The 56877-nt window shown below is 66.3% G+C and carries 49 protein-coding genes, 2 tRNA genes and 7 pseudogenes; 32 read left to right on the forward strand and 26 right to left on the reverse strand.

From position 1 onward, the window contains the following. The 8 genes and pseudogenes from ASG60_RS06710 to ASG60_RS06740 form a co-directional block, all read left to right on the forward strand. Window positions 1-576: pseudogene (locus ASG60_RS06710) on the forward strand (PhnA-like protein); the annotation flags it as partial. Window positions 577-654: 78 nt separating this feature from the next. Next, a complete protein-coding gene (locus tag ASG60_RS06715; protein ID WP_056171488.1) occupies window positions 655-858 on the forward strand; it encodes a CsbD family protein in 204 nt (67 codons plus the stop codon). Window positions 859-926: 68 nt separating this feature from the next. Then, the gene (locus tag ASG60_RS06720) at window positions 927-1364 is read left to right on the forward strand and encodes a CsbD family protein (RefSeq protein ID WP_056384637.1); all 438 of its coding nucleotides are present in this window, start codon (window positions 927-929) and stop codon (window positions 1362-1364) included. Between the two features lie 176 nt (window positions 1365-1540). After that, window positions 1541-1993, forward strand: a complete 453-nt coding sequence (locus tag ASG60_RS06725) for a BA14K family protein (RefSeq protein ID WP_056384638.1) — start codon at window positions 1541-1543, stop codon at window positions 1991-1993. Window positions 1994-2027: 34 nt separating this feature from the next. Further along, window positions 2028-4655: a TAXI family TRAP transporter solute-binding subunit gene (locus ASG60_RS23845; RefSeq protein WP_347379655.1), complete on the forward strand. Its 2628-nt coding sequence runs from the start codon at window positions 2028-2030 to the stop codon at window positions 4653-4655. A 288-nt stretch (window positions 4656-4943) separates the two neighbouring features. Next, window positions 4944-5171, forward strand: a complete 228-nt coding sequence (locus ASG60_RS22565) for a hypothetical protein (protein WP_156398827.1) — start codon at window positions 4944-4946, stop codon at window positions 5169-5171. A 91-nt stretch (window positions 5172-5262) separates the two neighbouring features. Next, window positions 5263-5664 carry a hypothetical protein gene (locus ASG60_RS06735; RefSeq protein ID WP_056384641.1) on the forward strand — a complete coding sequence of 134 codons (402 nt, stop codon included), beginning with the start codon at window positions 5263-5265 and terminating at the stop codon, window positions 5662-5664. Window positions 5665-5911: 247 nt separating this feature from the next. Then, complete coding sequence (locus tag ASG60_RS06740; RefSeq protein ID WP_244476593.1) at window positions 5912-6478, forward strand: hypothetical protein; 567 nt, start codon at window positions 5912-5914, stop codon at window positions 6476-6478. Window positions 6479-7086: 608 nt separating this feature from the next. Here the strand turns inward: ASG60_RS06740 and ASG60_RS06745 are convergent. The 3 genes from ASG60_RS06745 to ASG60_RS06755 all read right to left on the reverse strand — a co-directional run bounded on the left by ASG60_RS06745 (window position 7087) and on the right by ASG60_RS06755 (window position 8274). Further along, window positions 7087-7359 (reverse strand): hypothetical protein, encoded by a 273-nt coding sequence (locus tag ASG60_RS06745; RefSeq protein WP_056384643.1) that lies wholly within the window; start codon window positions 7357-7359, stop codon window positions 7087-7089. 84 nt (window positions 7360-7443) lie between these two features. Next, entirely contained in the window at window positions 7444-7848 is a 405-nt protein-coding gene (locus ASG60_RS06750; protein WP_056171280.1) for an EF-hand domain-containing protein, read from the reverse strand. Between the two features lie 81 nt (window positions 7849-7929). Then, window positions 7930-8274 (reverse strand): hypothetical protein, encoded by a 345-nt coding sequence (locus tag ASG60_RS06755; RefSeq protein ID WP_156398828.1) that lies wholly within the window; start codon window positions 8272-8274, stop codon window positions 7930-7932. 188 nt (window positions 8275-8462) lie between these two features. Here ASG60_RS06755 and ASG60_RS06760 point away from each other — a divergent pair, with 188 nt between their 5' ends. The 6 genes from ASG60_RS06760 (at window position 8463) to ASG60_RS06785 (ending at window position 13187) form a co-directional block, all read left to right on the forward strand. Then, on the forward strand, window positions 8463-9182 hold the full coding sequence (locus ASG60_RS06760; RefSeq protein ID WP_056384645.1) for a response regulator: 720 nt from the start codon (window positions 8463-8465) through the stop codon (window positions 9180-9182). Beyond that, a complete protein-coding gene (locus ASG60_RS06765; protein ID WP_056384648.1) occupies window positions 9179-10555 on the forward strand; it encodes an ATP-binding protein in 1377 nt (458 codons plus the stop codon). Before ASG60_RS06760 ends, ASG60_RS06765 begins: the two co-directional genes overlap by 4 nt. Before the next feature lie 214 nt (window positions 10556-10769). Continuing rightward, window positions 10770-11252, forward strand: a complete 483-nt coding sequence (locus tag ASG60_RS06770; RefSeq protein WP_056384650.1) for an Hsp20 family protein — start codon at window positions 10770-10772, stop codon at window positions 11250-11252. 85 nt (window positions 11253-11337) lie between these two features. Beyond that, window positions 11338-11844 (forward strand): hypothetical protein, encoded by a 507-nt coding sequence (locus ASG60_RS21840; RefSeq protein ID WP_082531651.1) that lies wholly within the window; start codon window positions 11338-11340, stop codon window positions 11842-11844. 171 nt (window positions 11845-12015) lie between these two features. Then, window positions 12016-12621: a heme-binding protein gene (locus ASG60_RS06780; protein WP_056384654.1), complete on the forward strand. Its 606-nt coding sequence runs from the start codon at window positions 12016-12018 to the stop codon at window positions 12619-12621. A 191-nt stretch (window positions 12622-12812) separates the two neighbouring features. Beyond that, entirely contained in the window at window positions 12813-13187 is a 375-nt protein-coding gene (locus ASG60_RS06785; protein WP_056384656.1) for a response regulator, read from the forward strand. A 49-nt stretch (window positions 13188-13236) separates the two neighbouring features. Here ASG60_RS06785 and ASG60_RS06790 read toward each other — a convergent pair whose 3' ends face one another. From ASG60_RS06790 to ASG60_RS06820, 7 genes are all read right to left on the reverse strand, one after another. Then, window positions 13237-13440 carry a CsbD family protein gene (locus tag ASG60_RS06790; protein ID WP_056384658.1) on the reverse strand — a complete coding sequence of 68 codons (204 nt, stop codon included), beginning with the start codon at window positions 13438-13440 and terminating at the stop codon, window positions 13237-13239. 205 nt (window positions 13441-13645) lie between these two features. Then, window positions 13646-13737: transfer RNA gene (locus ASG60_RS06795), tRNA-Ser, on the reverse strand. Window positions 13738-13750: 13 nt separating this feature from the next. Beyond that, window positions 13751-14566, reverse strand: a complete 816-nt coding sequence (locus tag ASG60_RS06800) for a glycosyltransferase family 2 protein (protein ID WP_056384660.1) — start codon at window positions 14564-14566, stop codon at window positions 13751-13753. Window positions 14567-14670: 104 nt separating this feature from the next. Further along, complete coding sequence (locus tag ASG60_RS06805) at window positions 14671-16176, reverse strand: AMP-binding protein (RefSeq protein WP_244476594.1); 1506 nt, start codon at window positions 16174-16176, stop codon at window positions 14671-14673. A 71-nt stretch (window positions 16177-16247) separates the two neighbouring features. Beyond that, on the reverse strand, window positions 16248-17135 hold the full coding sequence (gene gluQRS / locus ASG60_RS06810) for a tRNA glutamyl-Q(34) synthetase GluQRS (RefSeq protein WP_056384663.1): 888 nt from the start codon (window positions 17133-17135) through the stop codon (window positions 16248-16250). A gap of 95 nt (window positions 17136-17230) precedes the next feature. Next, entirely contained in the window at window positions 17231-17524 is a 294-nt protein-coding gene (locus tag ASG60_RS06815; protein ID WP_056264058.1) for a hypothetical protein, read from the reverse strand. Between the two features lie 56 nt (window positions 17525-17580). After that, on the reverse strand, window positions 17581-19608 hold the full coding sequence (locus ASG60_RS06820; protein ID WP_056384665.1) for an ATP-binding protein: 2028 nt from the start codon (window positions 19606-19608) through the stop codon (window positions 17581-17583). Between the two features lie 295 nt (window positions 19609-19903). On the opposite strand from ASG60_RS06820, the gene trpA reads away from it, so the two are divergent. From trpA to ASG60_RS06840, 4 genes are all read left to right on the forward strand, one after another. Beyond that, entirely contained in the window at window positions 19904-20764 is an 861-nt protein-coding gene (gene trpA / locus ASG60_RS06825; RefSeq protein WP_056384667.1) for a tryptophan synthase subunit alpha, read from the forward strand. 55 nt (window positions 20765-20819) lie between these two features. Further along, on the forward strand, window positions 20820-21722 hold the full coding sequence (gene accD / locus ASG60_RS06830; protein WP_056171294.1) for an acetyl-CoA carboxylase, carboxyltransferase subunit beta: 903 nt from the start codon (window positions 20820-20822) through the stop codon (window positions 21720-21722). Window positions 21723-21746: 24 nt separating this feature from the next. Continuing rightward, a complete protein-coding gene (locus tag ASG60_RS06835; protein ID WP_056264067.1) occupies window positions 21747-23072 on the forward strand; it encodes a folylpolyglutamate synthase/dihydrofolate synthase family protein in 1326 nt (441 codons plus the stop codon). Window positions 23073-23272: 200 nt separating this feature from the next. Continuing rightward, complete coding sequence (locus ASG60_RS06840) at window positions 23273-24154, forward strand: porin family protein (RefSeq protein WP_056171252.1); 882 nt, start codon at window positions 23273-23275, stop codon at window positions 24152-24154. A 138-nt stretch (window positions 24155-24292) separates the two neighbouring features. Here ASG60_RS06840 and trxA read toward each other — a convergent pair whose 3' ends face one another. Beyond that, the gene (gene trxA / locus ASG60_RS06845; protein WP_056088302.1) at window positions 24293-24613 is read right to left on the reverse strand and encodes a thioredoxin; all 321 of its coding nucleotides are present in this window, start codon (window positions 24611-24613) and stop codon (window positions 24293-24295) included. 545 nt (window positions 24614-25158) lie between these two features. Here trxA and ASG60_RS06850 point away from each other — a divergent pair. After that, complete coding sequence (locus tag ASG60_RS06850; protein ID WP_056171250.1) at window positions 25159-26442, forward strand: PQQ-dependent sugar dehydrogenase; 1284 nt, start codon at window positions 25159-25161, stop codon at window positions 26440-26442. A gap of 21 nt (window positions 26443-26463) precedes the next feature. Here ASG60_RS06850 and ASG60_RS06855 read toward each other — a convergent pair whose 3' ends face one another. The 3 genes from ASG60_RS06855 to ASG60_RS06865 form a co-directional block, all read right to left on the reverse strand. After that, the gene (locus tag ASG60_RS06855; protein ID WP_056384669.1) at window positions 26464-27402 is read right to left on the reverse strand and encodes an ABC transporter ATP-binding protein; all 939 of its coding nucleotides are present in this window, start codon (window positions 27400-27402) and stop codon (window positions 26464-26466) included. An 18-nt stretch (window positions 27403-27420) separates the two neighbouring features. Beyond that, the gene (locus ASG60_RS06860) at window positions 27421-27681 is read right to left on the reverse strand and encodes a hypothetical protein (RefSeq protein WP_056171246.1); all 261 of its coding nucleotides are present in this window, start codon (window positions 27679-27681) and stop codon (window positions 27421-27423) included. A gap of 195 nt (window positions 27682-27876) precedes the next feature. Beyond that, a complete protein-coding gene (locus ASG60_RS06865) occupies window positions 27877-28197 on the reverse strand; it encodes a hypothetical protein (protein ID WP_056171245.1) in 321 nt (106 codons plus the stop codon). A 231-nt stretch (window positions 28198-28428) separates the two neighbouring features. Between ASG60_RS06865 and ASG60_RS06870 the strand changes: the two genes are divergently transcribed. Beyond that, window positions 28429-29076: an HAD-IA family hydrolase gene (locus tag ASG60_RS06870; protein WP_056384701.1), complete on the forward strand. Its 648-nt coding sequence runs from the start codon at window positions 28429-28431 to the stop codon at window positions 29074-29076. 476 nt (window positions 29077-29552) lie between these two features. Then, on the forward strand, window positions 29553-29813 hold the full coding sequence (locus ASG60_RS06875; RefSeq protein WP_082478993.1) for a hypothetical protein: 261 nt from the start codon (window positions 29553-29555) through the stop codon (window positions 29811-29813). Window positions 29814-29916: 103 nt separating this feature from the next. Here ASG60_RS06875 and ASG60_RS06880 read toward each other — a convergent pair whose 3' ends face one another. From ASG60_RS06880 to argH, 3 genes are all read right to left on the reverse strand, one after another. Continuing rightward, a complete protein-coding gene (locus ASG60_RS06880) occupies window positions 29917-30609 on the reverse strand; it encodes a hypothetical protein (RefSeq protein WP_056264072.1) in 693 nt (230 codons plus the stop codon). Window positions 30610-30715: 106 nt separating this feature from the next. Further along, window positions 30716-31048 carry a hypothetical protein gene (locus ASG60_RS06885; protein ID WP_056384671.1) on the reverse strand — a complete coding sequence of 111 codons (333 nt, stop codon included), beginning with the start codon at window positions 31046-31048 and terminating at the stop codon, window positions 30716-30718. A gap of 104 nt (window positions 31049-31152) precedes the next feature. Then, a complete protein-coding gene (gene argH, locus ASG60_RS06890) occupies window positions 31153-32541 on the reverse strand; it encodes an argininosuccinate lyase (RefSeq protein ID WP_056384673.1) in 1389 nt (462 codons plus the stop codon). Between the two features lie 51 nt (window positions 32542-32592). On the opposite strand from argH, the gene ASG60_RS06895 reads away from it, so the two are divergent. The 3 genes from ASG60_RS06895 (at window position 32593) to ASG60_RS06905 (ending at window position 36040) form a co-directional block, all read left to right on the forward strand. Continuing rightward, window positions 32593-33225 carry a TlpA disulfide reductase family protein gene (locus tag ASG60_RS06895; RefSeq protein WP_082531652.1) on the forward strand — a complete coding sequence of 211 codons (633 nt, stop codon included), beginning with the start codon at window positions 32593-32595 and terminating at the stop codon, window positions 33223-33225. A gap of 415 nt (window positions 33226-33640) precedes the next feature. Next, window positions 33641-35329, forward strand: a complete 1689-nt coding sequence (locus tag ASG60_RS06900; protein WP_056384705.1) for a methyl-accepting chemotaxis protein — start codon at window positions 33641-33643, stop codon at window positions 35327-35329. 336 nt (window positions 35330-35665) lie between these two features. Further along, a complete protein-coding gene (locus ASG60_RS06905) occupies window positions 35666-36040 on the forward strand; it encodes a hypothetical protein (RefSeq protein WP_056384707.1) in 375 nt (124 codons plus the stop codon). 36 nt (window positions 36041-36076) lie between these two features. Here the strand turns inward: ASG60_RS06905 and ASG60_RS06910 are convergent, their stop codons facing one another. After that, window positions 36077-36370 carry a hypothetical protein gene (locus ASG60_RS06910; RefSeq protein ID WP_056384675.1) on the reverse strand — a complete coding sequence of 98 codons (294 nt, stop codon included), beginning with the start codon at window positions 36368-36370 and terminating at the stop codon, window positions 36077-36079. A 223-nt stretch (window positions 36371-36593) separates the two neighbouring features. Between ASG60_RS06910 and htpG the strand changes: the two genes are divergently transcribed. The 6 genes from htpG (at window position 36594) to ASG60_RS21845 (ending at window position 44963) form a co-directional block, all read left to right on the forward strand. Next, window positions 36594-38450: a molecular chaperone HtpG gene (gene htpG / locus ASG60_RS06915; protein ID WP_056384677.1), complete on the forward strand. Its 1857-nt coding sequence runs from the start codon at window positions 36594-36596 to the stop codon at window positions 38448-38450. A gap of 55 nt (window positions 38451-38505) precedes the next feature. Next, window positions 38506-39549: a glycosyltransferase family 4 protein gene (locus ASG60_RS06920; RefSeq protein WP_056384679.1), complete on the forward strand. Its 1044-nt coding sequence runs from the start codon at window positions 38506-38508 to the stop codon at window positions 39547-39549. Window positions 39550-39632: 83 nt separating this feature from the next. Next, window positions 39633-39722 (forward strand) — tRNA-Ser (locus tag ASG60_RS06925). A gap of 100 nt (window positions 39723-39822) precedes the next feature. Then, window positions 39823-41292, forward strand: a complete 1470-nt coding sequence (locus ASG60_RS06930; protein ID WP_056384681.1) for a DUF6538 domain-containing protein — start codon at window positions 39823-39825, stop codon at window positions 41290-41292. Between the two features lie 589 nt (window positions 41293-41881). Then, the gene (locus tag ASG60_RS22570) at window positions 41882-43198 is read left to right on the forward strand and encodes a hypothetical protein (protein ID WP_156398829.1); all 1317 of its coding nucleotides are present in this window, start codon (window positions 41882-41884) and stop codon (window positions 43196-43198) included. Between the two features lie 61 nt (window positions 43199-43259). Continuing rightward, window positions 43260-44963, forward strand: coding sequence for a transglycosylase SLT domain-containing protein (locus tag ASG60_RS21845; RefSeq protein ID WP_162244780.1), 1704 nt, complete (start codon window positions 43260-43262; stop codon window positions 44961-44963). Between the two features lie 313 nt (window positions 44964-45276). On the opposite strand, the pseudogene ASG60_RS06935 reads toward ASG60_RS21845, so the two are convergent. From ASG60_RS06935 to ASG60_RS22575, 5 genes and pseudogenes are all read right to left on the reverse strand, one after another. Beyond that, window positions 45277-45796: pseudogene (locus tag ASG60_RS06935) on the reverse strand (transposase); the annotation flags it as partial. A 132-nt stretch (window positions 45797-45928) separates the two neighbouring features. Further along, window positions 45929-47142, reverse strand: a protein-coding gene (locus ASG60_RS06940; protein ID WP_156398830.1) for an IS3 family transposase whose coding sequence is annotated in 2 segments (ribosomal slippage) — window positions 45929-46863 and window positions 46863-47142 — 1215 coding nt in all. Because the reading frame shifts where the segments join, the coding sequence is not laid out codon by codon here. A gap of 58 nt (window positions 47143-47200) precedes the next feature. Beyond that, window positions 47201-47410, reverse strand: a pseudogene (locus ASG60_RS21850) (IS66 family transposase); the annotation flags it as partial. A 156-nt stretch (window positions 47411-47566) separates the two neighbouring features. Beyond that, window positions 47567-47881: pseudogene (locus ASG60_RS06950) on the reverse strand (transposase); the annotation flags it as partial. 259 nt (window positions 47882-48140) lie between these two features. Then, window positions 48141-49244 carry a hypothetical protein gene (locus ASG60_RS22575; protein WP_156398831.1) on the reverse strand — a complete coding sequence of 368 codons (1104 nt, stop codon included), beginning with the start codon at window positions 49242-49244 and terminating at the stop codon, window positions 48141-48143. A gap of 149 nt (window positions 49245-49393) precedes the next feature. Here ASG60_RS22575 and ASG60_RS06955 point away from each other — a divergent pair. Continuing rightward, window positions 49394-50239: pseudogene (locus ASG60_RS06955) on the forward strand (IS3 family transposase); the annotation flags it as partial. A gap of 92 nt (window positions 50240-50331) precedes the next feature. Here the strand turns inward: ASG60_RS06955 and ASG60_RS06960 are convergent. The 3 genes and pseudogenes from ASG60_RS06960 to ASG60_RS06965 form a co-directional block, all read right to left on the reverse strand. Further along, entirely contained in the window at window positions 50332-51981 is a 1650-nt protein-coding gene (locus ASG60_RS06960; RefSeq protein ID WP_056384690.1) for an ISL3 family transposase, read from the reverse strand. Window positions 51982-52172: 191 nt separating this feature from the next. Beyond that, window positions 52173-52453, reverse strand: a pseudogene (locus tag ASG60_RS23370) (transposase); the annotation flags it as partial. Window positions 52454-52541: 88 nt separating this feature from the next. Continuing rightward, entirely contained in the window at window positions 52542-54584 is a 2043-nt protein-coding gene (locus ASG60_RS06965) for a M23 family metallopeptidase (protein WP_244476597.1), read from the reverse strand. Between the two features lie 1156 nt (window positions 54585-55740). Here ASG60_RS06965 and ASG60_RS06970 point away from each other — a divergent pair. Then, window positions 55741-56812: pseudogene (locus ASG60_RS06970) on the forward strand (IS630 family transposase). Window positions 56813-56877: the final 65 nt, after the last annotated feature.

The raw sequence follows: 56877 nt of genomic DNA on the forward strand, positions 1-56877 counted from the left end.
ACCACCCTCGTGGTTCTGTACCTGCTGACCTCTGCGGCCGGCGGCCTCATCGGCGGCGCCTTCTCGGGCGTGACCAGCACGCTCGGCGGCGCCGGCTCGCTGGTGGGTGGCACCGTGCAGACTGCGGCCCAGGCCGCGGCTCCCTCGCTGTCCAAGATCTCGAACCCCTTCGACGGGATCGAGCAGTCGGTCCGCAACCAGGCCGCCGGCCAGGACCCGCAGGCCGCCAAGGACGCCGCCGTCGCCGCCATCCGCGCCCTGTTCACGGGTGACCCGGCCCAGAAGGCCCAGGCCGAGAACCGCGCCGCCGACGCTCTCGCCAAGGCGCAGAACATCCCGGTCGATCAGGCCAAGGCCCAGATCCAGGACTACAAGAAGCAGTACGAAGAGACCGTCGCCACCGCCAAGGTGAAGGCCGAGCAGGCGGCCGTCGTAGCCAAGTCCGCCGCCACCCAGGGTGCCTTCTACGGCGCGCTCGCCCTGATCCTCGGCGCGCTCGCCGGCTTCTTCGGCGGCCGCCTCGGCGCCCCGAAGCTCCACACCCTCGCCGACGCCTACGACGCCCGTCGCGTCTGAGCTGTTTCCCGGTCGGTCACCGAGACCGGCCGGCCTCCTCATAGAAGCCCACCTCAACCGAACCCAAGGAGACATCCCATGAGCAGCACCACCGACAAGCTGAAGGGCCTCGCCAACGAGGCGGCCGGCAACGTCAAGCAGGCCGCCGGCAAGGTCACGGGCAACGACAAGCTCGTCGTCGAGGGCAAGGCCCAGGAACTCAAGGGCGAGGCCCAGCGCACCGTCGGCGAGGCCAAGGACGGCGTCGCCTCGGTCGTCGACAAGGTCACCGGCAAGCACTGAACCGAGACGGCGGCGGCGGCCCACTCGGGTCCCGCCGCCTCCATTGAATTCGTACGCAGGAGAATCCCATGAACGGAGACCAGTTCCGCGGCGCGTCCCGCCACCTCAAGGGTCGCGCGCAGACCGCCGTCGGCGGCCTCACCGGTGATCCGGCCCGTCAGGTCCGCGGCGCCGTCAACCAGGTGGCCGGTGGTGCGCAGTACGCCTACGGCCGCGCCCGCGACCGTGCCGAGGATCTCATCGACGACGGGCGCGACATCGCCCACGAAGTCCGGGATCGCGCCGGCAACCTCATCGAGGACGGCCGTCATCTCGTCGACGAGGCGCGCGACCGCGCGGGGAACCTGATCTCGGAAGGCCGGGACTTCGCCCGCCACGCCCGTAAGCGCGGCACCACCTATGGCCGCCAGGCCGTCCGCTACGCCGACGACAATCGTACCTCCGCCCTGCTCGGCCTCGCCGCCGTCGCCTTCGCGGTGGGCTGGCTGTCCCGCTCCAAGCGCTGACCCACTGACCTCGGAGATCACTCCATGATCCGCAAGCTTCTCACCGCCTTCCTCCTCCCGAAGGTCATCGCCTACGTCAGCCGCCGTTTCGGCGGCCGTTCGGTCACCCCGCCAAAGCGTCGGGGCTACTGACCTTCCCCTTCTGCGTGAAAACCGATTCAGGAAACCCATCCACGATGAAGCTGACCCTCGCCCTCGCCGCTACCGTCGCCGCCGCCCTGGTCGGGCTTCCGGCCCATGCCGCACCAACCTCCTCAGCACCCATCGAAGCGCTCGTGCGCGGTGACCTGCCGACCGACTACGTGCAGTACCGTCGCTTCGGTCATCGGCATGGATGGCGTGGCGGACGCGGATACGGGCGGGGCTATGGCTATGGCTACGGTCGCGGCTACGGCTACCGTCGCGGACCCGGCGTCGGTGCCGCGGTGGGTGCGGGCGTAGCCGGCCTTGCGGCGGGCGCCATCATCGGCGGTGCCATCGCGAACTCGCAGGCGCAAGCCGCCCCGGTGGTCGTACAGGGTGGTCCGGGCCCCGAGGCCGTGGCCGCATGCGCCCGTCGCTTCCGGTCCTACGACGCGTCGAGCGGGACGTACCTCGGCAACGACGGCGACCGCCACCCTTGCCCGTAGCCGGATGGCCCCGCCGAGCCGAGGCCCGTACCCCGTGACCTTTCCGGGCCTCGTCCTGCGCCGCGAGTTCGCGTTCCGCGCCCTCGCGGTGCTGCTCGGGCTCGGGGCGGCGGCGGCCTACTGGATGTCGCGCGCCACGGTGCTCACCATCGCCGTGGCGCCCAGCGACGGCACCGAGCCGGCCGTGATCCAGGCCTATGCCGACGCCCTGGCTAAGCGTCATAAGGAGATCCGCCTCAAGATCCTGCCCTTCGACGACGTGCGCGACAGCGCCACCGCGCTCCAGGACGGCCGCGCCGACCTCGCGGTGGTGCGTCCGGACGTCGACCTGCCCGATAATGGTCTGACGCTCGCGATCCTGCGCGACCAGGCGATGATCATCGCGTCCCCCGAGGCGTCCGGGCTCACCAGCTTCCCGGACCTCGACCGCAAGCGCCTGGCCATACTTGCCCACCGCGATGCCGACCAAGCCCTGATCAAGGCGATGGTCGAGCATTACGGCCTGACGCTCCTCGACAAGGATCCCGAGGGGCCTTTGCCGCCCCGTCACGTCGCCCTGGTCGAAATGCCCGAGGCCGACCTCGCTGCGGCCTTCGCGAAGAAGCGCATCGACGCCGTCATCTCCGTGATCTCGCCGACGGCGCAGGCGGCCCAGCGCATCATCGGCATCGTGCAAGGGGCGAGCAAGAATCGAAAGGTCGCCTTCGTGACGGTCGCGAACGCCGACGCCATCGTCGCCCGGTTGCCGCGGCTCCAGGCCGTGACCATGCCAGCCGAGACCTTCGGAGGCAGCCCGAAGATCCCCGCCGAGGACGTGGCCACCGTCGGCGCCTCCTACCGGCTGATGGCGCGGGCGAACCTGTCCCGCCCGGTGGCGGCCGACGTGACCCAGCACCTGTTCGAGTTGCGCAGCGGCATGGCGAACGTGACCTCGGCCGCGGACTACCTGCAGGCGCCGAGCTACGACAGCACCGCGGCCGCGACCAGCGCGCGGCTCCCGATCCATCCGGGGGCCGTCGACTACTTCGAGCGCGAGCAGCAGGGCTTCGTCGAGCGCTACGAGACCTGGATCTACCTCGTCGCGTTCCTCGGCGGCGGCATCGGCTCGGCGGTCGCGTGGGTGGGGCAGCGCCTGTCCCGCATACGGCGCGAACGTATCGAGGAAGCCACCGACCGGCTGCTGGAGATCCGTCGCGAGGCGCAGGACGGTGCGGATGCCCTGCGCCTCGAAGCGCTGGCCCGCGAGATCGACGACCTTGCCGGCGACATCGCCAAGCATGCGTTGGAGCGGCCGACCGAGGCCAGGACCATGTCGGCGGCGGCCATCGCAATCGACGCGGCCCGGTCCACGGTCAACGGGGAACTCGTCGTCGCCGGGCGGGCGACGCCGAACGCCACAGTGGAACTCCTGGTCGACGGCAAACCCACCGTCAGGGCGGTCGCCGATGCGAACGGCCAGTTCGCCATCGTCCCGCCGGCCCTCCCTGTCGGGAACAGCGAGGTCGGCCTTCGGGCGACCGATGCGAAGGGCCTCGTCCGCCAATCGCGGGACAGCGTCGCGGTGGCCGTTGCACCATCCCGCGATGCCATGCCGTTGGTCGCCCTGACCTCGCCCGACAAGCCGACCGTGGTGTTGTCGCAACCAGGCTCGTCCCAGACGGCGACCCGTTCGGTTGCCGATGGCACGTCCCCTCGACGGACGACGGCGGGCTCGGCTCCCCCGGCCCGGAAAGACCCCGGGGATGCCCATTCGGACGATGTCGCTTCGAAGGCCATCGACGCCAGCGGCACGGCCCGCACCAGCCGTAAGGGGAGTGGCGATGGCGTCGGCACGCGGGGCTCGGATCAAGTCATGTCCGATGGTGCCCGGTCGGGGTCGTCGGGGGCTCCGCCGTCCCAACCCTCGGAGGGGGCGGCCGCAGGAACGCCTGAAGGTACGCCCACCAAGGTCGTCAGCATCGACGCTCAGGAGGGCGGACGGCTGTTCGTCAGCGGCCGGGCTTCGGCCGGTGCGACCGTGCGGCTCTACCTCAACGATACCCTGATCGCCCCTGCCAGGGTCGGCCGCGACGGCACAGTCACCTTCACCATCGGCCGAGGCGTCAAGCCCGGGGATTACAAGGTCCGGCTCGATCAGGTCGATGGCGCGTTGGGCAAGGTCGGCAGCCGTGTGGAAGTGCCGTTCTCCGTTCCGGAGGTTGCCCGAGGCACGGGGACGGACCGTCCGGTCGCGGCATCATCGGACGCAGCGTCCGCTAGGGACGATGGCGGGACAGTGGGATCGAACGTCTCCCAGCCGATGGCATCCCCACCGGAAACCGTACCGCGGCATGCTCGTGCGAGCACCTCGGAGGGGCCGCGGGATTCTGCATCCGTGAGACCTTCGACCAAGCCATCCCTTAATACCATGCGCGATCCGCTCATGCCCGAGGCTGTCCCCGGCGCCGTCTACGTACCGGAAGTGAGGACTGCCCGGATCGAGCGCGGCGACAGCCTCTGGGCGATCAGCCGACGGACCTATGGCGACGGCGACCGCTACACGGCGATCTACGACGCCAACCAGGACCAGATCCGCGACCCGGACCTGATCTATCCGGGTCAGGTCTTCGTGCTGCCTGCCGAGGACGCCATCGATGCCGTTCAGGATGGAAAACGCGGCTGAGGAGAATCAAATCATGATCAAATTCACCAAGACCGTGACCTATGTCCTCGCCGCCGCGGCCGTCGTCATGCTCGTCGTCGTCGTCCTTCAATCGACCAGCATGCTGGCGAGTTCATGAGGATGCCGCAGGCTTTGAGGGGCCTGTCACACGTCGGTCTCGGTCGGGAGCATGCAAGGAAAGCTCCGGTTCGAACCTGATGGTCCTTGATCCTTGCACTGACGGGATGGTGTAGGAACGGTATCGTCGCAAGGATGTTTCTGGTCCCTCAGATTAAGCCGGAGGCGTCCATGCGTAACATGCCGTCTATCCTGACCATGTTTTCAGGGCAGAAGAATGCGAGTCCTTCCAGAACAGGGAAAAACGGCCGCATTCGCATCCACTCCGCTCTTCGTGAGGATCATGCCAGGATCTATCCGACCGGACAGAGCTACACCTGGGGAGGGCCGACCACGGCGTCGAACGGGTTCGCGCCGGCTATAGGCTACGACGCTTACCACGGCGGCAATGGCTACTGACCCTGTGACGTGTTGTACCACACCCAACGCCGGAACGGCCGACCAGGCGAGGTTGTTTCTGGCCCACATCTTGAAAGACAGGAGCTATCAAATGCGCAAGCTCGCACTTGCATCCACGGCGCTGCTCGGCCTCGGCCTGCTGGCATCGGCACCCGCCGAGGCTCGCGGCTGGGGCGGTGGTTACGGCCACGGCGGCTATGGCTACGGCGGTGGTTACCGCGGTGTCGGCTTCCGCGGTGGTTACGGTGGGTATCGTGGTTACGGCGGCGGCTATGGCCGCGGCTACGGTTATCGTCGCGGCATCGGCCCAGGCGCAGCCATCGGCCTCGGCATCGCCGGCCTCGCGGCGGGTGCCATCGTAGCGAACAGCTATGGCGGATACGGGTACGGTCGTCCGGTCGGGTACTACGGCGGTGGGTATGGCTACGCGCCTGCCTACGGTTACGCACCGGCTTATGGGTACGGCTATCCGGCTTACGGCTACGGGTACTGATCCAAACGTCACGCCACCCGGCATGACAGACCTAAGTAAGAGTTCGGTGCGCTTGGAGCAATCCAAGCGCACCGAACCTAGTTATTGCAATATTGATTATTTCGTTTGTTTTTGTATCTAGTGAAAATATATTGAAATATTTGAACATAGTAAGGAATTTTGCGTTGCTCATGTGATGGTTAAAAGGACGCAAATGTCACGTTTTAAGTTGCTCTGTGGGGCCGCGGTCCTCTCTACCATGGGTCTCATGAACACAGCCGTATTCGCGCAGGAAGGCGGCCCCTGCTCGGATGACATCGCCAAGGTCAAGCGCGAGCTCGGGACCCAGGTCGGAATGGGGGCGCCGGTCTCGCAACCCGACACCGGCCAGCGCAAGGGACCGAACGACGGCTCGGCTGACCAAGCCGCTGGTACGACGGCATCCACGGCCAAGCCTGTCGGGAACGCCGAAACAGACCGCGCTCAGCAGGGCGGAGCATCCAAAGCGACGGGTGGATCACCGGGCACGGTCGGCGGCGTCTCTGGGCCCGTCGGAGCCGCCACCGGGACCGGCCAGGCCGACTCGGTCGCAAGCGGGCGGATCGCCACCTCGCCGGCCGACGTCCGGGCGCAGTCCGAGAACAAGCCGACCGCCGCCGTCGAGGCATCCAAGGGCGGCGAGGCATCCGCCTCGGCGAGCCTGTCCCCCGAGGACAAGATCTCGCAGGCAAAGACGGCCTTGCAGCGGGCAACCGACCTCAACGCCAAGGGTGATCAGTCCTGCCGCGATGCCGTCCAGCAGGCTCGTTCGCTAATGCCGCAGCAGGGGCGCTAAAACGCGTCGCTTTGGAATCGAACGGATCGCAAGGCTTGTCCAGGAACAGAACCTGCCTTGCGATTGTTTGTGCGGAAAGTCCCAGACACCAATAGCAATAGTCGCGTTGTTCCGACATCAGAAAATCCGGCCACGCCACCAAGACGCCCCTGGCTCTCCAAGGCCGGGACCGTGGCGACCCTGCGACCCTTTTCAATACGGTCCATAGGCACCTGCCACAGCATCGAATCTATTTAGGCTGTGAAACTGCCGGTCGGGAGACGCCTATCTTCACCGTACTTCGATGGGCCCCAGTGGCTGGGGAGCCGGGGGCTCGACGGGTGGATCGATCTCAGGCGTGGTGGGCTCGGGAGCCGGGTCGCCGATAGGCGGAAGAGGATCGTCACCTGGGCGTGGAGTGTCCGATTGCATTCGTCTCATTCCCCTTCATGCTGGACCGTCAAGGCGGCACCTTCGTATAACGTATGACGTTCGCGATGGTCCCGCCACCGGTCGGATGGGGACGGGACCACCGGGCGTTTGATGATCCGTGTCCGGCAGCGCCGACATCGGCATAATCACGTCGAACCCAAGCAAACCTATCGAATGCGTTGGGCGCCACGACCGCTTCAGCGACGGCAGCGACCGCCCGGCCCGCGGTAGAGACCCGGAGGGCATCCGCGCGGTGCGCCGGTCAGGGCGCGCCTGATCTCGCCCCGGGGGCCACGGTTGAGACGGCATCCGCCGAACGGGCCGCGATGGGCGCCGAACCCGCATCCGCCGCGCGCCAGAACAATGGGCGCGTCGAGCCCGGCCGGGCCGGGCGCAATCGGTAGGGCCTGGGCCTGACCGATGGCGAACAGCGTTGCGGAGGCGGCGACGATGAGACTTGCGAGCTTCATGTTGATTCCTTGGTTTTGGGGCGACCGGACACGCTTCTGGGTCGCCGTGTCAGGGCGATGGGATAGGGCGGCATTGCCACCGGTTCACTTGCACCAACAGGGCCGTTCCGCCCGCGTGACGCGGCCATCGTGGTCCGCATCGAGACGTGCGAAGCGCTGGGCGAAGACCGCGTCGATCTCCTCCGCCGTGACGTACCCGTCGCCGTTCGCGTCGAGGCGCCGGAAGCGTTTTGCTGGATCGGCCGGCCCCTTCCCGGGATGGGCGGTCCACCAGGCCGTCCACTCAGCCTCGCTGATCCGCGCGTCATGATCCGCGTCGGCCTTGATCAGGCGCGTCCGATGCCGGGCCTGGAAGGTTGTCAGGTCAACGCCATCGGCCTTGGCATCGACTGGCGCCGACGCCTGTGCCGACGGTTGCGGCGTCTGGGCGAGGGCGGCGGACGCCGAGAGGCAGGCCGCGAGGGTGAGGCAGAGGGTTCTGCGTGCCATGGAACGTCATCCGTGATGGTGGGATGGGGCGGGATCGCGCCCGAGGGCGCGATCCCGGGTCCTCAAGCCGGATGGGCTCGGTCACCAGCGGTGGTGCCAGCCACCGCGCCAGCCCACGTGACGGTAGCCCCCCCAACGGTGCCAGCGCGGACCACCCCAGCCGATGCGACGCGGGCCGTAGAAGCGAGGACCGTAGACGCGGGGGCCGTAGAAGGCCGGCCGCACGACGTAAGGGGCGTAGACGACCCTCGGACCGAGGTTGGGGCGGCAGAAGCCGTAGAGCCCGCGGTGGAAGCCGAGGCCGCAGCCGTCACGGGCTTCCGCCGTTCCGGCCGTGGCCAGCGGCGCCGCCAGCCCCGCAGCCAGGAGCGCCACCGGAAGCAGGCGCTTCAGTCCGGTGGAGGCGATGTCCGTCAGACCCGTCATTGCAGGTTCTCCCTGGTCGGTGATTGCGATGGAGGGAGATTGCCGGCGCCCTGTCGCAAGGATTTGTCGGCACATCACGATTGTGTCGCGGACGGTCGCGGAGCCGGGCGGCCTGACACACATTGCGACAACTTCATCGAGAGACGGAGATCGCGCCGGGTTACGACCGGCGGATGGGACACGCAGCCATGGACCACGCCCACGTGCTGGTGGTCGACGACCACCGCGACATCCGCGACCCGCTCGCGGCCTACCTCAAACGGCATGACCTCAGGGTCAGCGTCGCCGCCGACGCGGCCGCTGCCCGTGCCGTGCTGTCAGGCTCGGCCATCGACCTCGTCATCCTCGACGTAATGATGCCCGGCGAGGACGGGCTGTCGCTCTGCCGGCACATCCGCGAGGTCCATGACACCCCGGTCATCCTGCTGACGGCCCTGGCGGAACAGACCGACCGCATCGTCGGCCTGGAGATCGGCGCGGACGACTACGTCGTGAAGCCGTTCGACCCGCGCGAGCTCCTAGCCCGGGTCAAGAACCTCCTGCGCCGCGCCCGGGCGCTTCCCCGCGCCCGCGATATCGCCGACGGCAGCCGCCTCGCCTTCGACCGCTGGGTGTTCGACACCGACCGGCGCGAGCTCGTCGACGCGGCGGGCGGGGCGGTGGCCCTCAGCACCGCCGAGTTCCGCCTGCTCTGCGCGCTCACGAACCACCCCCGCATCGTCCTGTCGCGCGACCAGCTCCTCGACCTCACCAAGGGCCGGAACGCCGACGGGTTCGACCGGAGCATCGACAACCAGGTCAGCCGGCTTCGGCGCAAGCTGGAGCGCGATCCGGCACACCCAGAACTCATCAAGACCGTCTGGGGCGGTGGCTACGTCCTCGCCTCCGATGTGAGGACGGTGTCGTGAGGCTGAGACCCGGTTCGCTCGGCGGCCGCCTGGCGCTCCTCCTCGTGCTCGCGGTCGTCGGCGCACAGGCCGTCGCCTTCGCGATGGTGACGCGGGAATCCTCCCTCGTCGGGCGGGCCGTCGCCCGGACCCAGGTCGTCGACCGCGTCGCCACGCTGGTCCGTCTGCTCGATACGGTGCCCCCGGAGGCCGTTCCGCGCGTGGTCGAGGCCTACGGGTCCCCGCGCCACCGGTTCACCATCGATACGGCCAGCCTGGTGCCGGACAACGCCATGGACGACGACGAGGCCCGGCTCGCCGGCCGGCTCGACCGGCGCATGCGGGACGGTGCGAGCCAGGCCCGTCTGCTCCTGGTCGAACGGGACCACCCAGAGGAACCTTCATCGGACCATCTCGCCGGCAAGCCACAGGTCCTGCGCGTGTCCGTGCGCCTCGACGATGGCCGCTGGCTCAACGGCGAGGCGCCGCTGGCACTTCCGACGCCACCGTGGGTCCGCATCGGCCTGATCCAGATCGCCGCCAGCGTCGTCGCCGTGCTGGTCGTGACCGGCATCGCCATGCGGGGCATCGTCGGGCCGGTGAAGGCCTTGGCCTCGACCGCCGAACGTGCCGGTCGGGGCGTCGCCGTCGAGCCCCTGCCCGAGAGGGGACCACGCGAGCTTCGCACCATGACGGCGGCCTTCAACGAGATGCAGGCGCGCTCGCGGGCCTTCGTCTCGGACCGCACCCGTATGCTCGCCGCCATCAGCCACGACCTGCGCACCCCCATCGCCTCGCTTTGGCTGCGGGCGGAGATGGTGGAGGATGCGGACCTGAGGAACGCCATGGTGCGCACGATCTCGGAGATGCGCGAGATGGTCGAGGCGACGCTCGCCTTCGCGCGCGACGATGCCCTCGCCCAGGACGACGGCCCCCTCGACCTTGCCGCCCTGGTTCGGACAATCGCCGACGACCACCGGGTCCTCGGACATGACGTTGCCGCGACCGCTCCGGCATCCCTTCCGTTCCACGGCCGCTCGATGGCCTTGCGCCGTGCGTTCGACAACCTGGTCGCCAACGCCGTCCGCTATGGCGGGTGTGCCCGGATCGGCCTCAACCGCCGTGACGGCGACCTCGTGCTCACCGTCGACGATGACGGTCCCGGCATACCGCCGGACCGGATCGAGGAGATGTTCGCGCCCTTCGCGCGCCTGGAGGATTCTCGCAGCACAGAGACCGGGGGCGTCGGCCTCGGCCTCGCCATCGCGCGTTCGGCCATACGTGCGCACGGCGGCGACATCAGGCTGTTCAATCGGGCGGAAGGAGGTTTCAGGGCCGAGGTGACCTTGCCGGCCCCGAAGGAAGGAAGCCGTGTCAGAGCATCACAGGCTTAAGGAGATCGGAAGGCTCGTGATGGGTCCTGATGTGGGTCGCCCGCCATCACGGCACCGCCCTACGGACACTGCCGTTTAGAAACTACAATTTTTGGAACCCATACGCGGTGTCTGCGTTATGGGCACGCGAGGCCATTTTTCGGCTCTCTGAGCGGGCGCCGGGTCAGGCATCCGGCGACCCTTGTCATCACGTTGCTCCAAGGAGGATGTGGTCATGAGGACCCTCGATTTCGCCCCTCTCTACCGTTCCACCGTCGGCTTCGACCGTTTGTTCTCCCTGCTGGACCAAGCCACCCAGGCCGAGATGTCCGCGACTTGGCCACCCTACGACATCGAGAGGGTGGAGGACGATGCGTACAGGATCACGATGGCTGTCGCTGGCTTCGCGCCCGACGAGATCGATCTTACCCAGCACGATACGACCCTCCAGGTCACCGGCCAGAGGAAGTCGTCCGAGGGTGAGCGCCAACTCCTGCATCGCGGCATCGCAGCCCGAACCTTCCGTCAGACCTTCAACCTGGCCGACCACGTGAAGGTCGTCGGCGCGAACCTGGAGAACGGCCTGCTGACGGTCAACCTCAAGCGTGAGGTGCCGGAGGCGCTGAAGCCGAGACGCATCCCCATCGGCGGGACGCAGGCTGCCGTCGGACAGGACAACGCACAGCCTCGGATCGAGGCCGAGCGCAAGGCGGCTTAAGTTCCGCCACCCGTCGAACGCCCTCCCTTGCGTACCGGCGAGGGAGGGTACCGCCCATCCAACCCATCTTCAGGAGGGATGATCGATGTCGATGATGGAGAGCTTCAGTTCCCGTACCAGCGCCGTGAACCCAGTCGGCGCGCATCCGGCCTCGTTCGAGGCATGGCAGGCGCTCGTCGCTCCGGGCGACGTGTTTCGCCACCCCAGGGAAGTGTTGGCCCACCCCGGGCTCTCAATGGGGGAGAGGCGCGCGATCCTCGCCTCCTGGGCGTCGGATGCGAGCGCCCTTGAGAGCGCGCCGAGCATGCGCTGCCTCACGGGCAGCAGGGCCGAGCCGGTCTCCGTCGATACCGTCCTTGCTGCGCTTGGCGAACTCGACCGCAAGTCGGCTCCCAAGTTCGGTTCGGTAACGTCCGCAGGCCAGCCGAGGCAGCTCAGGCAAAGACGGCCAAGACGTCTCGCTGACCCGCACCGGTACGTTCGGCCGGGACGCCGTGACGATAACGACGATCCGCCGCCGTGCCCGGTGATGTCGATGCCGCGTCCGAAGACGCCCCCGGATGCCTCGCTTGCCGCTGCCATTCCAGCCTAGCGGATGGCATCGTTCCCTGACGCCGTTGGCGTCCTAGATTGATCCGGACGGCCCGACGTTCCGCTTGGCGGCGGCGTCGGGCCGTCGCGCGTTTTCACGAAAGCGGATCAAGGCGGTGATTGCCCCTAATCGGTCGCTCTACGATTTCCGCCGGTCAGCGAGTGTCACCCGATGGATAAGTTCCTCTACTATCTCGTCACCCTCTTTGAGTCCGTCCTCGGGGTCTTCGGCGTGCGGACCTTCTACGATCAGCCCAGGTACACCGTCGTCGAGCGTCTCGACCATGGCGTGGAGGTCCGAGCCTACGAGCCCCGCCTCGCCGTCGAGACCGACGGGCGCGGACAGGGTGATGGCGAGGCGTTCGGACGGCTCTTCCGTTACATCACCGGCGCGAACCAGCGGGGCGACCGCATCGCCATGACCGCCCCCGTGGAAACCGGAGGTCAACGCATCGCGATGACGGTTCCGGTCGAGCAAGGCTCAGGGGGGACGATGCGGTTCTTCCTTCCACGCGACGTAGCCGAGGCCGGGGCCCCGCAGCCCACCGAGGCAGGTGTCCGTCTTGTCCGCGTCCCGGCCGAGAAGATCGCCGCCCTTCGCTTTTCAGGCTCCATCACGCCTGAGGCTCGAACCGAACAGGAGCGTATCCTGACCGAGGTGCTTTCCATCGCCGGCCGGAAGGCCAGCGCTCCCGCCGTCTTCATGGGCTATGACCCACCGTTCGCGATCCCTTTCCTGCGCAGGAACGAGGTCGCAGTGAGACTCGCGATACCTTGAGACCGTGGACTGGCATGACCCGGGAACAGGATTGGCCACCGGCTACCGTCCTGGAAGGGCCTGCATCAGGCTCAGGGGTTTCCTGCCCTGAAGCCTGATGGCCGGTCGCCCGGGTACGAACTACGCACGCGACAGTTCGACAATCGAAAAGGAAGCCGGCAACCGACACCGCCTTGCTTGGTTGGGTAGCCATGTCGGCGAAGCGTGCCCCGGAATCATCGGCCATTCTCGTAGTTAAAGACGATGACCTCGTGCGCACCGTCGCCGTCGAGTTGTTGGAGGATGCCGGCTACGCGGTGATCGAGGCGCGCCATGCCGACGAGGCCTGGTTCATCCTGCATGAGCGTTCGGACATCGGCGTGCTCTTCACCGACGTCGACATGCCCGGATCGATGTGCGGTGCGACCTTTGCCGGGAAGGTTCACCAATCCTGGCCGGACATCCGATTGATTCTGACGTCCGGTCGTCGGCGTTTCGCCGATCAAGAGATCCCTGAAGGCGGCCTGGTCCTGCAGAAGCCCTACAGCGCCGTTCAGGTCATCGACGTCATCCATTACGCCGATTGAGCCAGCCTTGGCGAAATACGGGGCGGACGGGCCGCCCCGTGCAGTTGGCTTACGTCTTGCCGGTGACCTTGTCGGCAACGTGCTTGGCGCCGTCCTTGACGTCGCCGGTCGTCCTCTGGGCCTCGCCCTTGAGTTCCTGCGCCTTGCCTTCGGCGTTCAGCTTGTCGTTGTCCGTCGCATTGCCGATGCCCTGCTTCACGTTGCCGACGGCCTCGTTGGCCAGACCCTTGATCTTGTCGATGGAGCTGCTCATGGCGGTTCTCCTCCGCGACCAGGCCGGCCACGGGTACCTTGAACGGCTATGGCCCGAACGCCGATGCGCCGTATCCACCGAACGGGAGCAACCTGCGCCCAGGCTTTTCCACACCTGAGAGTGCGGGGACATATCGGGGACAAATGCCGTTTTCAGGCAGCAGAAAACCCACTAAAAACAATGAGTTATGAAGAACTTTCGTAAGTGGCGGAGACGGAGGGATTCGAACCCTCGATACCCCTTTCGGGGTATGCTCATTTAGCAAACGAGTGCCTTCAGCCGCTCGGCCACGTCTCCGCAGGCCGTCGATCTAGAATTTCGCGTCGGGGCGGTCAAGCCGCGAATCCGTGCTGGTGTGAGAATCTGCCCGGCGGCGCTCGTAGTGCTTGGCGACGCGCAGGTGGCGGGAGATGGCGTAATTCATTGCCGTGAGGAAGCCGTAGGTGCCGCGCACGAAATGGCGGCGGCCGAAATAGGCCTTGAGGAAGTTGCCCGGCAACTCCACGAACAGGCGCCAGGTCGGGATCGCGACGCCGCGGGCCGCGAGATCGTCGGCTTGCTGGTCGGAGTACCGGTTGAGCTTGTCGAGCTGGTCGCCGAGCGAGCGCACCGAGAAATGGTGGATCACGCCGCGCAGGGTGCCGACGCTGGCGCCCGGGGCGAGGTCGACGCGGTCGTGGACCGGGGACGGTGAGTAGCGGCCGCGATCCTTGCGGTAGAGGCGCACGGGCGTGAGGCGGTAGGCCCAGGGATGCGGGCGGCCCTCGCCGGGAAAGATCTCCGCGATGGCGATGCGATAGGCCGGGTGGCGCGGCTCGCCCTTGCCGAAGGCGGCCCGGATCGCGGCCGCCAGATCCTCCGGCACCACCTCGTCGGCATCGACGTTGAGCATCCAGACGTGGCGGCACTGGTCCTCGGCGAAGCGTTTCTGCGGGCCGTAGCCGGACCAGCCGTTGTGGATCACCCGGGCACCGAGGGACGCCGCCACGGCCTGCGTGCCGTCGGTGGACCCGGAATCGACCACCACGAGATCGTCCGTCAGGCCCCGCACCGCCCGGATCGTAGCCCCGATGCGGTCGGCCTCGTTCTGGGCGATGATGAAGACCGAGAGAGGGAGGGGAGGCATCGCGGGGCGGCCATCTTTGGCGAGAAACGTTGCAAGCGCCCCCGCTCTATCGAGCCCCCCCCGACGCTACAACCTCGGCTGCGATCGTCCGAGGTGCGATCGTCTCAGTCCTGTCCGAGGCGGCGGCGCTGGATCTTTCCGTTTGGCGTGCGCGGCAGGGCTTCGAGGAAGCGGATCGCGCGCGGGCACTTGTAGGCGGCGAGATGCGCCTGGCAGAAGGCGATGAGGGCGGCGGCATCGGGGGACGCCCCGGCTCTCGGCACCACGAAGGCGGCGATGACCCGGAGGTCGGCGCGGACGCCGAGTTCGGCGACCCCGACTTCGGCGACGTCCGGGTGACGGGCGAGCACCGCCTCGACCTCGCTCGGCGAGACCCGGTAGCCCAGCGCGTTCATGAGGTCGTCGTTGCGGCCGTGGAACCAGAGGTAGCCGTCGGAATCGAGGCTGGCGAGGTCGCCGCCGGTGAACCAGTCGCCCCGGGTGACCGCCGCGTCCTCGTCCGGCCGGTTCCAGTAGCCGAGCATCAGGCCGGGCTCGGAGCGGTGCACGGCGAGCAGGCCGATCTCACCCGGCGGCAGCGGCTCGGGTGCACCGTCCGTGGGCAGTATGGCGACGCGGCGCCCGGGCTGGGGACGGCCCGGCGAGCCGGGGCGCACGGGGATGGTGGGACCGCTCGACACGTAGGTGGAGATCTCGCTCATGCCCAGTGCCTCGTAGAGCGGCTTGCCCGTGGCGTCCGTCCAGGCGGCGAGGAGTTCGGCCGGCAGGGCCTCGCCGGCCGTCACGCCGTGGCGCAGGCGCGTGAGGTCGTGTGCGGGGAGGTCTGCGTATTTGAGGATCTGGCGGTAGAGGCTCGGCACGGCGGCGAACAGGGTGGCGCCATGGCGAGCGATGAGGGACGGCCACACGGCCGGATCGCGCGGGCCGTCGTACAGCACGGCGGTGGCGCCGCAGGCCCACGGATCGGTGACGCCGACCCCCAGGGTGTAGGTCCAGTTCAACGTGCCGGCGTGCAGCATCACGTCGGTGTCGGTCAGGCCGAGCCAGTGGGCATGCATCGGTCGGCGTCCGCGCACCGAGCGGTGGGCGTGGCGCACGCCTTTGGGTCGGCTCGTGGTGCCGGAAGTGTAGACCAAGATCGCCGAATCGTCGGCGGCGGTGTCGGCGTAGGCCGGCAGCGGCGGCCCGGCCTTGAAGGCAACGATGTCGGCGGGCCGCAGGACGAGGCGGCCGTCCGTGCTCGCGGGATCGAGGGCGATGCCCGCGCCGGCGGCGATCACGGCGGCCCCGGAATCGCGCGCGAGGAAAGCGGCCTCGGCGGGCGTCAGCTGGGGCGAGGCCGGCAGGGCGACGAGGCCCGCGGCCAACGCCCCGAAATAGGTCAGGACGTAGTCGGCCTCGTGGCCGAGGCGGATCATCACCCGCGCACCGGGTGTCAGGCCGAGGCCGAGAAGACCCGCCGCGATTGCCCGGACGGCCCGGTCGGCCTCGGCGAAGGTCAGGGTGGCGGCGGCTCCGTCGGCGCCCGCCATGACGAGGGCGGCTTTGTCGGGCCGCAGGCGGGCGTTCTCGGAGAGGCAATGGGCGGCGGCGTTGAAGCGGTCGGACACGGGTACGGGACTCTCCGTCACGGAATTTTGGGCGATGAGGGGCGCAAACGCGCGCCCGCCGCAAGGGCCCCTCAGGAGAAGCCGAGCTGCGCGCGGATGGACTCGGGTTCGACGCCCTGCGCCCGCAGGTCGGCGAGGCTCTGAGAGCCGCGCGATTTGGCGAGCTTGGCGCCGGTGGCGTCGAGCAGGAGGGCGTGGTGGTGGTAGCGTGGGCCCGGCAGACCGAGGAGCGCCTGCAGCAGCGCGTGGAGATCGGTGGCGGCTAGGAGGTCGGCGCCGCGTACCACATGGGTGATGCCCTGCGCTGCGTCGTCGGTCACAACGGCGAGGTGATAGCTCGTCGGCACGTCGCGGCGGCCGATGACGCTGTCGCCCCAGCGCGCCGGGTCGGCACGCACGGACCGCGTAGTTCCGTCCGGTGCGAAGGTGGAAAAACCGGACGGGCCGGGGGCAGCCGCGCATGCGCGGTCCATGGCGAGGCGCCAGGTGTGCGGTTCGCCCCGGGCGATCCGGGCGGAGACGCTGATCTCCGGTAGAATCCGGCACGTGCCGGGGTAGAGCGGCGCCCCATCGGGATCGCGCGGGAGTGGGCCATCCCCGGCGGCGGCCCGCGCCGCAGCGCCGACCTCCGAACGTGAGCAGAAGCACGGATAGGCGAGATTTCGGGCCGCGAGGCCCCCGAGGACCGACCGGTAGGCTGGCATGCGCTCGGATTGGCGCAGAACCGTTCCGTCGAAAGCGATCCCGAGCCAGGCGAGGTCGTCCTGGATCGCCGATACCAGGTCGGGCCGTGAGCGGCCGGGATCGATATCCTCGATGCGCAGGAGGAGGCGCCCGCCCCAGCGCCGGGCGAGATCGGCGTTGAGCAGGACCGACCAGGCATGGCCGAGGTGCAGGCGGCCGTTGGGGCTCGGCGCGAACCGGAAGGTCGGTGCGAACCGGAAGGTCGGCGCGGTCATTGGGGCCGCCGGCTCAGAGTGCTTCACAAAACTCCCGGTCACCATCGGTTCTCGCTCTGAGCACGGCGGCGCAACGGGAGTTTTGTGAGAGACACTCAGTCGCCGACGCGGCGCAGGCAGCGCATCTCGGACGGCACGCAGGCGATGCCCGGCAGGGAGCAGGCGGCCCCTTCCTCCCGGCGCTGGCAGACACGGCAGCCGTCGCCCCACTCGGCGCAGGTGTGATCCGCGCTCGGCGCCACGGCGGCTGCCCTGTGCGAGGCCGGAGCCAGGGTTCCGATCAGAACCGTGGCGAAGACGATCGCCGCGATACCCGCGAGGATGCCGCGGTCGTGGCGGGCGGACGAGGGGTCCATCGTCGGGGCGTCGAAAGTCTGGAAAGCGGCCATGCGCCCGTGTTCGCGCGCCGGCCCGGACCTGTCAACGCGGCCCGTCAACAGCCGGGTCAAGCCGCGGCCGACCGCCGTTCGAGCAGGGCCGGCAGCGCCCTCAGGTTGAGGGGTTTGGCAAGGAAACCGTCGAAGCCGGCGGCTCGGGCCGCCAGCTCGTCGTCGCGCCCCGCATTGGCCGTGAGCGCCACGAGGTGAAGCGGCCCGCCTTCGCGCGAAGCCTCGAGGGCACGGATGCGCCGGGCGGTCTCGAGGCCGTCGAGACCGGGCATGCGGATGTCGATGAGGGCGAGATCGAACGCTCCGCCCTCGGAGAAGAGTGCCACGGCTTCGAGCCCGTCGCGCGCCGGAACCACCGTGGCGCCGAGGCGCTCCAGAGCTTTCGTCGCCAGGAGGGCGTTGATGGGGTTGTCCTCCGCCAGGAGCACGCGCGGGCCCGACGCGGCGACCCGTGGAGGCGCGGCGGCCGACGGTCCTTCGCCCCCCCCGATGGGCCGTGCCGGCGCCATCAGGCGGTCGAACAAGGAGCGGGCGCGCACGGGCTTGACGAGATAGCTGTCGAAGCCCGCCGCGCCCGGAGACCCGAATTCGCGTCGGTCGAAGGGCGAGAGCAGGACGAGACTGCAGCGCACGCCCCCGGCCTTTGCGGCCTGAGCGAGGGTCCGTACGGCGGCGTCGCCGAGGGAGCGGTCGGCGATGATCGCGTCGAAGCCTGCGCCGGAAAGAGCTGCGAGCCCGGCCGCTTCGGTGTCCACCACAGTGGCATGGGCGCCCACCCTGGACAGCCGACGGGCGAGGAACGGCGCCTGGAACGGTGAGGCTGCCACGATCAGCACCGTGCGCCCGTGGAGGCATACAGGCGCCGCGACGGGATCCTCGGTCCCGGCGGCCTCCAGGGGCAGGAGGGCGGTGAAGCGGCTGCCCTGGCCCAGCGCCGACTCCGCCTCGATCCGGCCGCCCATGCGGGCGACGAGGCGGCGGGTGATGGCGAGCCCGAGGCCGGTACCTTCGTGGCGTCGGCTGGCGCTGCCGTCGCCCTGCTCGAACTCTTCGAAAAGAAGGGGAATCCGCTCCGATGGGATGCCCGGCCCGGTGTCGCGAACCGTGAGTGCGACATGGTCGTCCTCCCGCCCGATCTCGATGCCGACGCCGCCCGTCTGGGTGAACTTCACGGCGTTGCCCGCGAGGTTGACGAGGATCTGACGCACGCGGTCCGCGTCGCCGATGACCATCGGGGCGACATCCTCGGCGATGTCGAGGGCAATCTCGATGCCTTTGTCCTGCGCCCGCGGCGCGAGGAGCTCGACCACGCCCTCGGCGAGAGTTGCGAGGTCGAAGGGTGCGGCGGCGAGGTCGAGGCGGCCCGATTCGATCCGCGAGAAGTCGAGGATGCCGTCGATGAGCGACAGCAGCGCCTTGCCGGACGTCCGCACCGCCTCGACGTAGGTACGCTGTTCGGCGTCGAGCCCGGTGTCGAGAACCAGGTCGGCCATTCCGAGGATGCCGTTGAGCGGCGTGCGGAACTCGTGGCTGACGGTGGCGAGGAAGCGGGATTTGGCGACGTTGGCGGCTTCCGCCCGGGTCAGGGCCTCGTCGAGGGAGCGGGCGGATTCGATCCGCTCGGTGATGTCGGAGCCCGCATGCAGCCACTGGGTCTCGCCCGTGGGACCGGCCACCGGCATCTCGATGATGGAGAACCAGCGCGGCGGGCCGGTCACGGGGGCCAGCCGCCGCTCGACCCGGCGCACGCCGTCCGGACGTTCCTCAACGGGGCCGTGCTCCAGGCAGGACGCCTCCAAGGTCGAGCCCACGAGGGCGAACGCCTCCGCGCCGACGAGGCGCCCGAACCCGGCATTGGCGAAGGTGATCCGCCCGAGGGCGTCGCGCTGGACGACGATCTCGGTGGTCGCCTCCACGAGGGCCCGGTAGCGCTCCTCGCTCTCCGTGATGCGCTGGATGCGGGCCTGGAGGTGCTCGACCTCCGCACCCTCCACCGCCGGCATCCCGTGCCGGCGCAGCAGGACGACCAGCACGAAGGCCCCGGCCAGGACGGCGAGGATCAGCGCGAGGGTCTGGCTGGTCATGCGTTTCCCCCGGTGCGGACGGACCGACCCGTTCGCAGCGCAGAGGAACGATGCCAGCCGGGGTTGAACGCCGGCTTTCGAAAGGCGGTTAAGCGTTCCTTGCCAGGCGACGCGCGAATGCGGCTGCTTGGCGGTCGATCCACCGCCGTCCGTTTCCCGGGCGGACGAACAGGGCGGTGCCCGCGGCCTTTGGCGCCATCGGATCGCTCGCGCTTCACGGGCCCGCCCCGATGGTGTAGGCGCGACGGCTCATCCGTGAGCCCGATCCGGGCCGGCCGCGAGAGCGCAAGCGCCCATGACCGTACCAAGTCCCGTCACCGGTTCCGCCCCGACCCGCATCGAGGCGACCTTCGCCCGCTGCCGTTCGGAGGGGCGCGCGGCCCTCGTCACTTACGTGATGGCGGGTGACCCGGACCCGGAGACATCCTTGAAAGTGCTTCAGGCCCTGCCGGAAGCGGGGGCCGACATCGTCGAATTCGGCCTGCCGTTCACCGATCCCATGGCCGACGGCCCCGCGATCCAGGCTGCGGGCCTGCGAGCGCTGAAGGGCGGCCAGGGTGTGGCCCGCACCCTCGACCTCGTGCGCCGCTTCCGGGAGAGCAACGCCGGCACGCCCGTGATCCTGATGGGGTACTTCAACCCGATCCACACCTACGGCGTCGACCGCTTCCTCGACGATGCGGTGACGGCCGGCATCGACGGCCTCATCGTCGTCGACCTGCCGCCCGAGGAGGATGACGAACTCTGCCTGCCGGCACTCGCCAAGGGCCTCGCCTTCATCCGGCTCGCCACGCCGACCACGGACGAGAAGCGCCTGCCCGCCGTCCTCGCGAACACGGCCGGTTTCGTCTATTACGTATCGATCACCGGCATCACCGGGACGGCGACCCCGGATTTCGGCGAGGTGGCCGATGCCGTCGGGCGCATCCGGCGCCACACCGAACTGCCCGTCGTGGTCGGTTTCGGCGTCCGCACGGGGGCTGACGCCGCCGCCATCGCGCGGGGTGCCGACGGTGTCGTGGTCGGCTCCGCCCTGATCGACGCCCTCCGGGGCAGCCTCGACGGCGAGGGCCGCGCGGGGGCCGGAACGGTCGAGGCGGTGAGCGCCGTGGTGCGCGATCTCGCCGAGGGCGTGCGCCGGGCGGCCCGGGCTTGATCACCGGACAGGGTCTGATCACCGAATTCGCGAAACCAAGGACGGCATCACGATGATGGTTGAGCCGATGAACTGGATCTCGGAGGTCGTGCGCCCCAAGATCAAGACCCTGTTCAAGCGCGAGACGCCGGAGAATCTCTGGGTCAAGTGCCCCGATACCGGGCAGATGGTCTTCCACAAGGAGGTGGAGAGCAACCACTGGGTCATTCCCGGCTCCGAGCACCATCTCAAGATGAGCGCCCAGGCGCGCCTCAAGATGATGTTCGACGAGGGCACCTGGATCGACGTGCCCCTGCCGGAGGTCGCCGCAGATCCGCTCAAGTTCCGCGATGAGAAGCGCTACGTCGATCGCCTCAAGGACGCGCGCGCCAAGACCGGAATGCCGGACGCCTTCAAGATCGGCTTCGGTCGGGTCGGCGGGCTGCCCATGACCCTGGCGGCGCAGGATTTCGCGTTCATGGCCGGGTCCCTGGGTATGGCGGCGGGCGAGGCCTTCGTCCGAGGAGCCGAGACGGCCCTCGACAAGCGCACCCCCTACATCCTGTTCTCGGCGTCCGGCGGCGCGCGCATGCAGGAGGGCATTCTCTCCCTCATGCAGATGCCGCGCACCACCGTGGCGATCCGCCGGCTCCGGGCGGCGAAGCTCCCCTACATCGTGGTGCTGACCAACCCGACCACGGGCGGCGTTACCGCTTCCTACGCCATGCTGGGCGACGTCCACCTGGCCGAGCCCGGCGCCTTGATCTGTTTTGCCGGCCCGCGCGTCATCGAGCAGACGATCCGGGAAAAGCTGCCCGATGGGTTCCAGCGCTCCGAATACCTCTTCGCGCACGGGATGATCGATCAGGTCGTGCACCGGCACGCCCTGAAAGAGACGATCGCACGCCTGTGCGGCCTCCTCATGAAGCAGGACGCTCCCACTTCGCCCCGGACGGCCCCCGCGGCTGATCCGGCCTGAGCCTCAGCGACGCGACGCACGCCCATGGATTCCTCCGACGCGCTCATGGCGCGCTTCCTCGCCCTGCACCCGCGCACGATCGACCTCTCCCTCGGTCGTATCCAGCGCCTGCTCGAACGCCTCGGCCATCCGGAGCGCAAGCTGCCGCCGGTGATTCATGTCGCCGGCACCAACGGCAAGGGTTCGACCATCGCGTTCATGCGGGCGATCCTGGAAGCCGGGGGCCTTGCCGCCCACGTCTACACCTCGCCCCACCTCGTGCGATTCCACGAGCGCATCCGCATCGGCGCGGTGGGGGGCGGCCAGTACGTGCCCGAGGATCAGCTCGCCGACGCCCTCGCCCGATGCGAGGCCGCCAATGCCGGCGAGCCGATCACGGTGTTCGAGATCACCACCGCCGCCGCGTTCCTGCTGTTCTCGGAGACGCCCGCCGACGTGCTTCTGCTGGAGGTCGGACTGGGTGGGCGCGTGGACGCCACCAACGTCATCGACCGGGTGGCCTGCGCCGTGGTCACCCCGATCGGGCGCGACCACGCCGAGTATCTCGGCGACACCGTCGAGGCGGTGGCCACGGAGAAGGCCGGCATCTTCAAGTCCGGCTGCCCGGCGGTGATCGCCGCGCAGGACTACGTGGAGGCCGATTCGGTCCTGTGCCGGCTGGCCGACGCCGTCGGGGCCGATCCGATTCGGGTCGGCAACCAGGATTTCTCCGTGCATGCCGAGCGCGGGCGACTCGTGTTCCAAGACGAGGTCGACCTGTTCGACCTGCCGCGCCCGCGCCTCAACGGCCGGCACCAGCTCACCAATGCGGGCACCGCCATCGCGGCCCTGCGGGCGGCGGGCTTCGGCGATATCGGGATCGCCGCCATCGAACGCGGCCTCGACACCGTCGATTGGCCGGGGCGGCTGCAGCGGCTCAACCGTGGTCGCCTGTCCGAACTCGTGCCGGAGGGGGCGGAGCTTTGGCTCGACGGCGGCCACAACGTCGACGGCGGCCGCATCCTCGCCGCCGCCATGGCGGATCTCGGCGAGCGCAGCGACGTACCCCTCGTTCTCGTCGTCGGACTGCTCGGGACGAAGGACGCAGAGGGCTTCCTGCGCAACTTCGTGGGCCTCGCCCGCACCCTGATCGCCGTTCCCATCGCCGGGCAGATGGCGGCGCGGCCGGCCGACGAGGTGGCGCAGATCGCCGTCGAGGTCGGCCTCGATGCTCATGTGGCGTCCGGCATCGAGGCGGCCCTGGAGAGCCTGTGCGCCACGGCGTTCGAGCGGCCGCCGCGCATCCTCATCTGTGGCTCCCTCTACCTTGCCGGGGCGGTCCTGACCGCCAACGGGACGCCGCCGGTCTGAGAGGATCACGGGAGTTCCGACGCGCCGGCCGACGGGGAAACCGGTCGGGATCGGGATCTCGCGGCGCCCGCCAGGATGCTCTGTCCCTCACCGGCCTGGCCGCTATCGGCCCCGCCAGTGTGGCTCCAACGCTACATCTTGGCTGTGGAAAGTCGGTTAGCTTGCCCTTCGATCGGGCAACTCGCTGGGGATCATAAAAAATGAAAAAGCTTCTGACGTCTTTCGCAGCCTTCACGGCTCTCACGGCTGCCGCCACGGCCGCCGACCTTCCGCGCCGCGCCGCTCCGCCGGTGTTCGTGCCGGTGCCGGTGTTCACCTGGACCGGCTTCTACGCCGGTTTCAACGCCGGTTACGGCTTCGACGCCGGTAACGACGTCGCCACCCCGGCCGTCGTCGCCACGGGCGCTTCGGGCATCTTCCGCGCTCCCGGCCTGGTCGGCGGCAACGGCGCTGTGATCTACAACAACAGCCGCTCGCAGGAAGGCTTCACGGGCGGTGGCCAGATCGGCTACAACTACCAGTTCACGCCGGGCTCCGGCTTCGTGATCGGTGTCGAGGCCGACGCCCAGTACGTCGACTTCGGTCGTGACCGCAACCGCGTCGCCGGTTTCGTCGGCACCCCGAACCCGGATCTGACGTTCGTCAACCCGAACGGCATCTCCAGCCTCGACTACTTCGGCACCGTGCGCGGCCGTATCGGTTACGCCTTCGACCGCGTCCTGTTCTACGGCACCGGCGGCTTCGCCTACGGCGCCGGCAGCGCCGAGCGTTCGTTCGGCGGCTTCCGTGGCAACGACGATTTCCGCACCGGCTACGCTGCCGGCGGTGGTATCGAGTACGCTCTCCCGACCGACTCCTTCCTGAACTTCTTCCGCTCGTCCGCCGTGACGCTGAAGGTCGAAGGTCTGTACGTGAACCTCGATCGCACCGCCGCCAGCAACGTGTTCGCCGTGTCCAACAGCACCGGCCTGCAGTTCCGCACCGGCACCCCCTACGCTACCGCTACCGGCGGAACGCGTGGCCGCGACACCGAGTTCGCCGTCGTCCGCGCCGGCCTGAACTACAAGTTCGGCTCGTACTAGGCCGTAGAACTTCCGGTATCCGGAACTTGGGAGGCCCGGCCGCAAGGCTGGGCCTTCTCTGTTCGGGGCCGAGACGACGGACAAAAAAGCCCGGCGCGCGAGCGCCGGGCTTTCGGTTTCCAGTGGTCAACGGCGCGCTTAAGCGCTCGCCTGAATCCAGCGCGAGAGATCGCCCTTCGGCGCCGCGCCGACTTTCTGGCTGGCGAGTTCGCCATTCTTGAAGATCAGCAGCGTCGGGATCGAACGGATGCCGTACTGCGCCGCGATGCCGGGGTTCTCGTCGACATTCACCTTGGCGATCTTCACCCGCCCCTGGAGATCGGTTGCGATCTCCTCGAGGGCCGGGCCGATCTGCCGGCAGGGACCGCACCACTCCGCCCAGAAATCCACCACGACGGGCTCGACGGACTTGAGAACGTCCTGCTCGAAACTCGCGTCGGTCACTTTCACCGTCGCCATCTTTGTCCCTTTCGTATGCCTTCGCGCCGGAGCGCGTCCCGTCCGGGTCGGGCGGGTGCGCCGCATCATCGGCGGCGCTTCGTCACGAGACTTGGCAATGCTGGGTCGGGCGGTCAAGGCGGTGCGCGCCGTCCGCAGGGCAGCACACCGGCCGCCTCACGCGTTGTCCACCGACCCGAACGCTCGCCTCCACCGAACCTTGCCTCCTCGAACCCCCGCCTCCCCGAATCCCTGCCTCCCCGAATCCCTGCCCCCCGAACAATGTCGGAGGCGTGGGCTCGTTTGCCACTCACGGCAGGCTCCGGGCGACGCACCCTCGCGAAAGGCCGCGCTCCGTCACCCGGCGGGACTCGCCAAACTGCCCCTCTGGCCCCATGTGCTCTCTACTCGTGCGCGCTTCGGCAGCCGGACGGGAGCGTTCGGCTGCCCCGTTCGTGGGGCGGCTGGACATGGTAGGATCCAGTCTCGGCAAAGTCAGGCCACGACAAGACCCGATTGCGATAGGACCGGACACGGCATCTCGCCGCCATGGAGGACAATCCGACGTGAAGCGCATCTCCCAGACCCTGCTCGCGACCCTCGCCCTCGCCGGTCCCCCCTTGGGCGCCATCGCACAGGAGGCGGGCGGTACCGCACCTCGGCAGCCACGGGTCGAGGGCGAGGCCTTCACTGCGCCGACATCCGACGCCGCCGGCACGACGCCCGCCGAGACCGAGGCACCCAACACGACCTATAAGCCGCTTCTGCCGAACCAGACCCGGGCGCCGAAGCCCGCCGAGGCCACCAAGGTCAAGACGGAAACGGTGGCCAAGGGCCTCGACAGTCCGTGGGCCCTCGAGTTCCTGCCCGACGGCCGCATGCTGGTCACCGAGAAGGGCGGCACCCTGCGGATCCTCTCGAAGGACGGCACGCCCGGTGCACCGATCCCCGGCGTGCCGAAGGTCGATGCGAAGGGCCAGGGCGGTCTTCTCGATGTCGCGCTGAGCCCGAGCTTCGTCGCCGATCGGTTGATCTATTTCAGCTATGCCGAACCGCGGGAGAAGGGGAACGGCACGACGGTGGCTCGCGCCAAGCTCATCGAGGACAAGGGCGTCGCTCGCCTCGACGAGGTGAAGGTGATCTTCCGTCAGATGCCCACCTATGACGGCGACAAGCACTTCGGCTCGCGTCTCGTCTTCGCACCGGACGGCAAGCTGTTCGTCACCGTGGGCGAGCGCTCCGACAAGGGCCCGCGGGTCCAGGCCCAGGATCTCACAAGCGGCCTCGGCAAGGTCTTCCGTATCGACACCGACGGCAATGCCGCCAAGGACAACCCGTTCACGGGCGGCGAGAAGGCCAAACCCGAGATCTGGTCCTACGGGCATCGCAATGTCCAGTCCGCCGCCCTCGACCCGCAGGGGCGGCTCTGGACCGTCGAGCACGGTCCGCGCGGCGGCGATGAACTCAACCGGCCGCGACCCGGCGTGAATTACGGCTGGCCCGAGGTGACTTACGGCATCGAGTACTCCGGCGAGAAGATCGGTGAGGGCAAGACCCAGGCGGGCGGCACCGCCCAACCGGTCTATTACTGGGACCCGGTGATCGGCCCCTCCGGCATGGCGCTCTACACCGGCGACAAGTTCCCGGCCTGGAAGGATGCCTTCCTCATCGGTGGCCTCTCCAGCGGTGGCCTCGTGGCGATCAAGCTCGACGGCGACAAGGTGGTCACCGAGGAGCGCATTCCCCTGGGTGAACGCATCCGCGACGTGAAGGTCGGGCCCGACGGTGCGGTGTATGCCGTCACCGATGGTGCCGGTGGCAAGATCCTGAAGCTGACGCCGGGCACCTGAGGCCGCGCGAAGCCCGCCGGGTTAACCGGCGGGCGCCGAGGCGGCGCGGATGGCCGCGAGACTGAGGCTCGACGGCTCGTCCAGCCCCGCCACGCGGACGTGATCGGCACCCGTTTCCAGCATGAGCGAAAGAGCATCGCGCACGGGAGCATCGTACGCGATGACCGGCCCGTCCTCGCTGGATCCAAGCCGGGCGAGATCACCGACGTCGAGGCCGGCGAGACGCCGGAGGGCCCGGTCAGGCCCGACGAAGTCCGCCACGAACTCGTCGGCTGGTCGTGCGAGCAGACGATCGGGCGTATCGGCCTGGACGATGCGGCCAGCCCGCATGAGGACGATCCGGTCTCCCATTCGAACGGCCTCGTCGAGGTCGTGCGTCACCAGGATCACGGTCTTGTTCAGGCGCTTCAGTATCGTGCCGATCTCGGTCTGGAGGCGACCGCGCGCCACGGGATCGACGGCGCCGAAGGGTTCGTCCATGAGCAGGACCGGCGGATCGGCGGCCAGGGCCCGGGCGACGCCGACGCGTTGACGCTGCCCGCCCGAGAGTGCGTCCGGCCGGCGGCCCCGGAATTCGTCGGGATCGAGGCCGACGAGGTCAAGCATCGCGTCGATACGCGCGGCGGTGCGAGTTTTCGACCAGCCGAGAAGCTCGGGCACGGTCGCGATGTTGCGGGCCACGGTCCAATGCGGGAACAATCCGACGCCCTGGAGCACGTAGCCGATGCGGCGGCGCAGGCGGATCGGCTCGATGCCGGAGAGAGCCTCACCCGCGAGGTGGATGGTGCCCGCATCCGGCTCGACCAGCCGGTTCACCATCCGCAGGGTCGTCGACTTACCGCAGCCCGACGGGCCGATGAGCGCGCAGGTCTCGCCCTCCGGAATCGTCAGGTGGATGGCGTCGACGGCGGGGCGGGCGGCATCCGCAAAACGCTTCGAGACGCCTGTGAATCGGATCATCCCGTGTCGCCTGCGCCGTCAGCAGCCCTTGCAGATGGACCCCATGGTGGTGCGCATCTTCGAATCCCATGCCTTGTCGCGCGTCGCGGCTGCGCGCTGCGCCTTGGCCATATCGGCCTCGGTGTTGGCACGGGTGAACGGTGCGTTGCCGGCCCGGCCCGGCGGCTTGGTGACGCCGGTGGCTGTCACCGTGCGGCCACCCGGCGCGGCTGGCGCCTGGGCGACGGCGGCGGCCGCCAGCAGCGGCAGGGCGAGGGCGGCAACGAGGAGGCGGAACATCGAGATGACCCTAGATCCGTAGGATGTGACGCACGGCGATCCCGCGCGCGGCGATCCACCCGCGAGCGAACGCACGATCATAAGGCCCGCCCCATCGCGCGCAAACGTTGGGCCGTCTGCGGCGTGCGCGACGGCACGTGGCTTGGGGGATTAAGGGGCTCGTCCGAGCGCGAATGCCGAGGATCGATCTTCGCCTCAAGACCGGCTAAGGAAACCAATGGGTTCGCGGCCGGGCTGGCCGAGCCAGAGCAGGACCGCTCCGAACCCCAGACCGAGGAGAGCGGCCGGGGCCAGGGTGAGGGGAAGTACCAGGATCTGCCAAAGCCAGGGGGCTACCCCCTCGACTGCCCCCTGGAGCGCGCTCGCCCGATCCTTGAACAATGTGAACAGCAGATCACTCAGGCTCGTCATCCGCACGCCGTTGTTGGCGATGGACCGGGCACCGTCATAGACGAGGCCGACGAACCCCCCTGCGAGGAGAACGAGGCCGAGGAAGCGGCTGAGGAAACGAAGCATCGCACCCGGTCACACCCGCCGGCGTCGCGCCGGCCGCTGCCTGAGTACGAGCGCCCGACTTCCCGTGCAAGGTCCCGGCGATCCGGGCGTCGAGAGCCGCATTGCCGTGCCTGTCTCGCACGTGCGAAACCAGCGCCGCCGCCCGGGGGACCCGCCTTGATTCAACAGACTTCGACCGAACTCGCTCGGACCGAACCGACGCGCACCGATCCGCATGCCACCCTCGCGCTCGTGATCTTCGATTGCGACGGTGTGCTGGTGGACAGCGAGCCGATCAGCCTCGCTCGCCTCACCTTCGGACTCAACCGCATCGGTGTGCCCATCGACGTCGACACCGTCCGCGTGCGCTTCGCCGGTACGTCGATGGTCTCGATCATGGCGCATATCGTGCGCGATTACCCCGTCACCGTACCGGACGACTTCGTGGATGTGGTCAAGGCCGACACCCTGCGGGCCTTCGACGAAGGCCTCACGGCGATGCCCGGCGTAGCGCTGGCCATTTCGGGCCTTTCCCTGCCGCACTGCGTCGCGTCCAGCAGCGATCCGGTCCGCCTGTCTCATACCCTTGGACTGACGGGCCTGCTGCCCCTGTTCGGGAACCGGGTCTACTCCTCCACGATGGTGGCGCGCGGCAAGCCGGCGCCGGACCTGTTCCTCCATGCCGCCGCCGCCATGGGCATCCGACCGGGCGCCTGCCTCGTCGTCGAGGACAGCGTGCCGGGCGTCCAGGCGGCCCGGGCGGCGGGCATGCGTGTCGCAGGCTTCGTCGGCGGCGGTCACTGGGCCCACGACCGCACGGGCGCCGATCTCATCGCCGCCGGTGCCGCGCGGGTGTTCACCGATTTTTCGGCGTTTGCGGAGGTGGTTGCCACCGCCTGACGCCCAACCGAAGGAAGCCATCGTGCGGGACCCCGTTGGAGGCGCATCCTGCCACGTTGGACCATGCATTCGAAAGATCGATCCGTTGACGAATAGGCCGCCGCACAGCATCTTTGGGGTGTTCGGCGGCGGATTTCACCGCCTCTGCACCGCGGTGATTTGAAGTGTGTAGCTTGCGCCGCGTCACCAAACGCTAAAGCACTGCGATGCGCCCGCGCCTCGTGGTCCTTGCTCGATGAGGATGACTTGCCGTGCTGACTGTATTCCTACCTCGGTCTTACCTGAACACCCGCGATTGCTGTCGACGCTGACCACACAATGGACCGTCCCGCAATGCGAAGTCCGGCCGCGCGCCGGCATCAGGAATTTCCGATCCCATGTCATATCATCACGCTGAAACCACCGCCCTCGCCCTGAATCGCCGTCCCGCCGTTCCGCCGCTCACCGAGCTGCAGGCCATCCGGGCTCGCAACGAACTGCACGTCGATCGGTCGCTCCGCGCCGCGCGAGTGCCCGCGCCGACGCGAGTCATCGAGATCGGAGAGGTGACGGCCGGAATCGCGGTACCGGAGCATGGCGGCGTGCGATTCTTCTCCTCGCAGCGCGATTTCGACCCCCTCGACGGGACGGTGTTCGGCAGCGTCGAGCAGGCGGCACGCGCCGCGCGCGAGCGGTTCCGGGCCCGGTCGGGTGCGCGGGGCCGCCCGGTGCAGGACAGACGCCTGCGCGCCGTCTGAGACGCCCGCACGCGATCGAAACGGAACGCCGTGCCCTTTCGGAGGCGCGGCTTTCCCGCGTCGAAGTTCGCGTGCTCAGTAGCGCCTGTTCACAAGTGCCCGTTCACTTGCACTCGTCGCGGGTGCGCTTCATGGCTTCGTTGAAGCCTGCCAGAGCGTATTCGTCGCTCGTCGGATTTCCCTTGAGGGACGTGGTTCTGACCTGAAGCTTGGCCGTGCGGGCCATCTCGGTGACGACGCGCGCTTCCTCGGCCTGGTTCTGCAGCCAGGCGTTGTTGTCCTTGGTCACGAGGCCGTAGCGCGTGGCGCCGAGGTGGATCGCCGGGTCCGTCGCGGCCGCGCCGGGTTTGGCGGCGCCACCTGCCTGACTTCCGGCGGGCTTGGCCGGGAAGCCCAGCATCACCGCGACCTCGTTCTGGATGTTCTCGGCCTTGCGAACGGTGACGAACAGGTAGGCCGTGTCCCGCTTGAGGGTTTTGGGCGAGCGCGTCGTCGGCTGGGCGATGGCGTAGCAGACCCGCGTCCTGCCCTGCCCGCTGGCGAAGACGTTCCAATCTCCGAAGATCGCCACGGGGGTCGCCTGCTGCATTCCCGGCGCCGACACGGGCTTGGCCGTGCCCTTCGCGTCGCGCGTACGGCGGCGCTTGCGTGGGGATTCGGCTTCCTCGGGAGCCGCCTCCTGCGCCTGGGCGACGCCGGCGCCGAGGGGCGATCCGGCGCCGGTCAGGGCGGTCGGCCCGCACAGGAGGGCCGTCGAGAGCCCGAGGATGAGGCAGCGGCGGACGTCGAGGTGCATGGGGAAACCTTGTGGGACGCGCGGGCATCGGACCGGACTGCTCGACCGGTGCGATGCTCCGGCGCTCTGCCTTCGCATCGATGTTGTTTGGGTCCACGGCCGGCCCTCAGGACGCGTGGGCCTCGATGGCAAAGCTGGGGACCGGCATCGCGGCCATCGGAACGTCGCGGCCAGGCATCGGCCGTTCGAGGGGGATGGTCTGCGCCTGAGCGATGGACTGGACCGGAGGCGGCGACGGCACCGGAGCGGTGATCTGCACCGTCGGTAGGCGGCGCGGCTTCGGATCGTTATACGGCGTGTTGTAGCATTTGCGAACGGAGGCCCAGAACGCGGCACGCTCGGCCTCGCCGAGGCGAGCCAGGGCGACGTCGATGCGGTCCGTGGCCTGCGCCGCGAAAACGGGGGTGTCGTCCGGCGTAATCCAACTCTCGACGGGCATGCGCGCGATCTCCGAAGGGCTCGGGCCTGATCTAGGCAGGATCACATAGCTGGGCCGTGAACGCCACGCGTCACCGCCCAGCTTTTTTCGTGCGGGCCGGGTTCTCAGGCGTCTTTCCCGAGTTGTTCGAGCCAGCGCGTGGCCTGGGCCCGCACATTGTCCGGGGCCGTCCCACCGTAGCTCGTGCGGCTCGACACCGAGTTCTCCACGCCCAGGACCGCATAGACCGCGTCGGTGATCCGCGGCTCGGCCGCCTGCATCTCGTCGAGGGTCAGCTCCTCGAGGCCGATGCTCCGAGCGGAGGCAGTCCCGACGAGGCGACCGGTGACGTGGTGGGCCTCACGGAACGGCAAGCCGAGTTCCCGCACGAGCCAATCGGCGAGGTCCGTGGCCGTGGCGTAGCCGGAGCCGGCGGCGCGCGCGAGAACGGGGGCGTTGGGCTCCAAGTCGCGCACCATGCCGGTCATGGCGGCAAGACACAGGGACAGGGCCTGGAGGGCGTCGAACGTACCCTCCTTGTCTTCCTGCATGTCCTTGGAATAGGCGAGCGGCAGGCCCTTCATCACGACGAGAAGGCCCGTGAGGGCGCCGATGACGCGTCCGGATTTGGCCCGGACCAGTTCGGCCGCGTCCGGGTTGCGCTTCTGCGGCATGATCGACGAGCCGGTGGTATAACCGTCCGACAGGCGCACGAAATCGAACTGTGCCGAGGTCCACACCACGAGTTCCTCGGCAAAGCGCGAGAGATGCACGGCGCAGATCGAAGCAGCGGCGAGGGATTCGAGGGCGAAGTCGCGGTCGGCTACGGAATCGAGGGAGTTCGCCGTCGGCCGGTCGAAACCCAGGGCCGCGGCGGTGGCGTGCCGGTCGATGGGGAAGGACGTACCGGCGAGCGCGGCGGCACCCAGAGGACACTCGTTGAGACGGGCACGGGCATCGCGGAACCGGCCGCGGTCGCGCGCCAGCATCTCGACATAGGCGAGGCAATGGTGACCGAAAGTGACCGGTTGGGCCGATTGCAGGTGGGTAAAGCCCGGCATCACCGTACCAGCATGGGCCAGCGCCTTTTCGGCCAGCGCCCGCTGGAGGCCGGCGGCCTGAATGTCGAGGCCGTCGAGTGTGTCGCGCACCCACAGCTTCATATCGGTGGCCACCTGATCGTTGCGGGAACGCGCCGTGTGCAGCCGCCCGGCCGCCGGGCCGACGATCTCGGTCAGCCGGCTCTCGACGGACATGTGGATGTCCTCGAGTTCGCGCTTGAACACGAAGCCGCCGGCTTCGATTTCATCGCGCACGGCCTTGAGACCGTCTTGAATCGCCGCCACATCGGCGGCAGGCAGGATGCCGGCCTGCCCCAGCATCGCCACGTGCGCCAGGGAGCCGCGGATGTCCTGGGGCGCGAGGCGCTTGTCGAACCCGATGGAGGCGTTGATCTCCTCCATGATCTCGGCGGGGCCGCTCGCGAAGCGCCCGCCCCACATCCGGTTGCTCATGCTGTCCCTGATCCTTCCAGTCGCCCCGCCTGCCAAGCCCGAGACGCAACGATGATGCCCGGCGCCCGCTTCACACTGGCCGCCGGAGCCATCCTCGTCGCCGCGCTCGGCGCGGGGCTTGCCGTATACGGGACGGGCTCGACCGGCGGCAACTCCGCCGCGCCCTGTGCAGGTTCCGCCGAGGCGGCTGGCCGGATCGCGCCGCTGGCGCGCGGCCAGGTGGCCGCCCTGCAGGTCTCTCCGAAGCCGGTTCCCGCACCCGCCCTGGCGTTCAAGGGGCCGGACGGCACCGAGGCCACCCTGGAGGGGATCAAGGGCCTCCGGCTCGTCAACCTGTGGGCGACCTGGTGCGCGCCGTGCAAGGCCGAGATGCCGGCCCTCGACCGGCTGCAGGCGCAACTCGGCGGCGCCGATTTCTCCGTGGTGGCCATCAACATCGACACCCGCAACCTCGACGCACCGCCGGCCTGGCTGACCCAGAACGGCATCGCCGAACTCACCTACTACGCCGATCCGGGCGGGCGCGTCCTGCCGGCGATCCAGAAGGCCACCGGGTCCCTCGGCCTGCCGACGACCCTTCTGATCGATGGCGCCGGTTGCACCCTCGGGGTTATGAAAGGGCCGGCCGAATGGGACAGCGCCGATGGATTGCGGCTCATCTCGGCGGCGTTGGGGCGCGGGTAAGGGCATCGGAGCGGGGGGCGTCCCGTCGGGCCGCCCCTCTCGCGCGTCGCGATCGCGGCGTGGCGGCAGGCACCGGATTTTTGAACGGGAGTTCGCCGATCAACTCGCCGTTGTAAAAGCCACTCGAAATCATCGAGATGGTGTTCGCCGACGTCATTCGAGGAAATTGGGTGGGAAATAGACTCTCGCCCAATCATCCAGGTTGTAAATCTTCGAAAATTCCAAACTAACAAGGATTTCTGCGTCCTTAGTTATCTGAGTGCGGGAATTCGATCACGTATTGATGCCGATTATTGGATCGACGGGAATGATTGCTGAATTTTTCTTGTAAGACATTCGTCTCAACAAGTGGAGAACTTATTTAACGTTCTGCAGGCATCGTTTGTCGGTTCACCATCAGTATGGCTCGCGCATCATGTTCCTCGGCACATTGTCTATCCGGACGAAGCTGTTCCTGAGCTTCGGCCTCGTATTTCTGCTCGTCGCGGGAATCGGAGGCTCGGCACTCCTGCAATTGCACGCCGTGAACACCGTCGCACGCGAGATGCGCGACGAGCGCCTGCCGAACATCCAACTCCTCGGCAAGATCCAGGTCCTGGTCCTGCGGACCCGTACCAACGGAGCCCGGGTGATCACCGCCGATACGCCCGAGCTGCGCGCGGAGATCCTCGCGACCCTGACCAAGCGCGAAGCCGAAATGACCACCCTCCAAACCGCATTCGAAGCGCGGTCGAAATCACCGGAGGCCGAAGCCCTGACGGCGGCCTTCCGGACGAGTTGGGTCGCCTACAAGGCGTTGCAGGCCTCCGTCATCGCGCACGTGAAGGCCGGAGAGACCGCCACGGCGCAACGCATCTACAACACCGACATGTCGACGGGGGTGAATCTGGTGCTCGGCCCCCTGCAGAAGATGGCCGAACTCGAGGAGCGCGAGGCGAGCGTGAGCGGCGCCCATGCGCAGGACACCTACGACACGGCACTCCTCACCACCCTGATCCTCGTCGGCGTCGCCTTGGTGATCGCCGGTGGCGCCGCCGCCGGTCTCGCCCTCGGCGTGAGTCGGCCCCTGCGCCGGATGACGGAGACCATGGGCCGCCTCGCTGACGGCGACACCGGGATCACCGTTCCGGGCGCCGGTCGGGGCGACGAGATCGGCGCGATGGCGAGCGCCGTCCAGGTGTTCAAGGACAACATCATCGCGACCCGTGTCCTCGAGGAGGAATCCCGCCTCGCCCGCCTGGACGCCGAAGCCCAGCGCCGGTCGGCGACCCTCGGCCTCGCCGATCGGTTCGAGGCGGCGGTGGGCGGCATCATCGCGCAGGTGAGCGCTGCGGCGACCGAACTCCAGGCGACGGCTGGCAGCCTTTCTGCCACGGCCTCCGAGACCGCGGAACGCTCGACGGGCGTGGCCGCGGCATCGGACGAAGCGGCCAGGAACGTCACGACCGTCGCCGCGGCCGCCGAGGAGCTCGGCTCCTCCGTCGCGGAGATCGGCCGGCAGGTCCACGGGTCGGCGAAGCTGTCGCGCCTCGCCGTGTCCGAAGCGAGCGAGACCGCTGCCCTGGTGCGCGACCTCAGCGAGACGGCGGCCCGCATCGGCGATGTGGTCGCGCTGATCTCGACCATCGCGGGCCAGACCAACCTCCTGGCGCTCAATGCCACCATCGAGGCGGCACGCGCCGGCGAGGCCGGACGGGGCTTCGCCGTGGTCGCCTCGGAAGTGAAGGAACTCGCCAACCAGACAGCCCGGGCCACCGACGAGATCACCGGTCAGATCGGCCGGATCCAGGCTTCGACGGGTCAGGCGGTCACGGCCATCGCGGGGATCACGACCCGCATCCGCGAGATCAGCGACGTCGCGAATTCCATCGCGGCGGCCGTCGAACAGCAGGGCGCCGCGACCCAGGAGATCGCCCGCAACGTCAGCGAAGCCGCCGCCGGAACCGGGGAGGTCACCCGCAACGTAACCGGCGTCGCGATGGCGGCCGAGGAGACCGGCGCCGCCGCCGCGCAGGTCCTCTCCTCCGCATCGGAACTGTCGCGCCAATCCGAAGATCTCAGCGCCCAGGTGTCCCACTTTCTCGCCACGGTGCGCGCCGCCTGACGCTTGATTTTCTTTGAAAGAGCACGATCCGGCGACGGCCCGGCATCCATCCGGATCGCATCCGAGCACTCCCGGTTTCGATGCCCGTCTCATACGAACGGTGACCTTCTCGCCGAGCACCGTCGGGCGGGTCGGGTAGAAAATGACGACCTGCCTCGCGGCAGGCCATCATCGAACGGTCGTTCGCTAACCTCGTCCCGCTCGTCCTGTGTCCCACTACCGAAGGCGCTTCCAGCTGCCGTTCGATATCAAAATGCCCAGGTGGTGCTAAAACCACCGCAACGGTGCCAGCGCTGCGAGCATGCGACTGGCCATGGCACTCGATGGGTAATGCACATGACCACCAAGCTCGCGGAAGAGGTTGCACGCGCTACGGCTACGGGCCGCCGTCGAGCAAAAGCATTCTCCGGTTTGGGCGGCGCCGAACAGTTGCCGTGGGCTGTGATCGAGGCCTTCGATGCGGATGTCCGAGGCCATGTGGAGCGCGACCGTCGCATCGAGGAGGAGCGGGACCGCGTTCTCATCGCAGCGGTCGGGCTGGCCGAGACAAGGCCCGAGGATGGCGCTGAGGCGCTGGCAGCCGCGCGGACACGCCTCACCGATGCCATCGACTATCTCGAACAGGCGGTCCTGCGGTTCGGGATCGTCAACGCCCAGGCGGCTAAGCGTGGCCTCGGCGATCATGGCCAACGCGTCGCCGCCCAAATCTGATAGACCCGATGGCGACGCGGGGCCGTCTCCGTGGTGTCAGTCGACGACCTTCAGGTCGTTCAGGGCGACGTCGCCGTTCTGGCTCGAGAAGCGCGGCGCCGTTCCGTTGGTTTGCTGGACGCCGGAGATCCGGTGATCGCCGCTGTCGTAGGTGGTGCGCTGGCCGTCGATCTCGACGAGGAGACGGTGAGCATCGGGGAAGAACGCGTAGCGCATGTCGTTCTGGCCGCCGCTGCTGGCGGGTTGGCCGAGCTCCTGCGGCCACCAAGGCTCGGTGCCCTTCATCGGCTCCATGGGCTTCATCGGCTCCATGGGTTTCATCGGCTTCATCGGTTCCACGCGGCGTCTCCTTGGCGTCGGGATGGGAAGGCTTGGCTACGCTCGAACGCCGCGAAGGTTGCACCGCACCCACGTGCGGCATTGAATTTCCGCCCCCCCACGCGCATATCGCGCGCATTCGGGTAGCCCCGTCGCAGTGGCACCGTCGGGGATGTCCCGGCGGGGACGCCCGTTCCGGTATACCCTTCCCATCACACCATTCGGAGGCGGACCCTTGAGCGACACCGTGGAGCGGCACGAATTCGGTGCCGAGGTCGGGCGCCTGTTGGACCTCGTGGTCCACGCCCTCTATTCCGACCGTGAGATCTTCCTACGCGAACTCGTGGCGAATTCGGCCGACGCCATGGACCGGCGCCGCTTCGAGGCCCTCACGGATGCGGCCTCCGCCCTGCCGCCCGACGCCAAGATCCGCATCGTCCCCGACAAGGACGCTCGCACCCTGACCCTGTCGGATGCCGGCATCGGCATGACCAAGGCCGAGCTCGCTCAGAACCTCGGCACCATCGCGCGCTCGGGCACGCGCGCCTTCAGCCAGTCCCTCGGGGACGCCAAGGCGGAGGACCGGCCGAGCCTCATCGGCCAGTTCGGCGTCGGTTTCTACTCCGCCTTCATGGTTGCCGACCGTGTCACCGTCACGTCGCGCCGTGCCGGATCGGACGAGGCCTGGACCTGGGCCTCGGAAGGTCAAGGCAGCTACACCCTCGAGCCGGCGACGCGCCCCGAGCCCGGTACCGATATCGTGCTCCACCTCAAGGAGGATGCTAACGAGTACCTCGAAGGCTACCGACTCGACCACGTCGTGCGCAAATGGGCCGACCACATCACCGTGCCCATCGCCCTCGTGGAGGACGGCAAGGAGGAAACGGTCAACCAGGGCACCGCCCTGTGGCGCAAGGCGAAATCCGAGATCACGCCCGAGCAGTACACGGCGTTCTACCGCCATGTCGGCATGAACTTCGATGAGCCGTGGGCGACCCTGCACTGGCGGGCCGAAGGCGCCCTCGAATTCTCGGCGCTGCTGTTCGTACCCGGCATGAAGCCGTTCCAGGCCGTGGAGAACGAGCGCGCCAGCAAGGTGCGCCTGCACGTCCGGCGCATGTTCATCACCGACGAGGCCGAACTGCTGCCCTCCTGGCTGCGATTCGTCCAGGGCGTGGTCGACACCGAAGACCTGCCGCTCAACGTCTCCCGCGAGATGCTGCAGGCGACTCCGGTGCTTACCAAGATCCGCCGCGCGGTGACGGGCCGAGTCCTGACCGAGCTCACCAACCGGGCCAAGGACGCGGAGGGCTACACGCCGTTCTGGGAGAACTTCGGCCCCGTCCTCAAGGAGGGCATCTACGAAGACCATGAGCGCCGGGCCGAGATCGCCCCGCTCCTGCGCTTCCACTCTTCCGCCGTGGAGGGGTGGACCTCGCTCCCCGATTACGTGGCGCGGATGAAGGATGGCCAGGAGGCGATCTACTACCTCGTCGCCGACGATGCCGACGCCCTGCGGAATTCGCCCCAACTCGAAGGCTTCCGCGCCCGCGGCATCGAGGTGCTGCTGCTCTCCGACCATGTCGACGCGTTCTGGCCCGAAACCCTCGGCCGGTTCGACGACAAGCCTCTGCGTTCCATCACGCAGGGCGCTGTCGACCTCGCGAAGTTCGCGGGCGATGAAGACGGCGCCGAGGTCCCGGCCTCCGTCGAGGCCCTGGTGACGGCGTTGAAGGCTGCGCTGACGGCGGACGTCTCCGAGGTGCGCGCCACGGACCGCCTGGTCGAGAGCGCCGTGGTGCTTTCCGCCTCCGGCGCCGGGCCGGATCTGCAGATGCAGCGGCTCCTGCGCCGGGCCGGGCGCGGCGGCGGCAGTCTGCCGGTCCTCGAGATCAATCCGCGCCATCCCCTGATCCGGTCGCTGGCCGACCGGGTCGCGGCGGAGGCCGACATTTCGGATGCCGCCGGCACCCTTCTGGACCTCGCCCGGGTCCAGGACGGCGACACGCCGCGCGACCCCGTCGCCTTTGCCCGCAAGGTGGCGGCGGCCCTGGCCGACGTCTCGACCGGCCCTTCGACAACCGCCGCATGATCGCCCGGCGCGCCCGACCCGGCTCCATCGCGCGGGCTCGGGCGCGCCGGATCCCGTGAAGATCCTGCTTCCCACCCTGTACGACACCCGCGGTGGCTCTACGCGGGTGCTGCTCGCGGCGGCGGAGGCCCTCCGCCCCGCCCATGCCGTCACCGTGCGGGCGCCCCTCGCGGAGGCCGACGAGCGCAGCCCGGCGCTGTTCCCGTCCCGGCCGCTCTCGAGCCGATGGCGCAAGCTCGCCGTTCTGCCGCGCTTCGCCGGTCTCGTGGCGCGCGAAACCCTGGCCCTGCGCCGCCTGCGCCCGGACGTGATCCACGTCCACGACGAGCCGTCCCTCTACGTCTACGGCCTCGCTGCCCGGAGCCTGCGTCCACGCCCCTTCGTGCTCTGGCACCTCCACGCCGATGCGGGACACGGCCGCGCGGCGCGCCTGCGCGCCGCGCTGGCGGATGCGTGCATCCGCATCAGCCCGCATGTCGCCCCGCCCGTGGGCCTGCCCTCCGCCCTGATCCCCAACCCGCTCCCGCCCCTCGCCCGGCTCCCGAGGCCGGACGGCGATCCCCTGTCGACCCTCGGGGTGGTCGGCGCCGTGGTGCCGCGCAAGGGACAGGATCTCGCCGTGGAGGCCCTCGCGCGCCTGCGGACGGCGCATCCGCACGCCCATCTGACCCTGGTCGGGCCGGAACTCGACGCGGGCTTCGCTGCCGGCCTGCGCCGCCGGATCGCTGCCCTGGACCTCGACGCGGCCGTGACCTTCGCGGGCGAGCGGGCGCCCGAGACGGCGTTCGCCGGAATCGGTCTCGCGGTCTTTCCCTCCCGCGCCGAAGCCCAGCCCCTCGCCCTGTTGGAGGCCCTCGCCCGCGGCCTCCCCATCGCGGCGAGCGACATCCCCGCCCACCGCGCCCTCCTGGAGGGGACGGAGGCCGACCCGGACGGCCTCGCCGCCCTGATACCGGATTCCCTCGCCGCCGCGATCCTGGCCGCCGCCCGAACGCCCCCACCCACCAACCTCGCCGCCCGCATCCGCGACCGCCACGACGCCACCCGCTTCGCCGAGACCCTGCGGGCGCAAATGAACACCTTTCGCCCCGCGCCCTGAGCGCCGCGACTTTTCTCCCCCGCCCGCCTTGTGACTCTCACACGACCCATGCTAAGCCGCGCTCGTCTCATCGAGGCCCCCGCGGAGAGGTGGCAGAGCGGTTGAATGCACCGCACTCGAAATGCGGCATGCCTGCAAGGGCATCGGGGGTTCGAATCCCCCCCTCTCCGCCAATTGGCCTGAAAAGCCTTTATTTTCAGACTTCCTCAAGGGAAACAGCGATTTCGCGGCCGTCCGGTGGTACACACGGGTGGTACACACGTGGTTCTCGCTATGTCGCGTCCCTGGCCCCATCCCAAGACCGGCGTCTTCTGGTTCCGCAAGCGGGTCCCAAAGGATCTCGTGGCGGTCGTCGGCCGGCGCGAGGAGAAGGCCAGCCTCAGGACGAAGGAGGTCGGCGAGGCCAAGCGCAGGCACTGCGCGCACGCGGCGCTGGTCGAGGCCCGCTGGGCGAACCTGCGGTCCGGCGTGCAGCATCTGAACATGCTGGAGGTCCATGCCATCGCGGGCGAGTTCTACGAGGACCTCATCCCTAAGTTCCGAACTGGCCAGTTCTCTCCTGTCTTCAACCTGCTCGCGACCGGAGTCATCGAGCGCTACATCGCCGATACGGGTCCGAAGCAGCGCACCGAGTTCATGCGCTTCTACGGGGCCGAGATCGACGCCCACCTCGCCCGCAAGGGGTTGCTCGTGCACCCAGGGTCGCGCCGCGCACTGGATTACGCGATCGCCAAGGCGATCCTCCAGGCCGTCGACCAGAGCCTGAACTATCTCGACGGGGACTTTAGTCCGGACCCGATGGCCGGGCGCTTCCCAAAGATGCAGGCTAAGCCGGCGGCTCTCGTCCTGCCGCTGGAGGAGTGGTTCGCGAGGTACGCCGAGGAATCGAGGCTCGCGGCCTCCACCCGGAAGCGCTGGCGGCCGGCCCTGGCGACGCTGGAAGCGTCCGTCGGCCACGACGACCTCGCCCGCATCACCCCGGACGACGTGTCGAATTGGGTCGACACGCTCAGGACGCAGGGGCGCAGCAACAAGACCATCCGCGACGTCTACCTCGCCTCGGCCAAGGCGCTGTTCGGCTGGCTCAAGGGCGAGCGGAAGGTGGCGATCAACCCCTGCACGGACGTCCGGGTCAAGGTCGTCGAGGCGCAGGTGCTGCGCGACCGTGATTTCACCGAGGCCGAGGCGTCGAAGATCCTCGCGGCAGCCCTTGCACCCCACGGTGGGCGCCTCAGTCCCGAGCACGCGGCGGCCCGCCGGTGGGTTCCGTGGCTCTGCGCCTACTCCGGTGCCCGTGTCGGCGAGATCGCTCAGTTGCGCTGCAAGGACGTGCTTGAACAGGGCGGTGTGCCGTTTCTCCGCATCACCCCGGAGGCGGGCACGGTGAAGACGGGGCAGTTCCGGGACGTACCGATCCACCCGCATCTGATCGAGATGGGGTTCCTAAACTACGTCGGAATGCGGACGGGTCCTCTGTTCTACGATCCCGCACGCGGTCGCGGCGGCTCGGCCGGCAACCCGATTTCGAAGAAGGTGGGGGAGCGGCTGGCGGCATGGGTCCGCAAGCTCGGGATCGACGACGTTGGCGTCGATCCCAACCACGGCTGGCGCCACAGCTTCAAGACCCGTGGTCGCGCGTGTGGGAGAGGGAGTCGGTTCTGGACGCAATCCAAGGACACGCTCCTCGAACGGAGGGCGGGAAGTACGGGGGGTACACGCTCGAAACGAAGGCTTCCGAGATGAAGCTGCTCCCGCGCTATGCCGTCACTTTAGCTTGAACGGGAAGATAAGGGCTGACCCGAGGCTCACAAACGGACTGTTCGGACGGACAACGGGCGTAGACGAACAGGATGGTCGTCATGGAGACAAGTGTACGTTTGGCCCCCATCATTGAAAGGATCAGCCGACGGGTCTTGTGAGAAGACCGTCCCCTTCGTGCCAGCGGATCTCATATGTTGAGACCCACGTGTCCGTTGAACAACCGTCTATCGGACATGCGGGGATCACCGAGTTGGGTGGACTTTTGCCGGTCTGTTTCATGGAAGCAAAGCCATGAAATCGGACGTTCGTTCGGATTGCTTCAATCGGCGGCTTAACGCCTATCCCGAACACTCGCAAGCATGAGACTGGTGCGAGGAACCAGCCATATCCGTTTCTGACATCAACATAACAATTTTTGGATATCAATCCAGAAAGAGCGAATGAATTTTTTAGGTATGGGAAAACGCAGTGTTTTGCAGCGTCGCTGGCCAGTGTGGCATTACAGCACTAGTTTGGTAGCGATCTCCATGATCCCTTCCCTGTAAGTTTATGATTCCGCAGGGGGACTCTGATGCGGTCATTATGCTTCCGCGCCCTCGTCGTCGTTTTATCCTTGGATATGGCAGGCTGCATAGCTGGTGACCCTCGCCTCGTCGCTGATGGGATTGGGACGAATTTGGAGTACACATCGATAGACGACCAAACGGTGTTACAAGAGCTATACATCAACCAGATTTGTCGCCAGGCAGGTGGACTTGATGGCGTCGCGTGTTCGATAAGTTGGTCGACATTCGTCGAAGCGGGGATGAATGATATAGATCAGAGATGTGACGCTTATCTGTCATGGCTTGATCAGCAAAGACGGTCGACTGGGCCAATTCTTCAACAAATTGGATCCACACAAAATGCTACACAGGCTATATTAGTCGCGACGAAAGTTGGAACAGCAGCAATCGGCATAGTTGGCGCGGCCTTTGGTTTCGCGAGGGATACATTTAATAATGTCAATGCTAGATTTCTTTTAGAGGTAAATCATTCTACTGTCCAAGCCGTCGTTCTTGGTAGTCAAACAAGATTTCGATCGACCTTGCGGGGAAGGGTACTGACTTCCCGTCCGCAAGCCATTTACGCATTGCGTCAGTATTTGCGCATATGCATGCCGTTTACAATCGAAAACCAAATCAATCTTACGGTTGTGAATTTCGAGAATGGCGGCCCTGCAGCGCTTGAGGACATGGTCCGCCGACCGTTGGTCGGCGCAAACGCAATTGGGGCGAGACCAATCACCCCGCGCATGCAAACGGCTCCCCGCAGATACTCTCGGGAAACACAGACGTTCGAAACCACCAGATATTCGGATCTTTTTACGAATGATCGTAGTGCTAGTTACTCAGCCCCATATATAAAACCTGTATTGAAAAATTTATGCTCTCCGCCGAATGAAATCACAGATATGGACCGAGCGGCCATTTCGAATATACGAGCTAGGATAAAGGCGTACCAACAGTATCTATATGCTAATACATCGATGGCGCTAACTGGAGTAACAGGCGCTCTGACGCTTCAGGAGGCAAGTAAGGCCGTCGACAGACCATTATGCAATCCAGCGCTTCATAAAAATATATACGAAATGGAGCGATTTCAGCAAGGTATAGCGGGAAACAGCGACTTAATCAAGATTATGAATGCTGTTCTCAATCAGACACCGCCAATTTCACAGTCCGCGACTGCCGATCAAATTCGGAACCGTATACCTGATCTCCGGCGCTCATTGGCCGATAAATTAGTCCTGCGCGATCCGGAGCTAGACCGGCAATTAACTGATGATTTGTTCAAGGCAGCCCTTGCGGTGTTCAAGACAAGACCTGGAGCAGCAGATGGCTTATAGGGTTGATCGTCTCAGTGCTGTTCGGGCGACGCCCGGGAGCGATGATAGTTTCGATGCGTTCGTGACCGGCACGATTGTGTTCGGTACGGGGAAGACGTTTACTGAGTCAGGTGTTGATTGGATCAATGTGTTGATCCCCCCTGGGGTTGCGGATGGATGGGTACGTAGGGCCAACTGCACGGAAGTTGAAGACCCTTCACCTCATCCACTTGATCCTGAGAATTTTGTGCGGCAATGCACCCTTTTGGAGCGAGTTTTAAATGTAGAGCCTAAAGTAGCACCATGGTTTGTTACTGCCGATTTTATTATTGCACGGGCTTTGTTCGAGACGAATATGACGAGTGTTCGGTCACTCGTCGCTGGTGTAGTCGATGGGCCCTTTCGTCTTCGCGATTCGGAGTGGGACAGCTTTCTCGCCAGTGGCCTAGTTGTAGCAACCGGAATGTTGTCGTCAGATAAGCGCTATCCCACTTTGCAGATATACGCAGCTATGTATCGAATGTATGCAGATGCTAAGCAAATGAGCAGCGCTCTAGCTGCCATTCTTCCTAATAAAAACGACCCTTTTATTCCAAGCTATGCCGATCTTTTTAATTGTTACTTGTTTGATGTCATCACCGCAGTAAATATTCGTGAACTGGAGGCAAATCCAGCAAAGAAGCTATCAGATGTATTAATAGATACTCAGCTCAACGCCATTACAGAGAAGCCACAATTTTCTGGATTAAAGATGTCTACCACAATTCCAGATTTTGTTAAACGCGCGGAAGTCATTCTTTCTTCATTACTAGACGGCGCCTTTGACAAGATAAAGACTTACGCATCCGACGAATTGCCTGCAGCGACAACGGGCTCGGAACCGGGTTCGCAAGCTGCTTTATGGCTAAGTGTAGCGCGACAAGAAGAAGCGGCAGGTGTGACCGAAGCAAATCAGCCAGATCGGATCAAAGCTTATTTTGCCTCGACGGATTACGGACCCGTTGGAGCCAGTATTCCTCATTGGTGCGGTGCATTCGCGGCATTCTGCATAAAGAGGGCGGATACGCGTAATCCGGTCCCAACCGGAGCGGCGGTCGCTGCACATTGGAAGAATTGGGGAGGTCTGGGAGTACCCCTTGGCGCACATGACATACCCCTAGGGGCGGTCGTAGTGCTTACTCCATCGCCGGGTACAATCACGAGCGGCCACGTTGCCTTCTTTGTAGGTTTTACCCCTGATGGGAAAAAGATTCGCCTACTGGGGGGAAATCAGAATGACAGTGTCCGCATATCCGAGTATTCAACAGTTCGCGTTGCTGCCATACGAATTATTTCATCTTCAGAGCCGTCAAGTGATGCTGCGAACCGCTTCGATTTGACCGCCGCCGGCGTCCCTAAGGTACGTCATAAATATGGGGATTTGATCGTTGATCGCTTCAAGCGGGCCGGCTTTGTAAAGGATCAGCATCTTCTGGCGATCTTAGCAAACGCAATTGCAGAGTCTGGACTTGATCCTAATGCTAAATCGCCTGCTCCGGAAGAGAGTTATGGTTTGTTCCAATGTAATCGGACTCATGGCCTCGGTAAAGGTTACACTATCGATCAGCTAAAAGACCCAGAAATCAATATATCTATAATTATAGCAGAGTCAAGAAAGTATTCACAGTTTGCATCTGCATCAACAACTCAAGCGGCGGTTGAGGCATTTGTTCGTTTTATTGAGCGGCCTGCAAATACATCTGCGGCGATCTCCAAGCGTTTAAAAATTGCCGACTTGTTAACATAATCGATGAAATTTTTGAATCAGATTTTGGAACTATATTTGAATTTTAATAGTAAAAACATGATATAATTGAGAAATGTGCTCCATTTTTTTGCCTTTTCGCTTTCGTCTCGGCCATTAGTTATAGGTGAAGCCCTGAAGTATACACTGGTAATTACCTAGCAGCGAGCGGGTCAATCACCATTACGGTTGTTGTAAGAGCCCTTTCGACTTTTGCCAGTGTTATGTTTCAATTTTAATTCCGCTTCTCGCTCTACTTGCAGAACGAGCCTTCTAGGAACAAGCTTGTAATTACCCACCCCCGTGACGGGTGGGTTCAGGCGCCGACGGTCTTGAGGATGGTGCCGAGGGGGCTGCTGCCTGTGAGGCGAGCGGTATCGACGACGGAGCGGAGGGCGGCTTCGCCCTCGGCGGCCCACATAGCGCGGAAGCCGTTGATCATCTTCCGCTGGTCGACGGACGGGCGCAGGAGCCGTTGTTGGTCGGCTCGACCACGCCGGGATGATCGAGGAAGACGAGAAGCTGATCGTGGGCGCGGGCGATATTGGCCTCCGGATTGCGGGGAGATCTCAACGGCTCGGCGTCGTGAGGATGGCCGTGAGTTGGCGATCCAGGCTCCGGTGCCTGGCGAGCAGGGTCGAGGTGGCGAGATCGGTGACGCGCTCGGGCAGCGCGAACACGGATCGCAGCCAGAGCTGCAGGCGCCAGGGAACCGGATCATCGCTGGTCTCGACTGCGTAGGCAACGTCGCGGGCGAGATGAGCGAGGCAGGTCTGGTGCGCGGCCGCATGGCCCTGCTGGGCAGTGTAGCGGTCCAAGACCCACACCGCAGGCCGTAGGCATCGGGCGTAGACCGCCTTGCTCCGAGGTTTGTTGGCGTTCAGCCTTTTGGTCTTCTGATCCGGCATCGGTGCTGGAGATACTCGGGTGGACGATGCGACTGGGATTGCCCCGTTTCTGTGGACGGTTCAGGGGGTTTGGCTGAGCAAGGTCTCGGGCAACGGGTCCGAGCGGGTTTCATTCTCGTAGACGACAGGCGAGCGGTAGCCGAGCGCCGAGTGCCGGCGCAGCGGATTGTAGAAGCCCTCGATATAGCTGAAGCAAGCCATCCGGGCCTCGGCCTGCGAGCGGAAGCGGCGGCGGGCGAGCAGTTCGCATTCGAGGGTCGAGAAGAAGCTTTCGGCCATGGCGTTGTCGTAGTCATCGCCGACCGAGCCCATTGAGGGTCGCACACCAGCCTCCCGGCAGCGATTGCCGAAGGCCAGCGACGTATATTGCGAGCCCTGATCGGAGTGGTGAATCACGTCGCAGGGCCTGCGCTGGGTGACAGCCATCTCCAGAGCGTCCAGGACCAATTCCGAGCGCAAGTGATTGGTCATCGCCCAACCGACGATCCGGCGGCTGAAGGCGTCGAGCACTACCGCGAGATAGAGGAAGCCGGCCGCCGTAGGCACGTAGGTGATGTCGGCCACCCAGAGCCGGTTCGGGGCGGTAGCCGCAAAGTTGCGGTCGACGAGGTCTGGGGCCGGTCGTGCCTCTCGATCTCGCCGCGTCGTGACAGGGCCGCCGCGCCGATGGCTGGTTCCGACGAGACCGGCCTCTCGCATCAGTCGGGCGATGCGTTTGCGGGAATGCCGTTCACTCTGGTCGCGTAGATCGGCGTGGACGCGCGGTGCACCATAGGTCTCGTGCGAGCCGAGATGGATGGTGCGAATCCGCTTCAGCAGGGCTGTGTCTGCCAACCGTCGCGCCGAGGGCTGCCGGTCGACCCAGGCATAGTACCCGGCCTTCGATACGCCGAGCGTGCGCGCCATGGCGGCGATGGGGAAGTCGGCCTGGTTGGCGCTCATGAACCGGAAGACCCCGAGGGGAGAACTCCGGTCTCCCGAGCGAACCAGGCCGTCGCGCGAGAGAGGATATCGCGCTCCAGCTTGAGTTGTCGGTTCTCACGCCGAAGCCGGACGAGCTCGTCGCGCTCGGCGGCCGTCAGGCCCGGATCGGCAGGCGGCGGCTTCGCCTCACGTCGGCCCTCGCTGCGATCGGCCTCGGCCACCCAGTTGCGGATGGCCTGCGCGGAGGGCTCGAACTCGCGAGCCAGATCGTTCGGATCACGCCCGGCGCGGGCCAACTCGACCATCTGTCGGCGGAACTCGATGGGGTAAGGGGGACGGCTCTTCGGTATTGGACAAACACCTCACGCGAAAGCGTTCTCGGTGTCCACCAAATAGGGGCAATCCCACGACCACCGTATCGGGGTCGTCGCTCAGCACTCGGCTATGACCTTCGTGGCCCGGCTTGGCACCACCAGGCCTGGATTGCTCCTGCTGCTTCTTGCGGTCCGTAGCCGGTGGCTTGGACGAGGTCCGTGAGGTCTTCTCTGGACGCTGCGGCCGCAGCACCAGCTCGATCAGCTCGTCGCGGCTCAACCACTTCAGATTGCTTCGGCCCATCCCACGAAGGAATCAGCGAAATCAAACCCGCGCAAGGGGGTAGGTAATTACACAAGCTTTGTAGGAATGACAGGCGCGGCCGATCGCTGCCGATCTGGTCCTCATGTCGCCAGGCACAGATCCGGACTAAGAGTGCCTAATACCAACTCTCATTGATCAGCACCCATGCGCGCGATGGCGCAGTCCGATGGAGATGATGCGCCAGGGCTGGGCGATGAGCTTGTTCCAGGCGTCGCAACAGTGGTCGAGGATGTCGGCGTAGGATTGGAAGATCCGGTTGCCGAGCCAGTTGTCGCGCAGGAACTGCCACAGGTTCTCAACCGGGTTGAGTTCGGGCGAGCGGGCTGGAAGGGGCAGCAGGGTGATGTTGTCGGGGACGATCAGCTTCTTCGTGGTGTGCCAGCCGGCCTGATCGAGCAAGAGCACGGCGTGGGCGCCGGGCGCCACAGTTGCGGAGATCTCTTCGAGGTGGCGGGCCAACCCTACCATCTCATTTTTTGCAGCCCATTCCCTCGCGGACCCGCATCCATAGATTTCATGCCCGGGTCAGAAAGTCCATGTGGCTGCCTGTCTTTGATTCCAGTACTTGGTGGACCTGGTTTAATACTTGTATCGTAGATGACCCTACATTCTGGTTGTGGCTTGCAACTCTCTGCTAGGTCCAGTTCCGCGGCATGCGCTGACATAGGTCCCATCGATACAAAGCTGAAAGTCAATAAGATGCGAAAATTCATTTTGTTGCCTTTCCTTGATCACCGTCAGGTTCTAAATTCAAAGACACTGTCCGAAACCCAAACACTAATGGCCTTTGGAATGTCTGCAGAATACTAACATCGAGCGCGCTCGCGGCGGAAAACGAAAAGCCGTTCGACTTCTGACCCCTCAATACAAGGTAGGTAGGGGGCGCTTTTGCCGGCGTGACAGTCGGCGCTTCTGAACCACTACCTGTGTCACTGTTCGTGTCGGTGTCTTTGCCATTAGCTGGTTTTACCACGCCGCTACCGTCAAATTCAATAGTTGCAATCGACCCCGCATTATTGCCTTGACGTCTTCTTTGCTCGATGCGCCTCATTAAAAATACCCTAGTTACTAATCGCAGTTGTATCAACGCGCCATTATTAAGTATTTTATCGCTTATTGAGAAAGCTAGCAGCCTTCTCGTGTAAGCATCTGTACAAAATAATTTTGTATCATCGTTCCGACACCATTTCGAAAGTGCACCAATGGATTCTCCGGCGGGTGCACCATAAGTTTCGGCAACTGGGATTCGAAGCTCGTCTACGATAGAGTCATCACTGCCGGCGTTAAAATTCAGATACTTGACCGCTATTGATGCGCGCTTTGCAATCGTTCGTGATATTGTAACGCCAGGAAACGCGGTCAAATTCAGCCGAATCTTCCCATCTGCACCGTCTTCAGTTATCTCAACAGGGTCCTGTTTAGTATACTCTTGTTCTTTAACTAACGGACTCGTGTCAGGGAATAGCGGCCGAGAGAATCTCCTTTTTCCTGGCGACAGTTCTATATGCCCTATTCTAACAGATTTTCCGAGCAGCGGCGTATCTTCTGTATTCGCAATAACAGCCCAGACGTCGCCAACATAAAAATCCTCTTGCGGTGGGAATAATGATGCTATTCCTAAGCGCGCAATAGCATCATTCCAAGCGGTAGAGACATCATCTGCTTCCGGGTCAGGTTTGACATCAAACGGCTTGATTACAAACACACTAAAATATATTATAAAAATAAGAAAAAATGCGAAAAATATTCTTAGAAAATTTTGACGTATCCACGTTACCATCTTTAGCGCTATGACGCTCGGAGAATTATCCATAGCCGCGTCTGACACTCCCGAGCATACAAGGTTAGTGGTTGCTCATAATATTGAACCGCATTCGAAACGGGGTCAACTCCAACAGGCCGAGAACTTGCGTAGGTCGTGGACCACAAACGGGGTCAACTCCAGCAGGACGTGCTCAAGCGAAAGTGGTGAGGCCCGCCGCTCGCCGCGAGGTCGCCGGTCACCTGCAGGTGGCTTACGGCATCAGCGAGCGTCGGGCCTGTCTGGCCACCGGCTTCGGCCGTTCGTCCCAGCGCTATAGGAAGCGGTCGGACCCACAGGTCGCGCTGCGTATGCGGCTTAAGGAGTTGGCTGCCGCGCGGGTGCGCTATGGCTATGGACGGCTGCACATCCTGTTGCGACGGGAGGGTTGGGAGGTGAACCATAAGCGCACCTACCGGATCTACCGGGATGAGGGGCTGTCGATCCGGTCCAAGCTGCCCAAGCGCAAGCGAGCCTGGCGCTACCGTCAGCGGCGACCGGCGATCGGTGGACCCAATGAGGTCTGGGCGATGGACTTCATGTCCGACCGCCTCTTCGACGGGCGTCCGTTTCCGATACTGACCGTCGTCGATTGCCACACGCGAGAGGCGCTCTCGCTCACCCCGAGAGCCAACTTCCGCGCCTACCAAGTGACCGAGGCCCTGAACGCCTTGGTCCGGCTGCGAGGTCGACCCAAAAGCCTGCGGGTGGATAATGGAACGGAGTTCGCTGGGCGCATGCTCGACCAGTGGGCCTACCTGAACGGGGTCGAGACCGACTTCTCCAGACCGGGCAAGCCGACCGACAACGCCTACATCGAGTCGTTCAACGGCCGTCTGCGGGCGGAATGCCTGAACGCCTCGTGGTTCCTGTCGCTGGCTGATGCCCGCGAGCGCATCGAGGACTGGAGGTGCCACTACAACGAAGATCGACCCCGCACGGCCCTGGGCGGCTTGACGCCCCGAGCCTTCGCCAACCAAGCTGTCATAGCCCCAGAACTTGCATAGGCCGTGGACCACAAACGGGGTCAACTCCAAACATGGCTCAAAGCCATATCTCAGGGAGGACCACTTTTCGGCTCTTCGCCAAGTTTAGTGGATCAGGCTGCGAGGAGGAACCGTCGTCGTAGGAGGTCGAGATTGGCGCGACCGTACATGGCGCGCTTCAAGAGCTTGAGACGCGTGATCTGGCCTTCGGCTTGTCCACTGCTCCAAGGCAGTGTCAGCGCGGACCGAACAGCATCTCTATCCTGACCGAGGCTAGCAGCGAAGCTTTCGACGATCCGGACACCGCAGGTTTGCGCTTCGCCCAGCCATTGATCGAACGCCGTGACATCTGATTTTTCTGACGGCTGCTGGCCACAGCGGCTCCGGACGATTCGGCAGAACCGGCGGCCGAGATCGACCACCTTGGCCGCCTCGGTATCCTGCAGGACGCGCGAGACGACCGCGGCCGCCTCAGGGCCGAGGTCTTCGGGCTCCCGCAGGAGATGCCAGGATAGCTGCTTGGATGAGGCCAGGGGTGATGCGGTGGAGGTCACAACACGGGTGTCGGTCGGTGCTGGCGACGACCGGATAGTCGTTCCAGCCGGGCCTGCGCGCCGCTCGGACAACCAGCGATGCACCTGCTTCGAGGTGCCGGCAAAGCCGATACCCTGAAGTTCGCGCCAAAGCTGCGCAGCGTTCTCGCAGCCCTCATCGAGGCGGCCATGCAGATGCCCGAGATAAGGATCGAGCATGCTCGGCTTCGGCTCGCGCATGCCGTTCCGGGGAAAGCTCGCGGCGAAGGCGTACTTGCGCACCGTGGCGCGGGCCAAGCCCGTCTCGCGATTGATGCGCCGAAGCGAGTGTCCTTCCGCATGGCGGCGACGCACGTCGTCATAGGCCGCTTCCCATCGACCGCGCGCCGCGGCCCGCGCGAGCATCTCGGACGGTGCGCGCGGGTAGGGCGTGACGCGCCGAATCGATGGCGATGCCGGGGGCACGGCCGGCAATAGCTTCAGACGCGGATGGACGCGGGCGAGCCAGCGCTCGACCATCTGTCGGGTATTGAGCAGGAGATGCCACCGATCCGCGACCTGAACGGCACCGGGCGCACCCATGGCGGTCCCACGCGCATATTCGGTCGAGCGGTCCCGTGCCACGACCTGGATCTGTGGGTCGCGCCGGAGCCAGGCCGCCAGCGTCGAGGCCGAACGATCCGGCAGCAGGTCGATGGGACGGCGGCGTTCGAGGTCGACCAGGATGGTGCCATAGGTTCGGCCCTTGCGCAGGGCCCAGTCGTCGACCCCGACGATGATCGGTTTGGATCGGGTCGGCAGCGGCCATTTGCGGATGCCGCGCAGCAGCGTCGTGGCACTGGTGGGCATCGCCAGGTGCGGCAGCAGCCGGGCGGCGGGTGTGGCACCGAGCGCCAACGCGGTCCGAACCTGGGCCTCGGCCAGCCGGCGGGTCCTCTGGGCGTAACGGTCGAGGAGACGAGGCAGGCGTTCGGCGAAGGTCCCACGCGCGCAAGCAGGATGGTGGCAGTAGAACCGGCGGATCGTCAGGGTCAGACGCACCGCCTGACCGCTCGTCGGCAGATCGGAAAGACGCCGGTGATAGCGACTATGGACCGATCTGCTGATCGTTCGACAGGTGGGACAGCGAGCCTGATCACGCTTCGCTTCGGCGCCAACGCGAAAAGACGAGGCCCCATCACGCGAGACTTGGAGGATACGGCAGCCGGGGAGATGACAGAAAAGGGTCATACCCAGATCTGAGAATCCATCCCATGCTCAGCCAGGAGCAGCCTCCGTCGTACCCCAATCCACCAAACCCGGCGAAGAGCCACTTTTCAGGGGGAAGGCCAGTGCCGGCGAAAGGCGAAGACACCGCCGCAGAACCTGCAACGCACGCTCTCGGCGATCCTCTGACGGCATCAGAACGGGGCCGAATGGTGGGCTATTCGAAGCAACCGCAGATCGTCGATGAGTCGCTCGAAGCACCCAGCCGCGCGCCAGCGCCGGGCCTGCTGATAGACGGCTTCCCAGGGCGGGAAGTCGTTGGGCATCCACCGCAACAGCCGCTCGTCCTCACGACGTAGCGCGGTCCGTCGAACACCTCGCGAGACTGCACTCACGCTGCCCCGCATCCTCGCGCAGCAGCGTCGGGTCGGGAGCGACCAGCGGCCCATTCCTCCTCGGAAACGTCGGACGGGTGAGCGGCGTGAGAAGCGGTCACGCCTCCTTCGTCTGGATTCCCATCTTCACTGGTCCATGACAGCCTCGAGGGTACGTCTCGCGACGTCGCACGGGCACCGTGAAACCGCTCAACGGACGGAGTCGCGCTGCGCCATCGCGGTCGCGGAGCGCGATTTCTGCATCACGCCCTCGATCTGCTCCCGTTGACGGGTGAACTCCGCCAGCATTCGGCCGTCGAGCTCGCGTCCACGGGGAACGCGGATCTTCATGGGGTCGACGAAGTGACCGTTGATGATCACCTCGTAATGGAGGTGGGCGCCCGTCGACAGGCCGGTGGACCCGACATAGCCGATCACCTGTCCCTGCCGCACCTTCGCGCCGGCCGTGACCCCGCGGGCGAAGCGAGACATGTGGTTGTAGGTAGTGACGTAGCCGTTGATGTGCTGGACCTCGACCCGCCGTCCATAGCCCGAATCCCAATCGGCCTTGATCACGGTCCCGTTGCCCGCCGCGACGATGGGTGTGCCGATGGGGTTGGACCAATCTACGCCGGTGTGGAGCTTGGCGTAGCCGAGCACTGGGTGGCGCCGGTAGCCGAAGCCCGACCGCATGATGCCGTCGGCGATGGGTTTGCGGATGAGGAACTTCTTGAGCGACCGTCCCTGTTCGTCGAGGTAGTCGATGGTGCCGTCGTCGGGTGACTGGAACCGGTAGACCTTGCGCGGTTCGCCACCGAGGTTGAGCGACGCGTAGAGAAGGTCCGGTCGCTCCGACGCGGTCTGTCCCGTCTCCTCGTCGAAAGTGTAGAACACGTCGAGGGCGTCGCCCGGCGAGATTCGGCGCTGGAAATCGACATCGTAGCCGAAGATCCGCACGAGATCCTCGACGGTGGTGCGCGGCAGGTCGTGCCGGGCCGCCGTCTCGTAGAGGCTCTGGTAGAGCCTCGGCCCCGAGCCGCCGTCCTCCTCCTCGTCCTCCGCCGCCGTCTCGGTCTTGCCGGAGGCCTTCGCGGCCGGCGCCCCGTCCGTGGGCGGGGCGACCGAGACGAAGGCGCCGCGATCGTTGATGGCCGCGATGCCCTCGATGCCACCCTCTCCGTAAAGGATGAGCCGCGTCACCTGCCTTGGATCGCCGGGCTTCGGGCCGGGCGCGATCTGCAGGCGGAACTGCTGCCCCTCGGTGAGTTCGGCGATGCGTCCGCGCCCGCCCAGGGCCGAGACGATGCCGCGGATCTGCTCCTCGCTGGCCTGCCCCGTCGCACGCAGGACCATGTCCAGGGTCTCGCCACGCTTGAGCGCGAGGTCGCGCTCGTCGACGAGTGACACGTCGCCGGCCCGCAGTCCGACCTTGGCGAGCTTCGTCACGTTCTCGGGCACCACGAGCACGTCGATGGACTGGAACGGACTTTTCCCGACGGGTGCGGCCGGCCCATCGAAATCAGGCGTGACCCCACCCTGCTGCAGGGTGCGCGAAAGCATGATCTGCGGCGCCACCGGCACGGCACTGCGCCGGCCGGCCTCGGTGGTGAGGCGACGCTCCTCTTCGACCTGCGCGACGACATCGTCGTCCGTGAGGGCAGGTGCGCCGGGATCGACGGCGAGGCCGACCAAGTCCTGCTTGACCACCGACACCTCGCCGCCCGGCCCCTCGGCGAGGCCGGGATCGGCGGCACGCTCCGCCGGTTCGTCGGAGGTGAACTTCATCGGATCGAAGCGGGGCATCTCGGCCGCGAACACGCCCGTCGTCATGGATAGGGCCGTGGTGACCCGGACGAAGGGGCGGACCTTGATGATCTCCCGGTCGGCGAGCCGCACGGTGACGGGCGCCCGAAAACTCTGCTTGGCCGAGGCGATCATCAGGTTGCGCACGAGGCGGTCGCCCTTGCGGGCCAAGGCGATGTCGTCATCGCTCGGAGCCGGACGGACGACCACGGCCGCCCGCTCGGGGATCGCCGCGAAGGAGATGTCGCTCTGAAAGGAGACGTGGATCGCCGCACCGATGAGACCCGCTCCGGTCAGGCCCGTGAGGGTGCTGGCGCAGAGCCAGCGCAGATTGACCTCGCGTCGGTCGATCCGCGGTGCATCGGGCCCGAGCAGGTCGAGGGGCGGTTCGATCCCGTTCTGGGAGCGCGGAGTCGCACGCGCATCCTGGGTCGGGGCCGGATGGCCGATCTTGAGGCGACCGCGCTTCACGAAGAACCCTTGCGACACTGCCGGGCGAACTGGGGGCGCCCTTGCCCGGCGGGTCTAGGATGTCGAAGGTCAGCATGTCGAGAGTGAGGCGAGGCGCGGCGACCGCACGGCGCGATCGCCCCTCGCCCACACCCGTGCCTGCGATCCTTCACGGTTCAGGGGCCAACCGGGCCCGCCGCGCCGTCGCGGCGACCTGTTCGGGCGTCGGAGGATTCGCGGGATGACGATTCCAGCACAGTGGCGTGCTCCGCCTTGTCGCGCTTCCCGCACCCCCGCTGGCGTAGTGGAACTCGCCGGCCCTGAGCTTGCCGAATTGGCCGCCGTTCCCCCCGCTCGCACCCGGAATTTCCCGGGCGGCCGCGATGGTGCCAGGCGCAACCGTGTGCTGGAAGTGTTGCCTCGTGCGGTTCAAGACGACCTGGGCGTGGTTTCCTTCGGAAACTCAGGTCTCGACGGTCGCCCCGAGGCCGTCCCGGCAGCCCTGCGCCACGAACTCGCCCCCGCTGTCGAGGCTCGGAGGAGCTTTCTGGGCTTGGCGGAGCTTTTTGGGCTTCGCAGTCGTGCTGATCCGGGAGGTGGCTCCGTGCCTCGGCCATGACGTAGAGGCGGCCGTGCAGCGGGGCATTCGACTCGATCCAGTCGAACAGCGCGATCTGGAGGCGGTCGACGAAATCCTCGCCCGACGCCGCCCAAGCGAGGCGCCGACAGGTTGCTCGACGAAACGCGCGTGCGTGCAGGGTCGGGGCCGGAAAACAATTGGCTTTGGCCGAAGGCGGTACCGTCGACCGGCAGGAGCGGGTTCGTCGCAATGGCGGCTGGCGTTGGACCGCCAGGGCTTGCGCATTCGGCGAGGCGCTGTCGATCTCCCACCGGGGCCGCGGACCGGGCCGGCCTTTCCCTGCTCACACACCCGTTGCACCCGACGGCGCCATGGGCTAGATCTTCGCCGCAGTCAGCACCCGTAGCTCAGCTGGATAGAGCGTTGCCCTCCGAAGGTGGAGGACCCTGCTCTCCGACATGCTAAGTGCCTCTAGATCCATCAATAACTTAGCGCTTCAACGTTCACATCTTCGGCGCTAGTGCACTGACGCGAGCGGATGATTCACGGGGGGCGTGATGCGTGCGAGTTTGGGCGATGGCTCAGACCGTTTGCATTCTTCTCGATGACGCGGCCAAGGCGCAGTTGACGGGAATTGCGGGCGACCGCTCGCGTCCGCTCAAGCACATCTTGCGAGCCCGCATCATCCTGCTCTCGGCCGAGCGCCTGAGCGTGCAGGACGTGGCGCGGCACGCGGGCGTCAGTCGACCCGCCGTCTGGCGCTGGCAGCAGCGCTACGGTGAGGAAGGCGTCGACGGCCTGCTGCGGGACAAGACGCGACCGCCCGGCATTCCGCCCCTTCCCCTTCGAGCGGTGGCCGCGGTGCTGGCGCTGACCTGCTCGGAGCCGCCGGGCGAAGGTGACCCACTGGACCGGTCGCGCCGTCGCCGAGCGGATTGGGATCTCGCTGCGCTCCGTCCAGCGGATCTGGGAGGCGCACCGCCTGCAACCGCATCGGGTGCGGACCTTCAAACGCTCGCGCGATCCGGCTTTCGTCGAGAAAGTAGAGGACGGGGTCGGTCTCTACATGGACCCGCCCGCCCATGCGGTCGTGCTCTCCATCGATGAGAAGTCCCAAATCCAGGCCTTGGAGCGCACCCGTCCCGACCGGCCGCTCGGCCCCGGACATCCCGCCGCCCAGACCCACGACTATACCCGCCACGGCACAACGACCCTGTTTGCCGCCTTGAACGTCCTGGAGGGAACCGTGCTTGGACGCTGCATGCAGCGCCATCGCCACGGCGAGTTCATCCGCTTCCTCAACGCGGTCGAGGCGGCCGTGCCGGCGGGCAAGCTCGTCCACGTGATCCTAGATAACTACGCCGTGCATAAGCACCCAAAGGTCCGCGCTTGGCTCGTCCGCCATCCACGCTGGACCTTCCACTTCACCCCGACTTCAGCCTCATGGCTCAACGCCGTCGAAGGCTTCTTCTCAGCCCTCACGCGCCGTCGGCTGCGACGCGGGACCTTCACCGGCCTCGTCGACCTGCAGGTCGCGATCAAACGCTACATCGCCGAGCACAACCGAAAGCCAAAACCCTTCGTCTGGACCAAACCCGCCGCCGCTATCTTCGACGCCCTCAACCGAGCCCCTGAACCATCTGTCTGAGTCAGTGCACTAGCTGACCATGCGCGACTTCGTTCGCTCTCGCGTTTGGACCAACTCGCGCCGTG

This window comes from Methylobacterium sp. Leaf469 (assembly GCF_001424745.1).
GTDB lineage: Bacteria > Pseudomonadota > Alphaproteobacteria > Rhizobiales > Beijerinckiaceae > Methylobacterium.

Excerpts from the sequence above, each read along its gene's own strand:
- ASG60_RS06715 (WP_056171488.1), top strand. The coding sequence starts at position 655 with ATGAGCAGCACCACCGACAAGCTGAAGGGCCTCGCCAACGAGGCGGCC.
- ASG60_RS06720 (WP_056384637.1), top strand. The coding sequence starts at position 927 with ATGAACGGAGACCAGTTCCGCGGCGCGTCCCGCCACCTCAAGGGTCGC.
- ASG60_RS06725 (WP_056384638.1), top strand. The coding sequence starts at position 1,541 with ATGAAGCTGACCCTCGCCCTCGCCGCTACCGTCGCCGCCGCCCTGGTC.
- ASG60_RS22565 (WP_156398827.1), top strand. The coding sequence starts at position 4,944 with ATGCGTAACATGCCGTCTATCCTGACCATGTTTTCAGGGCAGAAGAAT.
- ASG60_RS06735 (WP_056384641.1), top strand. The coding sequence starts at position 5,263 with ATGCGCAAGCTCGCACTTGCATCCACGGCGCTGCTCGGCCTCGGCCTG.
- ASG60_RS06740 (WP_244476593.1), top strand. The coding sequence starts at position 5,912 with ATGAACACAGCCGTATTCGCGCAGGAAGGCGGCCCCTGCTCGGATGAC.
- ASG60_RS06745 (WP_056384643.1), bottom strand. The coding sequence starts at position 7,359 with ATGAAGCTCGCAAGTCTCATCGTCGCCGCCTCCGCAACGCTGTTCGCC.
- ASG60_RS06750 (WP_056171280.1), bottom strand. The coding sequence starts at position 7,848 with ATGGCACGCAGAACCCTCTGCCTCACCCTCGCGGCCTGCCTCTCGGCG.
- ASG60_RS06755 (WP_156398828.1), bottom strand. The coding sequence starts at position 8,274 with ATGACGGGTCTGACGGACATCGCCTCCACCGGACTGAAGCGCCTGCTT.
- ASG60_RS06760 (WP_056384645.1), top strand. The coding sequence starts at position 8,463 with ATGGACCACGCCCACGTGCTGGTGGTCGACGACCACCGCGACATCCGC.
- ASG60_RS06770 (WP_056384650.1), top strand. The coding sequence starts at position 10,770 with ATGAGGACCCTCGATTTCGCCCCTCTCTACCGTTCCACCGTCGGCTTC.
- ASG60_RS21840 (WP_082531651.1), top strand. The coding sequence starts at position 11,338 with ATGTCGATGATGGAGAGCTTCAGTTCCCGTACCAGCGCCGTGAACCCA.
- ASG60_RS06780 (WP_056384654.1), top strand. The coding sequence starts at position 12,016 with ATGGATAAGTTCCTCTACTATCTCGTCACCCTCTTTGAGTCCGTCCTC.
- ASG60_RS06785 (WP_056384656.1), top strand. The coding sequence starts at position 12,813 with ATGTCGGCGAAGCGTGCCCCGGAATCATCGGCCATTCTCGTAGTTAAA.
- ASG60_RS06790 (WP_056384658.1), bottom strand. The coding sequence starts at position 13,440 with ATGAGCAGCTCCATCGACAAGATCAAGGGTCTGGCCAACGAGGCCGTC.
- ASG60_RS06800 (WP_056384660.1), bottom strand. The coding sequence starts at position 14,566 with ATGCCTCCCCTCCCTCTCTCGGTCTTCATCATCGCCCAGAACGAGGCC.
- gluQRS (WP_056384663.1), bottom strand. The coding sequence starts at position 17,135 with ATGACCGCGCCGACCTTCCGGTTCGCACCGACCTTCCGGTTCGCGCCG.
- ASG60_RS06815 (WP_056264058.1), bottom strand. The coding sequence starts at position 17,524 with ATGGCCGCTTTCCAGACTTTCGACGCCCCGACGATGGACCCCTCGTCC.
- ASG60_RS06820 (WP_056384665.1), bottom strand. The coding sequence starts at position 19,608 with ATGACCAGCCAGACCCTCGCGCTGATCCTCGCCGTCCTGGCCGGGGCC.
- trpA (WP_056384667.1), top strand. The coding sequence starts at position 19,904 with ATGACCGTACCAAGTCCCGTCACCGGTTCCGCCCCGACCCGCATCGAG.
- accD (WP_056171294.1), top strand. The coding sequence starts at position 20,820 with ATGGTTGAGCCGATGAACTGGATCTCGGAGGTCGTGCGCCCCAAGATC.
- ASG60_RS06835 (WP_056264067.1), top strand. The coding sequence starts at position 21,747 with ATGGATTCCTCCGACGCGCTCATGGCGCGCTTCCTCGCCCTGCACCCG.
- ASG60_RS06840 (WP_056171252.1), top strand. The coding sequence starts at position 23,273 with ATGAAAAAGCTTCTGACGTCTTTCGCAGCCTTCACGGCTCTCACGGCT.
- trxA (WP_056088302.1), bottom strand. The coding sequence starts at position 24,613 with ATGGCGACGGTGAAAGTGACCGACGCGAGTTTCGAGCAGGACGTTCTC.
- ASG60_RS06855 (WP_056384669.1), bottom strand. The coding sequence starts at position 27,402 with ATGATCCGATTCACAGGCGTCTCGAAGCGTTTTGCGGATGCCGCCCGC.
- ASG60_RS06860 (WP_056171246.1), bottom strand. The coding sequence starts at position 27,681 with ATGTTCCGCCTCCTCGTTGCCGCCCTCGCCCTGCCGCTGCTGGCGGCC.
- ASG60_RS06865 (WP_056171245.1), bottom strand. The coding sequence starts at position 28,197 with ATGCTTCGTTTCCTCAGCCGCTTCCTCGGCCTCGTTCTCCTCGCAGGG.
- ASG60_RS06880 (WP_056264072.1), bottom strand. The coding sequence starts at position 30,609 with ATGCACCTCGACGTCCGCCGCTGCCTCATCCTCGGGCTCTCGACGGCC.
- ASG60_RS06885 (WP_056384671.1), bottom strand. The coding sequence starts at position 31,048 with ATGCCCGTCGAGAGTTGGATTACGCCGGACGACACCCCCGTTTTCGCG.
- argH (WP_056384673.1), bottom strand. The coding sequence starts at position 32,541 with ATGAGCAACCGGATGTGGGGCGGGCGCTTCGCGAGCGGCCCCGCCGAG.
- ASG60_RS06895 (WP_082531652.1), top strand. The coding sequence starts at position 32,593 with ATGATGCCCGGCGCCCGCTTCACACTGGCCGCCGGAGCCATCCTCGTC.
- ASG60_RS06900 (WP_056384705.1), top strand. The coding sequence starts at position 33,641 with ATGTTCCTCGGCACATTGTCTATCCGGACGAAGCTGTTCCTGAGCTTC.
- ASG60_RS06905 (WP_056384707.1), top strand. The coding sequence starts at position 35,666 with ATGACCACCAAGCTCGCGGAAGAGGTTGCACGCGCTACGGCTACGGGC.
- ASG60_RS06910 (WP_056384675.1), bottom strand. The coding sequence starts at position 36,370 with ATGAAGCCGATGAAACCCATGGAGCCGATGAAGCCCATGGAGCCGATG.
- ASG60_RS06930 (WP_056384681.1), top strand. The coding sequence starts at position 39,823 with ATGTCGCGTCCCTGGCCCCATCCCAAGACCGGCGTCTTCTGGTTCCGC.
- ASG60_RS22570 (WP_156398829.1), top strand. The coding sequence starts at position 41,882 with ATGCGGTCATTATGCTTCCGCGCCCTCGTCGTCGTTTTATCCTTGGAT.
- ASG60_RS22575 (WP_156398831.1), bottom strand. The coding sequence starts at position 49,244 with ATGGATAATTCTCCGAGCGTCATAGCGCTAAAGATGGTAACGTGGATA.
- ASG60_RS06960 (WP_056384690.1), bottom strand. The coding sequence starts at position 51,981 with ATGACCCTTTTCTGTCATCTCCCCGGCTGCCGTATCCTCCAAGTCTCG.